This window comes from Bacillus sp. FJAT-29814, assembly GCF_001510715.1.
GTDB lineage: Bacteria > Bacillota > Bacilli > Bacillales > Cytobacillaceae > Neobacillus.
In genome coordinates this window covers 605,809-662,430 of record NZ_LMTJ01000005.1, presented here as the reverse complement: position 1 = coordinate 662,430, position 56,622 = coordinate 605,809, and the positions used below count along the sequence as shown (strand labels likewise).

63 protein-coding genes, 1 other RNA gene and 1 pseudogene (1 of these 65 only partly in view) are annotated in these 56,622 nt (G+C 42.1%); 15 read left to right on the top strand and 50 right to left on the bottom strand.

Annotated features, from left to right (window positions below; genetic code table 11):
• Positions 1-15: 15 nt before the first annotated feature.
• The 4 genes from AR334_RS28995 to AR334_RS15730 form a co-directional block, all read right to left on the bottom strand.
• Positions 16-192 (bottom strand): zinc-finger domain-containing protein, encoded by a 177-nt coding sequence (locus AR334_RS28995; protein ID WP_082692965.1) that lies wholly within the window; start codon positions 190-192, stop codon positions 16-18.
• Between the two features lie 31 nt (positions 193-223).
• The gene (locus tag AR334_RS15740; protein WP_066313082.1) at positions 224-880 is read right to left on the bottom strand and encodes a reverse transcriptase-like protein; all 657 of its coding nucleotides are present in this window, start codon (positions 878-880) and stop codon (positions 224-226) included.
• A gap of 139 nt (positions 881-1,019) precedes the next feature.
• Entirely contained in the window at positions 1,020-1,289 is a 270-nt protein-coding gene (locus AR334_RS15735; protein ID WP_066313902.1) for a DUF6123 family protein, read from the bottom strand.
• Between the two features lie 40 nt (positions 1,290-1,329).
• Positions 1,330-1,821, bottom strand: coding sequence for a divergent PAP2 family protein (locus AR334_RS15730; RefSeq protein WP_066313074.1), 492 nt, complete (start codon positions 1,819-1,821; stop codon positions 1,330-1,332).
• An 84-nt stretch (positions 1,822-1,905) separates the two neighbouring features.
• On the opposite strand from AR334_RS15730, the gene sspL reads away from it, so the two are divergent.
• Positions 1,906-2,052, top strand: coding sequence for a small, acid-soluble spore protein L (gene sspL / locus AR334_RS15725; protein WP_066313072.1), 147 nt, complete (start codon positions 1,906-1,908; stop codon positions 2,050-2,052).
• A gap of 40 nt (positions 2,053-2,092) precedes the next feature.
• On the opposite strand, the gene AR334_RS15720 is transcribed toward sspL, so the two are convergent.
• From AR334_RS15720 to AR334_RS15700, 5 genes are all read right to left on the bottom strand, one after another.
• Positions 2,093-2,986: a 5'-3' exonuclease gene (locus tag AR334_RS15720; protein ID WP_066313069.1), complete on the bottom strand. Its 894-nt coding sequence runs from the start codon at positions 2,984-2,986 to the stop codon at positions 2,093-2,095.
• Between the two features lie 65 nt (positions 2,987-3,051).
• Positions 3,052-3,879 (bottom strand): sulfurtransferase, encoded by an 828-nt coding sequence (locus AR334_RS15715; RefSeq protein ID WP_066313066.1) that lies wholly within the window; start codon positions 3,877-3,879, stop codon positions 3,052-3,054.
• Between the two features lie 19 nt (positions 3,880-3,898).
• On the bottom strand, positions 3,899-7,579 hold the full coding sequence (locus AR334_RS15710; RefSeq protein ID WP_066313063.1) for a dynamin family protein: 3,681 nt from the start codon (positions 7,577-7,579) through the stop codon (positions 3,899-3,901).
• Positions 7,580-7,885: 306 nt separating this feature from the next.
• Entirely contained in the window at positions 7,886-8,455 is a 570-nt protein-coding gene (locus AR334_RS15705; protein ID WP_066313060.1) for an isoprenylcysteine carboxyl methyltransferase family protein, read from the bottom strand.
• Positions 8,452-9,543 carry a type III polyketide synthase gene (locus tag AR334_RS15700; RefSeq protein WP_066313057.1) on the bottom strand — a complete coding sequence of 364 codons (1,092 nt, stop codon included), beginning with the start codon at positions 9,541-9,543 and terminating at the stop codon, positions 8,452-8,454. The genes AR334_RS15705 and AR334_RS15700 overlap by 4 nt, the downstream gene beginning before the upstream one ends.
• Before the next feature lie 688 nt (positions 9,544-10,231).
• On the opposite strand from AR334_RS15700, the gene AR334_RS15695 reads away from it, so the two are divergent.
• From AR334_RS15695 to AR334_RS15685, 3 genes are read left to right on the top strand one after another with little or no spacing between them, the layout of a single operon-like run.
• Complete coding sequence (locus AR334_RS15695; protein ID WP_066313046.1) at positions 10,232-10,381, top strand: cytochrome c oxidase subunit 2A; 150 nt, start codon at positions 10,232-10,234, stop codon at positions 10,379-10,381.
• A gap of 21 nt (positions 10,382-10,402) precedes the next feature.
• A complete protein-coding gene (locus AR334_RS15690) occupies positions 10,403-10,879 on the top strand; it encodes a cytochrome c oxidase subunit II (protein ID WP_066313043.1) in 477 nt (158 codons plus the stop codon).
• Positions 10,879-12,537 carry a b(o/a)3-type cytochrome-c oxidase subunit 1 gene (locus AR334_RS15685; RefSeq protein WP_066313040.1) on the top strand — a complete coding sequence of 553 codons (1,659 nt, stop codon included), beginning with the start codon at positions 10,879-10,881 and terminating at the stop codon, positions 12,535-12,537. The genes AR334_RS15690 and AR334_RS15685 overlap by 1 nt, the downstream gene beginning before the upstream one ends.
• A gap of 39 nt (positions 12,538-12,576) precedes the next feature.
• Here AR334_RS15685 and AR334_RS15680 read toward each other — a convergent pair whose 3' ends face one another.
• Positions 12,577-13,476, bottom strand: a complete 900-nt coding sequence (locus AR334_RS15680) for a DMT family transporter (RefSeq protein WP_066313037.1) — start codon at positions 13,474-13,476, stop codon at positions 12,577-12,579.
• Complete coding sequence (locus AR334_RS15675; RefSeq protein ID WP_082692964.1) at positions 13,473-14,981, bottom strand: carboxypeptidase M32; 1,509 nt, start codon at positions 14,979-14,981, stop codon at positions 13,473-13,475. Before AR334_RS15675 ends, AR334_RS15680 begins: the two co-directional genes overlap by 4 nt.
• Positions 14,982-15,066: 85 nt before the next feature.
• Here AR334_RS15675 and AR334_RS29940 point away from each other — a divergent pair, with 85 nt between their 5' ends.
• The 5 genes from AR334_RS29940 (at position 15,067) to AR334_RS15655 (ending at position 17,407) form a co-directional block, all read left to right on the top strand.
• The gene (locus AR334_RS29940) at positions 15,067-15,219 is read left to right on the top strand and encodes a hypothetical protein (protein ID WP_172799222.1); all 153 of its coding nucleotides are present in this window, start codon (positions 15,067-15,069) and stop codon (positions 15,217-15,219) included.
• A gap of 154 nt (positions 15,220-15,373) precedes the next feature.
• Entirely contained in the window at positions 15,374-15,607 is a 234-nt protein-coding gene (locus tag AR334_RS15670) for a DUF2249 domain-containing protein (protein WP_066313029.1), read from the top strand.
• Between the two features lie 22 nt (positions 15,608-15,629).
• Positions 15,630-15,836: a DUF2249 domain-containing protein gene (locus AR334_RS15665; protein ID WP_066313027.1), complete on the top strand. Its 207-nt coding sequence runs from the start codon at positions 15,630-15,632 to the stop codon at positions 15,834-15,836.
• A 14-nt stretch (positions 15,837-15,850) separates the two neighbouring features.
• Positions 15,851-17,095: a hypothetical protein gene (locus AR334_RS15660; RefSeq protein ID WP_066313026.1), complete on the top strand. Its 1,245-nt coding sequence runs from the start codon at positions 15,851-15,853 to the stop codon at positions 17,093-17,095.
• 12 nt (positions 17,096-17,107) lie between these two features.
• Complete coding sequence (locus AR334_RS15655) at positions 17,108-17,407, top strand: metal-sulfur cluster assembly factor (protein ID WP_066313023.1); 300 nt, start codon at positions 17,108-17,110, stop codon at positions 17,405-17,407.
• A 28-nt stretch (positions 17,408-17,435) separates the two neighbouring features.
• On the opposite strand, the gene AR334_RS15650 is transcribed toward AR334_RS15655, so the two are convergent.
• The 9 genes and pseudogenes from AR334_RS15650 to AR334_RS15615 all read right to left on the bottom strand — a co-directional run bounded on the left by AR334_RS15650 (position 17,436) and on the right by AR334_RS15615 (position 26,611).
• Entirely contained in the window at positions 17,436-19,364 is a 1,929-nt protein-coding gene (locus tag AR334_RS15650; RefSeq protein WP_066313022.1) for an ATP-dependent DNA helicase, read from the bottom strand.
• A gap of 46 nt (positions 19,365-19,410) precedes the next feature.
• Positions 19,411-20,571, bottom strand: a complete 1,161-nt coding sequence (locus AR334_RS15645; protein WP_066313013.1) for a class I SAM-dependent RNA methyltransferase — start codon at positions 20,569-20,571, stop codon at positions 19,411-19,413.
• A 144-nt stretch (positions 20,572-20,715) separates the two neighbouring features.
• Positions 20,716-21,115: RNase P RNA component class B (gene rnpB, locus AR334_RS15640), an RNA gene on the bottom strand.
• 79 nt (positions 21,116-21,194) lie between these two features.
• Entirely contained in the window at positions 21,195-21,497 is a 303-nt protein-coding gene (gene gpsB / locus AR334_RS15635) for a cell division regulator GpsB (RefSeq protein WP_066313010.1), read from the bottom strand.
• A gap of 135 nt (positions 21,498-21,632) precedes the next feature.
• Positions 21,633-22,212, bottom strand: a pseudogene (locus AR334_RS15630) (DUF1273 domain-containing protein).
• Positions 22,213-22,326: 114 nt separating this feature from the next.
• Positions 22,327-22,710: a CotD family spore coat protein gene (locus tag AR334_RS28990; protein WP_082692963.1), complete on the bottom strand. Its 384-nt coding sequence runs from the start codon at positions 22,708-22,710 to the stop codon at positions 22,327-22,329.
• A 119-nt stretch (positions 22,711-22,829) separates the two neighbouring features.
• A complete protein-coding gene (locus tag AR334_RS30390; protein WP_253701302.1) occupies positions 22,830-22,925 on the bottom strand; it encodes a hypothetical protein in 96 nt (31 codons plus the stop codon).
• Between the two features lie 134 nt (positions 22,926-23,059).
• Positions 23,060-24,316 carry a ribonuclease H-like domain-containing protein gene (locus AR334_RS15620; RefSeq protein ID WP_066313009.1) on the bottom strand — a complete coding sequence of 419 codons (1,257 nt, stop codon included), beginning with the start codon at positions 24,314-24,316 and terminating at the stop codon, positions 23,060-23,062.
• A 21-nt stretch (positions 24,317-24,337) separates the two neighbouring features.
• Positions 24,338-26,611 (bottom strand): DEAD/DEAH box helicase, encoded by a 2,274-nt coding sequence (locus tag AR334_RS15615; RefSeq protein WP_066313004.1) that lies wholly within the window; start codon positions 26,609-26,611, stop codon positions 24,338-24,340.
• A 210-nt stretch (positions 26,612-26,821) separates the two neighbouring features.
• Between AR334_RS15615 and AR334_RS15610 the strand changes: the two genes are divergently transcribed.
• Together AR334_RS15610 and AR334_RS15605 are read left to right on the top strand one after the other, a co-directional pair.
• A complete protein-coding gene (locus AR334_RS15610; RefSeq protein WP_066313001.1) occupies positions 26,822-27,520 on the top strand; it encodes a Crp/Fnr family transcriptional regulator in 699 nt (232 codons plus the stop codon).
• A gap of 123 nt (positions 27,521-27,643) precedes the next feature.
• On the top strand, positions 27,644-28,129 hold the full coding sequence (locus AR334_RS15605; protein ID WP_066312999.1) for an Hsp20/alpha crystallin family protein: 486 nt from the start codon (positions 27,644-27,646) through the stop codon (positions 28,127-28,129).
• A gap of 33 nt (positions 28,130-28,162) precedes the next feature.
• Here the strand turns inward: AR334_RS15605 and AR334_RS28985 are convergent, their stop codons facing one another.
• On the bottom strand, positions 28,163-28,693 hold the full coding sequence (locus AR334_RS28985; protein WP_253701301.1) for a YppG family protein: 531 nt from the start codon (positions 28,691-28,693) through the stop codon (positions 28,163-28,165).
• 189 nt (positions 28,694-28,882) lie between these two features.
• Here AR334_RS28985 and yppF point away from each other — a divergent pair, with 189 nt between their 5' ends.
• Positions 28,883-29,092: a YppF family protein gene (gene yppF / locus AR334_RS15595; protein WP_066312994.1), complete on the top strand. Its 210-nt coding sequence runs from the start codon at positions 28,883-28,885 to the stop codon at positions 29,090-29,092.
• An 18-nt stretch (positions 29,093-29,110) separates the two neighbouring features.
• Here yppF and AR334_RS15590 read toward each other — a convergent pair whose 3' ends face one another.
• The 3 genes from AR334_RS15590 to AR334_RS15575 all read right to left on the bottom strand — a co-directional run bounded on the left by AR334_RS15590 (position 29,111) and on the right by AR334_RS15575 (position 31,023).
• Positions 29,111-29,482, bottom strand: coding sequence for a DUF1798 family protein (locus AR334_RS15590; RefSeq protein WP_066312991.1), 372 nt, complete (start codon positions 29,480-29,482; stop codon positions 29,111-29,113).
• Positions 29,436-29,699: a hypothetical protein gene (locus AR334_RS15585; RefSeq protein WP_066312988.1), complete on the bottom strand. Its 264-nt coding sequence runs from the start codon at positions 29,697-29,699 to the stop codon at positions 29,436-29,438. Before AR334_RS15585 ends, AR334_RS15590 begins: the two co-directional genes overlap by 47 nt.
• A 346-nt stretch (positions 29,700-30,045) precedes the next feature.
• Positions 30,046-31,023, bottom strand: coding sequence for a DUF2515 family protein (locus AR334_RS15575; RefSeq protein WP_066312983.1), 978 nt, complete (start codon positions 31,021-31,023; stop codon positions 30,046-30,048).
• A 199-nt stretch (positions 31,024-31,222) separates the two neighbouring features.
• On the opposite strand from AR334_RS15575, the gene recU reads away from it, so the two are divergent.
• Both recU and AR334_RS15565 read left to right on the top strand, forming a co-directional pair.
• Positions 31,223-31,831, top strand: a complete 609-nt coding sequence (gene recU / locus AR334_RS15570) for a Holliday junction resolvase RecU (RefSeq protein ID WP_066312980.1) — start codon at positions 31,223-31,225, stop codon at positions 31,829-31,831.
• A 33-nt stretch (positions 31,832-31,864) separates the two neighbouring features.
• The gene (locus AR334_RS15565; RefSeq protein ID WP_066312978.1) at positions 31,865-34,393 is read left to right on the top strand and encodes a transglycosylase domain-containing protein; all 2,529 of its coding nucleotides are present in this window, start codon (positions 31,865-31,867) and stop codon (positions 34,391-34,393) included.
• A gap of 14 nt (positions 34,394-34,407) precedes the next feature.
• On the opposite strand, the gene AR334_RS15560 is transcribed toward AR334_RS15565, so the two are convergent.
• The 18 genes from AR334_RS15560 to AR334_RS15480 form a co-directional block, all read right to left on the bottom strand.
• On the bottom strand, positions 34,408-34,767 hold the full coding sequence (locus tag AR334_RS15560) for a YpoC family protein (protein ID WP_066312973.1): 360 nt from the start codon (positions 34,765-34,767) through the stop codon (positions 34,408-34,410).
• A complete protein-coding gene (gene nth / locus AR334_RS15555) occupies positions 34,757-35,422 on the bottom strand; it encodes an endonuclease III (RefSeq protein WP_066312970.1) in 666 nt (221 codons plus the stop codon). The genes AR334_RS15560 and nth overlap by 11 nt, the downstream gene beginning before the upstream one ends.
• Positions 35,423-35,489: 67 nt before the next feature.
• Positions 35,490-36,188, bottom strand: coding sequence for a DnaD domain-containing protein (locus tag AR334_RS15550; RefSeq protein ID WP_066312965.1), 699 nt, complete (start codon positions 36,186-36,188; stop codon positions 35,490-35,492).
• Between the two features lie 117 nt (positions 36,189-36,305).
• The gene (locus AR334_RS15545) at positions 36,306-37,493 is read right to left on the bottom strand and encodes a pyridoxal phosphate-dependent aminotransferase (protein WP_066313897.1); all 1,188 of its coding nucleotides are present in this window, start codon (positions 37,491-37,493) and stop codon (positions 36,306-36,308) included.
• 31 nt (positions 37,494-37,524) lie between these two features.
• Positions 37,525-37,998, bottom strand: coding sequence for a DUF5590 domain-containing protein (locus AR334_RS15540; RefSeq protein WP_066312963.1), 474 nt, complete (start codon positions 37,996-37,998; stop codon positions 37,525-37,527).
• Between the two features lie 12 nt (positions 37,999-38,010).
• Positions 38,011-38,181: a YpmA family protein gene (locus AR334_RS28980; RefSeq protein ID WP_082692962.1), complete on the bottom strand. Its 171-nt coding sequence runs from the start codon at positions 38,179-38,181 to the stop codon at positions 38,011-38,013.
• A gap of 125 nt (positions 38,182-38,306) precedes the next feature.
• Positions 38,307-39,158, bottom strand: a complete 852-nt coding sequence (locus AR334_RS15535) for a hypothetical protein (RefSeq protein WP_066312960.1) — start codon at positions 39,156-39,158, stop codon at positions 38,307-38,309.
• A gap of 48 nt (positions 39,159-39,206) precedes the next feature.
• On the bottom strand, positions 39,207-42,011 hold the full coding sequence (gene dinG / locus AR334_RS15530) for an ATP-dependent DNA helicase DinG (protein ID WP_066312957.1): 2,805 nt from the start codon (positions 42,009-42,011) through the stop codon (positions 39,207-39,209).
• A gap of 116 nt (positions 42,012-42,127) precedes the next feature.
• Complete coding sequence (gene panD / locus AR334_RS15525; protein ID WP_066312954.1) at positions 42,128-42,511, bottom strand: aspartate 1-decarboxylase; 384 nt, start codon at positions 42,509-42,511, stop codon at positions 42,128-42,130.
• Between the two features lie 29 nt (positions 42,512-42,540).
• A complete protein-coding gene (gene panC / locus AR334_RS15520; RefSeq protein WP_066312951.1) occupies positions 42,541-43,389 on the bottom strand; it encodes a pantoate--beta-alanine ligase in 849 nt (282 codons plus the stop codon).
• Positions 43,386-44,222: a 3-methyl-2-oxobutanoate hydroxymethyltransferase gene (gene panB / locus AR334_RS15515; RefSeq protein WP_066312949.1), complete on the bottom strand. Its 837-nt coding sequence runs from the start codon at positions 44,220-44,222 to the stop codon at positions 43,386-43,388. The genes panC and panB overlap by 4 nt, the downstream gene beginning before the upstream one ends.
• A 248-nt stretch (positions 44,223-44,470) precedes the next feature.
• Positions 44,471-45,448 (bottom strand): biotin--[acetyl-CoA-carboxylase] ligase, encoded by a 978-nt coding sequence (locus AR334_RS15510; protein ID WP_066312945.1) that lies wholly within the window; start codon positions 45,446-45,448, stop codon positions 44,471-44,473.
• Entirely contained in the window at positions 45,433-46,632 is a 1,200-nt protein-coding gene (locus tag AR334_RS15505) for a CCA tRNA nucleotidyltransferase (RefSeq protein ID WP_066312942.1), read from the bottom strand. Before AR334_RS15505 ends, AR334_RS15510 begins: the two co-directional genes overlap by 16 nt.
• A gap of 11 nt (positions 46,633-46,643) precedes the next feature.
• Positions 46,644-47,768 carry an N-acetyl-alpha-D-glucosaminyl L-malate synthase BshA gene (gene bshA / locus AR334_RS15500; protein WP_066312938.1) on the bottom strand — a complete coding sequence of 375 codons (1,125 nt, stop codon included), beginning with the start codon at positions 47,766-47,768 and terminating at the stop codon, positions 46,644-46,646.
• A gap of 3 nt (positions 47,769-47,771) precedes the next feature.
• Positions 47,772-48,482, bottom strand: a complete 711-nt coding sequence (gene bshB1, locus AR334_RS15495; protein ID WP_066312936.1) for a bacillithiol biosynthesis deacetylase BshB1 — start codon at positions 48,480-48,482, stop codon at positions 47,772-47,774.
• Entirely contained in the window at positions 48,472-48,891 is a 420-nt protein-coding gene (gene mgsA, locus AR334_RS15490) for a methylglyoxal synthase (protein ID WP_066312934.1), read from the bottom strand. Before mgsA ends, bshB1 begins: the two co-directional genes overlap by 11 nt.
• A gap of 10 nt (positions 48,892-48,901) precedes the next feature.
• Positions 48,902-49,705 carry a 4-hydroxy-tetrahydrodipicolinate reductase gene (gene dapB / locus AR334_RS15485; RefSeq protein WP_066312932.1) on the bottom strand — a complete coding sequence of 268 codons (804 nt, stop codon included), beginning with the start codon at positions 49,703-49,705 and terminating at the stop codon, positions 48,902-48,904.
• An 11-nt stretch (positions 49,706-49,716) separates the two neighbouring features.
• Entirely contained in the window at positions 49,717-50,058 is a 342-nt protein-coding gene (locus AR334_RS15480; protein ID WP_066312930.1) for a nucleotide pyrophosphohydrolase, read from the bottom strand.
• A 208-nt stretch (positions 50,059-50,266) separates the two neighbouring features.
• Between AR334_RS15480 and AR334_RS15475 the strand changes: the two genes are divergently transcribed.
• A complete protein-coding gene (locus AR334_RS15475) occupies positions 50,267-51,139 on the top strand; it encodes a YitT family protein (RefSeq protein WP_156431284.1) in 873 nt (290 codons plus the stop codon).
• A 30-nt stretch (positions 51,140-51,169) separates the two neighbouring features.
• On the opposite strand, the gene AR334_RS15470 is transcribed toward AR334_RS15475, so the two are convergent.
• The 8 genes from AR334_RS15470 to AR334_RS15435 all read right to left on the bottom strand — a co-directional run.
• Positions 51,170-51,850, bottom strand: coding sequence for a zinc metallopeptidase (locus tag AR334_RS15470; protein WP_066312927.1), 681 nt, complete (start codon positions 51,848-51,850; stop codon positions 51,170-51,172).
• 59 nt (positions 51,851-51,909) lie between these two features.
• Entirely contained in the window at positions 51,910-52,704 is a 795-nt protein-coding gene (gene ypjB, locus AR334_RS15465; protein WP_253701300.1) for a sporulation protein YpjB, read from the bottom strand.
• 74 nt (positions 52,705-52,778) lie between these two features.
• Positions 52,779-53,372: a DUF1405 domain-containing protein gene (locus AR334_RS15460; RefSeq protein ID WP_066312916.1), complete on the bottom strand. Its 594-nt coding sequence runs from the start codon at positions 53,370-53,372 to the stop codon at positions 52,779-52,781.
• Positions 53,373-53,545: 173 nt separating this feature from the next.
• Positions 53,546-54,319, bottom strand: coding sequence for a menaquinol-cytochrome c reductase cytochrome b/c subunit (locus AR334_RS15455; protein WP_066312914.1), 774 nt, complete (start codon positions 54,317-54,319; stop codon positions 53,546-53,548).
• A gap of 65 nt (positions 54,320-54,384) precedes the next feature.
• Entirely contained in the window at positions 54,385-55,059 is a 675-nt protein-coding gene (qcrB, locus tag AR334_RS15450; RefSeq protein ID WP_066312911.1) for a menaquinol-cytochrome c reductase cytochrome b subunit, read from the bottom strand.
• Between the two features lie 3 nt (positions 55,060-55,062).
• The gene (locus tag AR334_RS15445; protein ID WP_066312908.1) at positions 55,063-55,566 is read right to left on the bottom strand and encodes a ubiquinol-cytochrome c reductase iron-sulfur subunit; all 504 of its coding nucleotides are present in this window, start codon (positions 55,564-55,566) and stop codon (positions 55,063-55,065) included.
• A 129-nt stretch (positions 55,567-55,695) separates the two neighbouring features.
• A complete protein-coding gene (locus AR334_RS15440) occupies positions 55,696-56,172 on the bottom strand; it encodes a YpiF family protein (RefSeq protein WP_066312905.1) in 477 nt (158 codons plus the stop codon).
• Between the two features lie 103 nt (positions 56,173-56,275).
• On the bottom strand, positions 56,276-56,622 hold the 3' portion of the coding sequence (locus tag AR334_RS15435; protein ID WP_066312902.1) for a ReoY family proteolytic degradation factor. It continues 220 nt past the right edge of the window; 347 of the gene's 567 nt are visible here — the last part of the coding sequence; the start codon falls outside the window, past its right edge — the gene reads right to left on this strand; it ends in the stop codon at positions 56,276-56,278.

The window sequence follows — 56,622 nt, the reverse complement described above, 5'->3', positions numbered from 1 at the left end:
CCTTTTTTTGTTCTATTATTGCAGTTTTTTTCCAAAATGTTGAATTTCTTCCCCTATGGTACATTGAGTAATGCAAAACCGGTGTGCCGTTCTTCGGCCCTGGTCCTTTTTAATTTGCCGGTGTAAAAAACAGCCTTCACAGTATTGATTCATAAGGCGTTCCACCTGTGTAAACAGTTCTTTTCTTGCCATATCCTTTTCCAGTTATTCTGCACCCCGTTCCTTATAGAATGATCGTTTTGGCAAATATCTCCTTTCCCTCCAGCGCCTGGGTTGCAAGTTTATCCGCTTCCTTATTATCCTTACGCGGGATTACGGTGTATTTAGGATGAATATCTAGTGCTTTCATTTTTTCTTCAATACGGTCAAGCCAGCGATTCAATACATCTTCATAACACGGCCATTCTCCTTCTAATTGCTTTAACACCACTTGTGAATCACCCTTAAATTCACATGATAAATGACTTACCCCTAAATCCTCCAAAAGATTTAAAGCATAATATAATGCGGCATATTCGGCCTCGTTATTTGTCTCCAGTTCATCAAACCGCTCATTGGCGCGAAGCCGGTATTTCTTCTTGCCCTGGTTGAAAAAGATAACAGCTCCAAGCCCGGCCTGATTAGTTTCCTTTTGAAAGCCGCCATCAAAATAGACAATAATATCATGAGGGTCTTCTTCAATTTCTGCCAGCAGCTTTTTCATTTCCTTTAATATCCACGAGGTCCCTTTTTCATCATAAAAATACAAATCACTTACCTTACCTGCTGCCTCAAGCTCTTCCCCCATTTGCAAGGCAGTTTCCCCAGTAACCCAATCGGCAGAACATTGAACCCTTTCATTATTTTTTAATTTATATTTCCATTCCAATCTATATTTCATCATTAGTCAGCCTTTCAAAGTTTTTCACGGATAGCTATATATATTATTCCCTTGAATGACATATTCCTTTCTGTTTTTTAAGAAAGATAAAAGAAAATGGCAAAAAATAGGACCCCCTAATGATTTAGGGAGTCTTCATTTAAATGGTAAGCAATTGATTTTCCTTTACAAACCTTATTGCGTCTTTTCTAGTTTTGAGTTGATGCTTTGTAAATGTTTCAAGCAAAGAAACATAAAAGCTGCCGTCAAAGGTTTTCTGTGCTTTTAAGGTCAGCTCAATTGCCGTTTTAATCAGTTCATCGTCAGCACTTGTATAGTGTTTCCCAAAGTAAATGAACCCGATTGCATCCTCTTGAAATAAAAAACCTTTCCCTCTCAAGTAATGCAAATAATCCTCTAACGTCAGCACTGATTTGTCAACCCTCTCCAAACTTTCGTTAAACATCCCTCTAAAATTTTAACTTAAATTTCGACAATTTTCTATCTTTTTTTGTGCATAGATGGCCGATAATACCAATAGCAATGCCAAGGATTGCACCGCCCAGCACTTCTTCCGGTTCATGTCCAAGCAGTTCCTTCAGCTTCTTTGGCGATTTTTCCTTGAATTCCAGTGATTCTTCCTTGTGCACCTTTTCCATTAACTCGTTCATTGAATTGACTTTCAAAGTCAGTTCACCAGTCTGCCTTCTGACTCCTTGGGCATCATACATGACAATTAACCCGTAAATTAGGGATAAGGCAAAGTCGACTGTCGGAAGCCCTCGTCTTAAGGCAATATAAGTGGTTAATGTGGATACACCAGCCGAATGGGAGCTTGGCATTCCGCCAGTTCCAAAGAACAGTTCCGGCCGCCATTCCCTCTTCTTTATATAGTGAATGGGAATCTTTAGTCCCTGTGCCAGCCCAATGCTTAACAGGGCTAAATATACACCTTTGTTCATACCATCACCCCTGTCCTTATTGTTCAAAAAGTTGAGTTTTATTATGCGGGCAGGAAATACTACCATTGTGGGAGGTGAACATATATGGCAAATAAAGGCAGTGGAGCAAATAATCGCGGAACAAAGGCCCCAGGAGTCAATCCGCAAGGGTATGGACAGGATGCTGAATTTTCCGAAGCACCGAAAAGTAAGCTGGAAAATCGGGCAAAAAAATCGAATACAAAAATTTAAACATAAAAGAAAAGGGTGCCTCATAAGAGACAACCCTTTTCTATGATATAAACGCTTCTTCAAGCGGCAAAAGGCGATGCACACCCCTAAGTTCCAGTTCATGCAATTTGCTTAACGCTTTTTCTTTTTCGATGCGAAGCCCGGCAGCTTCGAGATTGCAGGTAACGGGAACATCACATTTGATTTCCGCGAGCTTGCGGGACAGATAAAGCATATCCAAATCCTGCTCGATTTTCGTTTTATGTGATTTGGACAGCAGGTCAAGATTGGATAAAATCCCCTCGACATGTTCGAATTGCTGCAGCAGTTTTAATGCCGTTTTTTCACCGATTCCTTTGACTCCAGGATAATTGTCGCTCGTATCCCCCATCAGTGCCTTTAAATCGATCATCTGTCGCGGCGAAATGCCTTTTTCTTCAATAAACGTTTCCGGTGTATGGACAAAATAATTTCCATAGCCTTTCTTAAGCAGGATGACCGAAATCCTGTCATCGAGAAGCTGGAGGATATCCTGATCTCCTGTCAGGATCGACACATCTGAATGCTCTTTTGCCTGATTGGCAATTGTACCGATACAGTCATCCGCTTCAAACCCTTCCAAGCCGATATTAGGAATATCAAAGGATTCAACAACTTCCTTCACTAGATCAAATTGCGGAATCAACTCTACCGGAGCTTCTCCGCGGTTCCCTTTATAATCAGGGAACAGTTCGGTCCGAAAAGTTTTGCTGCCCATATCCCAGCAAACCGCAAGATGAGTAGGCTTAAATGTCGATACTGCAGTAAACATATGTTTAATAAAACCATGGATGCCGTTGGTTGGAATCCCTTTTGAATTTATCATAAACTGCCCTGTTACAGCCGTTGCATAAAAAGCACGGAATAATAGAGCCATACCATCTACAAGCATTAATGAAGGTCTTTTGTTTGTCATTTGGAGCCCTCCTAATAGTGTTTTTCGACAACACGATTTCCATTATAACACATTTTGGCCCCAATTTACTCTACTTTATTTTCCGGATAGGAAATCCAGTCACTGAAACTGCCTGGGTAGAGCTTGACATTTTTGTATCCGGCCTCCTTTAAGGCTAGAAAGTTAGGTGTGGCCGTGACTCCAGAACCGCAATAAACAATGATTTCTTGTTCGGAACTGATATCTAAAAACCGTTCTTTTTGTTCCGAAACCGGCCTATATTCACCGGCTGAAAGCCCCAGCATCCATGGCTTATTGACTGCACCAGGAATATGCCCCGCTATCTTATCAATCGGTTCTTCAATACCGAGATAGCGCTTTTCTTCACGAGAGTCGATCAGAACAACATCTTCTCGTTGTCTAAGTGCCGCCTGCTTCACCTCGTCGACAGAAGCGACTATATCATGCTTAAGGCTAATCGTGAATACAGTCTTTTGATAGGAAGGAACTTCTGTTGTGACGGGGAAGCCGGATGCTTCCCACTGAGTGAACCCACCATTAAGAACATATACCTTATCATGACCCAAATAGTGGAGCAGCCACCAAAAACGAGCCGCAAACGCACCTTCGCCTCCATCGTAGGCAACAACAGTCTTCGTTTCATCAATCCCGGCGGCTTCAAGCTTGGTAATAAACTCATCATGGTCCGGGAGCGGGTGGCGCCCTCCGTGCTCCCTCACCGGACTTGATAAATCTTTTTCCAAATCAAAAAATACAGCCCCCGGCAAATGTCCCGCCAAATATTCCTTCTGTCCTTTTATTGAATCGGCCAAGGAAAAACGACAATCCGCAATAATTACGGTCTCATCATCTAAATGAGTCTTGAGCCATTGTTTATCCACTACATACTTCATCAAAAACTCCCCCAGGCAATTAGTTTTCAAGCTGACGAGAAACTTCCAATAACATGTCAAGCGATACGCCGCCCTCTAAAGCCGCCAAAAGACTGAAATAAAAATCATCGCCTTCCGCCTTCATGTGCTCTACCAGCAGGTCAAAGTCTTTGCTTAACTGTTCATCATAATGACGCTTAAGCCGTTCGCCCTCGAGCTTCAGATAGTCATCTGCAGGCGTTGTTAACACACGGTACAACTCCTCATTCATCAACTGCTTTTCATTTTTTTCAAAGAAAGCTTTCGGGTTTTTAAAATAGGATTTTGCCTTTGTAAAAAGCTGTTGCTCAAGCTCGACAAACGCCAGCGGGAAATCAATTTCCCCGCCCGCTCCTCTTTCAAAATTTGAAAAAGATAAGTCTTGGTTGATTTCATTTAATGACCGAATAAGGGCTGCTTGATAATCGGTGAGCAGCTTATCGATAAATCGATCGATTCTGACGGTAGTTGCCCGCATTTCCTGGGCAAAATCAAACCCGAGACTTTCTAGAAATTCATCAAGGGCTGCCTGCAAAGCTTTCTTTAAATTGCGGCCATCGTCCCGAAGTGTGGATGGGTTAAAGGCCTCTTTAAAGAAATCATTAAAGCGCAGGAACACTCTTTGCTTGATGTAATAGATGAGTTCATCGGCTTCTTGGAAAAGCCGGGTCTTTAATGGCTCGACAGTTTGATTTGCAAACAGGGCCTGAATGAGCCCTTTCTGTGTTTCCAACTCCAAACGCTTTTGTTCTTTTACGCTTTTATCTTCCTGTGAATTTTGAATTAGTTTCTTTACCAATAACCTTACCCGTTCAAGTTCCGATTCCGCGGCTGCTATTGCCATTTCAGTCAGATCATTGGCAATGAACCGGTAGAATGCTTGTTCAAATCGGGGCAGCCCGGATTCATGGCCATTAAAATTGTTTGTTTTTTCCTGCAAGCCGAGCAGGCTTGACAATGGATATAAATGCGGGTTGCGGATGCCATATTGGATTAGCTGCCCGGAGACATAATCGAGGACTGAATGTTTTTCCTCTTCATCTTCCGCAAGGTCAATCGCATTGATAATAAAAAACATTTTATCCATTTGGAATGATTCCTTCACGCGGCCCAGTTGAATCAGGAATTCGCGGTCTGCCTTAGAAAAGGCATGATTGTAATAAGTGACGAAAAGAATCGCATCCGAGTTTTTGATATAATCAAACGCAACGCCGGTATGACGGGCATTGATTGAATCTGCCCCAGGCGTATCGACAAGGGTAATCCCTTTTTTGGTTAACTCGCAATCATAATAAAGCTCAATCCATTCAACAAAACAAGATTTTTCTTCGTGAGCAACAAATTCATGAAATTCCTTCAAGTCGGTTGATTTAACGGTTCCAAGCTGATTGGCAAACCTGCCGCAGCCCTGATTAAAAGCCTGTAAAAAGGCATAGTGGGTTTTCTCAAGCACCCCCTCCTGACCTTGTTCAAGCATAATCTTGTCAATTTGCTTGGCAGCTTCGACAAAATCATTGGCATGAGAATCAAATACCTTAAGCGAACGGTTTAGATCGTCAAGCATCGCTTGTTTTTCCTTGAATTTGACAAGGACAGTGCCGTGCTGATATTCCTTAGTGACCGGCTTTATTTTATTGATTGCCGCAGTCGTGGGATTTGGCGAAACCGGCAACACCTTCTCGCCGATGAGCGCATTGGCAAATGACGACTTTCCGGCACTGAAGGCGCCGAACAGCGCCACAGTAAATCCTTTATTTTCCAGTCTTTCCGCTTTTTCAACCAATTCCAATCCGAGCTTTTGAAATCCTGGAAGCCCCTTTACGAGTCCTGAAGCGTGTCGAAGTCTATCTACTGTCTGCTTTAAATGCCCCACAGCACCTTTAGAATGGTCATCTTCATGTTCAGCATGAAGATAAGCCGGGACTGCATTTACTTTATTAACTGTTCTTTTATTAATATTCGTGCTAATGTCCGTATTGGTGTCAGGCACCAAGTGAGATTTTATTACATCAAACTCTTCTTCCCCTGCTATAAACAGCGGGTTGTTTACATCTGCCAAGCCGCCTTCGTGATTAAGCAGTTCTTCGATTACTTGTTGGTTTTTCGCAATGGCTTCTTTATATTTTTGCAGTTCGGCCAATGCGGTTACATATCTGCCCAATTTGCGATATTCTTCCTCATATCGCTCGCTCTGTTTGGTTGCTTGTTCCTTTATAGCAGCTACATACATCGCTTTTATTTCGGCCAGAGAATTTCTTGCGATTCGCTTGATTTCATTCGCAACGTCATCAGTATAATGAAGGAGGTATTCACCGGAAAGCAAGGCACCCGATTTTACCACTTTTGTTAGTCCATCCTTGGAAACAGGGATTGAATAGGATTGGGCTGCTAGAAGCAGCTCTCCTACATCAAGCTCGCGCTCCTTTAACGTCCGAAGCAAAAACTCACGAATATGCCACTCAAGCTGTGATTTTGTTTTTTCCAGAATATCTTGATGAAAGCTTTCAAGCCTTGCGTTTCGTTCTTCCTCCGTCTTTTGTTTGGAAAATAGGAAACCGACTTTAAACCCCGGCTGGCATGATTCCAAATATCGTTCTGCCAATTCTCTTGTCCCAAATGGCATTAGGTAAGCATTTTTTAACAATTGGGCAATTTCGAAATCAAAGGATTTTTCCTGCTCTTCTGTTCCCGCTCTCAAAATCTGCAACTTATTTGTAATCCTAGTATAGGAATCAAGCAGTTCAGATTTCTCCTCATCGGATAATTCATCCAGGATGGTTTCGGATGGCAATAATCGCTCCGCTTCCAGTTTTTCCACTTGGTCAAGATGATTGTGGGCAAGCTTTTTCAATGAATGAAACACTGACGGGATGATCAATTGATCCTTTGCGGCAAGCTTATCGGCAATAAATCTCTTTAACTCACCGAATTGGTTGTATCGGTGGTCTTCATGCCTCAAGGATGTATAAAAGATACCTGCCGGTTTTACCCCCCATGAAGCGAATGACTCCGTGACACTATTTTGAAAATCTTGAAAACGCAATTCTTCTTCCTTATGTTTATCAATTTGGTTAATAACCAAGTAAACATCTTTCCCAGCCTGAGTCAGTTCTTTGGTGAACAGAAAATTCAGCTCAGCCTGAACATGGTTATAATCCATTACATAAAAAATCAAATCAGCAAGATGAATCGCTGATTCTGTTGCAATTCGATGGGCATCATCAGCAGAATCAATCCCCGGCGTATCCATGATCACCGTATTCTGAGGCAAATGCGAATCACTGTGACTGATCTCAATTTCTTCGATTTTGTCGCCGTCCTTGCAATAGTTCTTGACCAGCTCATAATCATAAGGGGCTAAATAAAGCCGCGGTTTATCGTTTTTAAAAAACACTTTTGCATAATCTTCGCCACTCTTGACTTTAACCAGGTTGGCACTGGTCGGAATCGGGCTTGATGGCAATAATTTCTCCCCAATCACCTGATTGATCATGGTCGATTTGCCTGCTGAGAAATGGCCGCAAAAAGCGATGGCAAATTCGCGGTTTTCCAGTTTTTTTGCAAGCTGTTTGAGTTTTGCCGCGTTTTGCTCATCCTCATGGCCAATAAAATAGTCATATAATGAAACGATTTTTTGCTTTAAGGTCTCAATCGTTTCCTGTCGATTTGCTGTTTTTACCATTAAATAAATTCCCCTTAGCATCGTATTAATAGTTTTATTTTATACGATAATTCAAACATTTCCTATCTTGACACACTTTAAAAAGACAAAAAAGCCAGGGAAGTTATTCCCTGGCTTTACATTATTATTATTAATTGGCAACATTTTTTAATACGTGTTTCATAACAAACGCATAAATGATTATTGTCCCGCCAACAAAAGCATATGCCATATGTAACACCATCCTTGTTGAGAATGATTTTCATCTTAAGCAAATAATATCATGGTTGAGAACTATTTTCAACGGGGCTCAAGCAATTGTCATAATTATTTAACAACCTTAGGAATTAACCTCGGGCAGTCCTGAAAAGCATGATTATATTCTGTAACACTTCCTAGTGCCTGCTCTTCCCTTGGAATGCGAATTGCTAACATAATGAAGTTAAGAATCGTAAACAGAACAGCCGTAAAGTAAGCATTATAGAGGATTGGGATCACAATTATTTCAAGCGAAACAACCAGATAGTTTGGATGCTTGATATATCGGTAGGGCCCCTTTCGAATCACAGAGGCATTCGGCAGGACAATTATTTTTGTATTCCAAAATCGGCCGAGCGATTGAATAACCCAAATCCTAAAAATTTGGGTTAAAACAAAAACAGTTAATAGAATTGGCCATATTGGTGATAACCCATGTTTGAAAAGCAGTTTCTCAAGGAAAAAACTGATTAAAAACAACATATGCATGAGGACGATAAATCGATAGTGAATCGCCCCTATTTCAATTGCCCCCTGCCGCTTCATCCAATGTTCATTCCTTTTTGCAATCACTAGTTCAACAATTCTCTGAAGTACGATAAAACCGAACAGATATGGAAAAGTAAGATAATCGCTCATTCAAACCACCTCAATAACAAAAGCTCCGAACTGAATCCTGGACCAAGCGCCGTACAAAGCCCGTAAGAGCCCCGAGATATATCCACTTCCATCACACGCCTTAACACATAAAGGATCGTCGCTGATGACATATTGCCAAACTGTTTTAACACCTCTGAAGAGATTTCGGTCATGGCCTCCGGGATGTCTAAAGCCTTCCGGTAGGCCTCCAATACTTTTTTGCCGCCGGGATGGGCGATTAAATAATCCATTTTTTCTAAATCAAGCTGCTTTTCAGCTAAAAATGAGGTAATGACCGGCTTAAGCCAATTTCGAATTATTTGCGGAATGTCTCTTGAAAACACCACAAACAACCCGTCATTTTTGACATCCCAGCCCATTACATCGAGTGAATCCGGCATAAGGGTCGATTCAGTTGCAATAATCGACGGGAATGTTGTTTTTTTGCGGTAATTATCTATGTCGCTCGAATCACCGCATACCAAGGCACAAGCAATCCCGTCAGCAAACAGGGAAGTCCCGATTAAGTTGCTTTTTGAGCGGTCATTCCGTTGAAAGGTCAAACTGCAAAGTTCAACGGACAATACCAGCACCTTAGCCTTCGGAAACGCCAAACAATACTCTGCCGCTCTCGATAATCCTGCCGCACCCCCAGCACAGCCCAGCCCCCAGATGGGGATCCGTTTCGTATGCGGATTAAATGGCAATCGGTTCATGATTCTCGCTTCAATGCTAGGCGTAGCGATTCCTGTTGTCGTAATAAAAAAGATGGCGTCAATTTCGTCATAAGGAACTGGTTTTTTTAGAAACAGGCCATCATTCAAACATTTTGTGATAGCCTCCTTGCCAAGGGTGACAGCCGCCTCGACAAAGGCAGCATTCTTTTCCTCAAATGAATGTTCATCCCCATACCAATCAATCTCTTTTACAAAGTGCCGTTTTTCAATTTGGCCGTTGGGAAAAGCCTGCAATAATCGCTCTATATCCTTAAAAGATTTGGCAAACAGGTTTCTAGCAAATTCACATACCTGCTCCTGTCTAATTTCAAATGGTGGAAGTACCTCTGCAACGGAAATAATTGAAGGCATTGTCATTCTCCTAATAACACAAGGTACAGGTATTTTTACCAATTCACGGATAAATATTCCAACCCATTAGGGCAAAAAAAAGCTCCCCCAATCTGGAGAAGCAAACGTTTTGAAGGTTGTTGTTGCTGTGCATCTTTATTATAGCGTGAATATTGTCTCCCTTCATTACGAAAACATTTCCAATTACAGATCATCAAAGAACTGGAATGGCGATGTGATTATTTTTCAGGCTGCTTTTGAACCTCAATGTGAATTTTATTGCCTGCCAAACTGCCACATACTTTGCATGGCTCTTTTTTGTTATATAAAAGGCGGCATTGTTCACAATAATATTTCTCCATTTCCCCCACCGCTTTCTAAATATAATAAATCGTTTGTTTTATCATATTTCCTTTATTTTTAAATGGTGCCGAACGAGGAGACAGCGGTGATTTTTTGTTTGTGAAGAATTTATCAATTACAATCATCACACTTTTGATATGATTGTTCACACTTTATTCACAATTACAAATTGTTATTTGTGATTTAAATCACTGTTACGCCAAGTTTTTAACATTAACATAGTAGTTATCTAAGGAATGAACATTTTGTGAACTCTTAAATTTCATATTTTTAATTCACAATTGTTTTGTATTATGAAAGAGAACTTATTAAAATTTCTTCAAAAATTTGAAAGGGGTGTAAGGGGATGGCGAAGGCGGAACTAAAGGCAAAACAACACACACAGGTTGAAGACAGTTCCTCTTTAAAGGGGACATTGGCATCCGTTTTCTTGTTGGGACTTTTTATTATCGTTTCATGGGTAAGTGTCTACTACTTATTTGTAGATCGTTTTTAATTTCTGAAGGGGGAAAACATTATGCATATGCATAAATTTGAAAAAATCTGGCTGATTTTCGGTATCAGCTGCCTGGTTATTTTCCTGACAGTCGTTGGGGTCAGCGCCTTTTATTTGGGAAACAAGCCTCCAAGCTGTTTGACAACCATCGACCCTGAAAAGGTCGATCAAACAAAACCGTTCGATAAACCAGGACTGCATAAAGTGGAAGGTAAAGAATGGGATTATGAATTAGTTTATGTAGCATCAGCATTCTCTTATCAACCGGCGCAAGTGGAAGTTCCTCTTGGAGCAAAGGTTAAAGTCATGGCAACGACCAAAGACGTTATTCACGGATTTGAGGTAGCCGGAACCAATATTAATATGATGCTTGAACCCGGATATATCAGCGAGTATACCACTACATTTGATAAAGCCGGCGAATACTTAATTGTTTGTAATGAATACTGTGGTACTGGACACCACTTAATGTTCTCGAAGATTGAGGTGGTTAAATAATGATTAGCAGCGCAGCAGCAAAAGTAAAAGTTGACCCGCGTGATGCCAAGCTTTCGATGGCACACTTTTTCGTTGCCTTTGGCGCACTTGCAATTGGTGGTTTGATGGGACTTCTGCAAACCCTTGTCCGCTCCGGAAAGTTTGAGCTGCCATGGGGAATTGGCTATTATCAAATTCTTACTGCTCACGGCGTATTAATGGGTCTTGTGTTGACAACTTTCTTTATTATGGGCTTTCAATACGCCGCGGTTTCAAGAACTGCAGGCACTCATTCACCCGCAGCAAGACGGGCGGGCTGGATTGGCTTTTGGTTAATGACTCTTGGTACGTTAATGGCTGGCGTAATGATTTTGTTAAATGAAGCATCAGTCCTTTATACTTTTTATGCACCGCTTCAGGCGCACTGGATTTTTTATTTAGGATTGACATTTGTCGTTGTCGGCAGCTGGGTTGACGGTGCGGCCCAAATCATGACGTATGCAAAATGGCGAAAGAACAACCCTGGACAGCCAAGCCCGCTGTTAAGCTTTATGGCTGTGATCAATACGGTCATGTGGATTGTGGCGACATTGGGTGTAGCAGCTACTGTATTATTCCAGTTGCTGCCTTGGTCTCTAGGAATTGTTGATACTGTTGATGTTCTTGTAAGCCGGACTTTATTCTGGTATTTTGGACACCCGTTGGTTTATTTCTGGTTACTTCCGGCATATATGTGCTGGTATGCAGTCATTCCCAAAATTATCGGCGGAAAAATTTTCTCTGATTCATTGGCCCGTTTATCGTTTATCTTATTCCTGCTCTTCTCGATTCCGGTTGGGTTCCACCACCAGTTAACAGAGCCAGGGATTGATCCAGCGTGGAAATTTCTTCAAGTCATTTTAACGTTTATGGTTATTATTCCATCATTAATGACTGCATTCTCTTTATTCGCTACATTTGAAAGATATGGCCGCTCTAAAGGTGCAACCGGCCTTTTCGGATGGCTAAGGGTTCTTCCTTGGGGTGATGCTCGCTTCATCGTGCCATTTATCGGGATGGCTTCGTTTATTCCCGCTGGTGCAGGCGGAATCATCAATGCTTCTAACCAAATGGACCAGGTAGTTCATAATACAATTTGGGTAACCGGGCACTTCCATTTAACAGCTGCAACTTCTGTTGTGTTAACGTTCTTTGGAATTTCCTATTGGTTGGTACCGCACTTAACAGGACGAAAATTAACAAAAGCAATGAACAAGCTAGGCATCATTCAAGCTTGGGTATGGTTTATCGGCATGGCATTCATGTCTGGAGCGATGCACTTCCAAGGACTATTAGGTGGACCAAGACGTTCTGCGTTTTCAACTTACGGGGATTCTCAGCAGGCACTGGATTGGATTCCATACCAAATTGCTCAAGCAGTCGGTGGCACCATCCTTTTCATTGGCATCATTTTGGTTCTCGTGATTTTTATCAATCTTGCATTTTTTGCACCTAAAGGCGAGGAAGAATTCCCTGTTGGCGAAGCTGAAAATCTGCAAGAAAAAGCACCTATGGTATTTGAAAACTGGAAATTATGGCTTGGCATTGCTGCTGCCTTAATACTATTTGCTTACACCATTCCATTTATCGATATCATTCAAAACGCACCGCCTGGATCAAAAGGATTTAAAACTTGGTAGGTAGAAAAGTGAAAAACTCCATATACAATAAAAAGGGCTTCAATCAAACTCGATTGAAGCCCTTTTTGTTTTTGGAATGTTAATAAGCGTTACGGCCAGCAGAATCAGAATAGAGCCAATGGCTTGTATTATACCAAAGCTTTCTTTATAAAGAAACACACTCAAAATGGTAGCAACGATCGGTTCCACTGTGGCAATCACCGCCGCTTTGCTAGTTTCAATCTTTTCAAGTCCTTTTGTATACAATAAAAAGGCGATAACAGTAGGAAAGAGCCCCAATCCGACACCGTAGACCAGGACATCACCGGTAAATACTCCAGCCCCTTTTTTCCATAATCCTGTGATCGGCAGCAGTGTAATGGCCGCAACTAAAAACGTGTAGAAGGTCACTGTAAATGGCGGATACTTTGCCAAGGCGAATTTCCCAAAAATACTATATAATGCATAGCCAAATCCTGCACCAAGCCCGGTAACAATTCCGATTGCACTAAGGGAGGAGGTATCCGTCTGACTAACGCCGGCAATCAAGATGCAGCCGAGGATTGTCCCAACCACCGATACCAGCTTTACCTTAGTCAACTTTTCTTTCAGAAAAAGAAACGACAAAACCGAAACAAATGCCGGTGATGTATACAATAGTATAACAGCCAATGATAAATTCATTGTGCTTACTGCGGTAAAGTAGCACCAATTAAATAAAACGATGCTGAAAATACCAGTTCCAACAAACAGCCTGATATCTTTATAGCTGATTTTCAACTTCGATCGATCATGAATCAAACCGATCACTCCCAGTATAATTGCCGCGGTTACCACCCTGATGGTGACAATCTCCATCGATGTAAAGCCGATATCAGCCAATTTTCGGACATAAATGGCAATAATTCCCCATAACGCTGCACTAATGGTAATGAAAATAACTGGCAGAAGCTTACTCAATTTAATTGATAAACCTTTCGATATTTTTCGTATAGGTAGTCGATTAAATACTTGGCATTTAGCCCTTCACCAGTAACATCCTGGATAATTTCAAGCGGTTTTTTCAACTTTCCGTATTGATGAATATTTCTTGTCAGCCATTCCTTTATCGGCAGTAAATCCCCGGCCTCCACCAGTTGGTCATAATTTGGCAGGTCCTTTAACATAGCATGCTTAAATTGCGCGGCATACATATAGCCTAAGGCATAGGATGGGAAGTAACCAAAGCTTGCTCCCGCCCAGTGTACGTCCTGGAGCACACCCTCAGCATCATTCTCGGGACGGATTCCTAAATATTCTTCATACATGTCGTTCCAAATTGCCGGAAGATCAGCTACTACGATTTCGTCATTAAACAGCCTTTTTTCGATTTCATAGCGAATCATGATATGGAGCGAGTATGTTAATTCATCCGCTTCAATTCGAATAAGAGACGGTTTTGACTCATTAATGGCCCGGTAAAAATCGGCAATTCCCACATGATCAAACTGGCCGCTAGCATATTGTTTCAACAACTCATAGTTTTGTTTCCAAAATGACAGGCTTCTCCCAACCATATTCTCATAAAATAATGATTGCGATTCATGAATTCCCATCGATGTTCCATCACAGAGCGGCGTGCCAATCAGCTCTTTGGAAATGTTCTGTTCATACAATGCATGGCCGCCTTCATGTATGGTACCGAAAACGGCTGTCCGAAAATCCTGTTCATCATACCTGGTTGTCACCCTTACGTCACCAGGATTCAAACCGATTGCAAAAGGATGGACTGTTTCATCCAGTCTGCCGGCATTAAAGTTATATCCCATTTGTTCTAGGATCTTCAAGCTAAATTCGCGCTGCTTTTCCTTTGAATATGGTTTGAAAAGAAACTCGGTTTGCGGATTATAGACAGATTCCGAAATCTGCTTTACCAAAGGAACGATCTTATCTCTTAACTCTCCAAAAACCCGGTTCAATACATCAACTGTTACTCCTGGTTCATACATGTCCAACAGAACATCATAACTATTTTTTACGTGGTCGGCTCCCCAGTACTGGATAAACTTCTTTGTATAGTCCACGAGTTTTTCTAGATACGGCTTAAACAGATTGAAATCCGCCTTGTCTTTTGCTTCTTCCCAAACCATTTCCGCCTTTGATTGCAGCACAACAAATTCCTTATATTCTTCAGCAGGTATCTTTTTATTACGTTCATATTCCTTTTTGCATTCTTCCAGTGTCTTTTTCGAGATATCGGTAAGTTCCGCTTTTGACAAATTGGCTATGTATGCAGCCATCTCTTCAGATGTTGACATTTTAAAAACTTCTGAGGATAGCATTCCGATTACTTCAGAGCGCTGGTCCACGCCCTGCTTTGGTGCGCCTGTCCGCAAATCCCAATAAATTAACCCGAGCGCCTCATGATATGCCCTCATCTTCCTTACATAATCCAAAAACTCTTTTTCGAGTTGTGTAACATTCATGGCATTTCCCCCTTTTATACCATTAAATTTTATCATATTTTTCTGACAAAAGATTATAAAATTACAGTACAGGGAGGGAAATAAAATGAGAGAATTGGTCGGTACCTGCAAATGCTGTAACAAAGAAATTTATTGCTTAGACGGGTTCTTTAATGGGGTCATTACAGAAGAAAAACAAATCTATTGCTTTGATTGTCATGAGAAAATATCAAAAGAGGAAGAAACTCCGCAAAGCTAAGCCTTGCGGAGTTTTTATTTATGTTTTTGACGAAATTGTCACAGTGAGAATTATTTTCAGTAAAATGGTGTCAACTATGATGGGCGTCACATATTCGCTGGGATTCCACTGTTACAATGTAACTAAATAATTCTTTTAGAAGAGGCGAATGATAATGGATCAGAAAATGATTGAGCTGGATGTCCGTGAGGATTTGAAAAATAAAATTGAACCTTTCCAAAAAATTATGGGGGCAGTAAAGCAATGTAATAAGAATGATATTTTTATTCTTCATGCTCCGTTTAAGCCGACCCCGCTATTTGCTGTATTAAAAGCAAAAGGCTTTACCCATGAGGAAGAAGAATTAGAGAAAAAGCATTGGAAAATTGTTTTTACGAAATTAAATTAACATAATAGGGAGTGTGACATTCATGATATTAGATAACCGCGGACTTGAACCGCCGCAGCCGATGTTGCGCACCTTGGCTGCTTTGGAGAAATTGCCGAATGGAGAGACCTTGACCATCATTAATGATAGAAGGCCAATGTTCTTATATGAACAGCTTGAAGAGCTTGGCTATAAACAGCGGACAGATCAACTAGAGGACAGAAGTTTTAAAATTGAAATCTTCCGCTAAGAAGGTGAATGATAATGCTATCACAAAACTTAGGAAATGAAACAAATATTAAGCTTCCATTTTCATTTATTATTTTTAGTTTAATAGCCTTGGTCCTGTCTCAAATTGTCCTTCTGGTTAACGGTCAAATGATGGCAGACGGCAGCTTCCGAATCCCGCCGGTTTGGTCGGCTGCCCACCTTTTGATTTTGGGCTGGGCCTTAATGGTTGCAATGGGTGCGATGTATCAGCTCGTTCCTGTTGCCTTCCTAACGAAAATCTGGAATGAAACCTTTGGTTTCATCCAATTTTTCGTTACCGCTGCGGGAATTATCGTTTTTTCTGCGATGCTGTATTGGTCGCCGCAACATGCGATGATACCCGGCATTATCACCCTAGTCGGGATTCTTATGTTCCTATTCCAGATGCTGATGACATTAAAAACTCAAGGACGACCTAATATTCTTACCGCCTTTGTCGGTACAGCACTAGTTTGCTTATTTTTGACGATCTTTCTAGGAATTACTTTGATTTACAGCATGAAAACCGGTATCGGTTCCGAGCACTATCAAGCATTTTTTAAGAGTCATTTATTAATGGGTCTAACTGGCTGGTTTACCCTGTTGATATTCGGCTTTTCCTATAAAATGGTACCGATGTTTTCGTTATCGCACGGGTTTCCGATGATTCACGCCAGATATGTGTACACCTTGTATGTATCCGGCCTTTTCCTAACGCTTATTTCCTTTTTTACCGGCCAAAGCATCCTATTAAAACTCGGTTTATTCTTGCTTTTTGCAGGTTTTTCCATTTTCTCTTGGCATATCAACATTATTATTAAAAAAAGATTAAAGAAAAAATTAGACAAGCCGTTCTCCTTTGCTTTAGCAGCGATCGGATTTGGCACCCTGATTCATTTGGCAGCTTTTATTCTAGTTTGGACCAATTCCTTTTCAACAGCGATTGGACCATTGGTTTATGCCTATATTCTGTTGTGGATTGTCCTGTCAATTGCCGGGTACTTGTATAAAATCGTCCCTTTCCTTTGGTGGACCTTTAAGTACAGCAAAGAAATCGGCAGAGCCCAAGTTCCATCGTTAAAGGATATGATGAACGATAAAGTCATTGTTCCTAATCTTTCGCTATTTATCGCAAGTGTGATCATTGTCTTTTGTTCACTAATTTTCAAACAGGTCTTACTTTTTAATATTGGGCAGTTTATCCTTTCCGTTGTTTTAATTATATTTGCAGGCAGTATCTTCAAGGTACTAAAAAAATAGGAGGTGTTTAATATGGAATTGCAAAATAAAATTATCGAGGCATTAAAAAGCGTATATGACCCAGAATTAAGCATTAATGTCGTTGATTTGGGCTTAATCTATAATGTTGAAATTTCAGAGGGTAATGATGTTACCGTTACGATGACCTTGACCACACCAGGATGTCCGCTTCATAATAGCATTACTAGCGGTGTCCGTTATTGTGTCGAGGGAATTGAAGAAGTAAGGAACGTCGAAGTTAACCTTGTTTGGGAACCGGCATGGTCACCAGACAAAATGACTGCCGACGGACGCCGTGCACTAGGGCGCTAATAAAGAAAACTCGCCGATGGCGAGTTTTCTATTGTATTGGTTCTGTCGGCAGAACATCAATAACTTTTTCTAATATTTTTGAATCAACCTCTTTATCAATGAGGATATGGACGCTGCCCTTGTCGGTTTCAGTTCTGATTAACCGGCCCACACCTTGACGCAAGCGAAGGAGCATGTATGGCAGGTCGACTTTGCTAAACGGATCGGCCGAAGCCTCCCTTTTAGCAGTAAAGACGGGGTCATTGGGTGGAAATGGGAGAGAATAAATCAGGACATTTTCCAACGATCTTCCCGGTATATCAAGCCCCTCCCAAAGATTAACGGAACATAACACCGCCTGTTCATCGCTCTGAAATTTCGCCACAAGCGTGCTAATCTCCTCATCCCCCTCAAAATAAACCGGATAGGGAAACGTTTCCTTTTCCATTAGTTTTGCCTTCACATTGATCATTTCCGCTTTATTGTTAAATAAAATTAGGGCTCGTCCCTCTGACTCGCAGATTTTTTCGATAATATATTCGAGTTTACTATTGTCGTCACCTTGCGTAAATAGAGGCAGGAAAATGTTCATATTAGCATCATAGTCAAACGGCGAGGCAACCGAAAATGCAAGGAACTCAGTGATTCCAAGACTTCCGGCAATATAATCAAACGACTTTTCATTCGACATCGTCGCCGACGAGAAAATATACGGCCTTGCTTGGGAGAACACCTCTTCCCTCATGACATCCTCGACCATTCGCGGCATGATGACAAGCGTCCGTTCATTACCTGCACTCTCCAACCAGGTAATCCCGTTTATTTCTTGAAGAAACAGCGATAGAGAATAGGTGATTTGCTCAAGAAATTCCTCAACGATTTTCAAATCGTATTCGTTAATGACGTATAGTTCACTTTCGAATACAAGCTCCTCCTCTAACTCCTGCAAGGTTGAAAGTAATTTTCGGCCTGTTTTTGCAACCAAAGGATGTTTTCTGATTGCTTGTTTATCCGACCCCTGTGCCGGTGAAGAAAATTGTGAAACCGCATCAAAAAATGTATCATTTTCCATTAATGCCTGTTCAATCGTATTCAATGTTTTCTCGCGAACATCATTTTCCATCAATCTCGTCAGCAGTATCTCCAAGGTATAATCAGTAAAGCGATAGGTTAACGCCTTCTGGGCAGCAAACTCTAGCAAGTGCCCTTCGTCAAAAACGACGGCGGAGTGCTCAGGCAATAGCGGGAGTTGGCCTTCCCGCTTCCTTGATTCTCTTGTCCAAATATACTCCATATAGAAATCATGGGAACAAATAATCAGGTCCCGCGCATGCCGGTAGTATTCCCTATTTAGTGTCAATGCGCACCGGTGCCGTTTTTCACAGGAAAAGCAATCCTGCAACGAATCCCAGCTTAATTTATTCCATTTTTCATCAGAAAGTGAAGGATACTCCTTGCGGTCGCCATATTTTTCAAACTTCTGCATCGAGTTGACCGAGTGGACAAATTGAGGCAATGATTCATGGATAGTTAGGGCTTCTTCGAAAAGGTCACCACCTTGGGCTAGGTCGAGTTTTTTCAAACATAAATACTGGTCTTGCGATTTTGCCAGACGAACATCGATATTAAGGCCCAATATCTGTTCCAATTTGGCAAGGTCACCTTCTTTTTTTACTAGCTGTTCAATTAATGTTTCATCTGAACAGGCGATAATGGCTGGGCGATTCGTATAACGCGCATACATGATAGAATAGAGCAGGTAAACAATTGTTTTTCCGGTGCCGACGCCTGCTTCTGCAAACATCACCTTTTTTTGCTTAAATGCTTTTTCCAACTGGAACGCCATATAAATCTGTTCATCCCGGAGTTCGAAACCGGCTTCAGGCAGAATCTCATAAAATACATCGCCGATCCATTCGCTTAATTTATCATAGAATGATTCGGTTTTTGAAACCGTAAAAGGCATTTGGTTTTGCATCTAATTAATCCCTCCGAAAAAAAGAAAGCGTCCAATGACGCTGACATTAAGCTTTTTCTATATTGCCGTTAGTTGAGCGGGGCGGCTTTTTTCCCCAATATTGATAATAATCCGTTTTAATAAAACCATTAAACAGTTTTCTTTTCTTCGTAGCAGGTTTGCCGTAAAACTGCTCAAACTCCTCATGGGAAGTCAGGATATAAATCGACCATGTATCCAGCTTGCTAAACGCTTGTCCCATGTCCCGATACATTTGCTCAACAGCCGGTTTGTCACCGAGCCTCTCGCCATACGGGGGATTTCCGACAATCACGCCATATTCCTTGGTGGTGGAAATATCCTTGACTTGCATCTGCTTAAACTGGATTAGGTCGCCAAAACCGGCTTCAAACGAATTTTCCTGAGCGATTTTCACCATGCGGTGATCGATATCAGATCCGGTTATATCAAGGGGCTGATCGTAATTGGCCACATCTTCGGCCTCCGTACGGACTTCGTCCCAAACTTTTTCCGGGATCCATTTCCACTGTTCCGAGACAAATTCCCGGTTAAAACCCGGAGCAATATTCTGGCCAATCATCGCCGCTTCAATCGGAATCGTGCCGGAACCGCAGAATGGATCGATAAACGGCTTGTCCGGGCGCCAGTTCGTCAGCATTATTAAGGCGGCAGCTAATGTTTCCTTTAATGGCGCTTCCCCCTGAGCGGCCCGGTAGCCGCGTTTATGAAGGCCGGTGCCGCTGGCATCGATGGTTATGGTCGCCACATCCTTCAATAACGCAACCTCAATGCGGTATAGCGCCCCATTCTCCTCAAACCACGTGTTTCGCTTGTAATGCTTCTTCATCCGTTCGACAACCGCTTTTTTCACGATTGCCTGGCAGTCGGAAACACTAAAGAGCTTCGACTTTACCGACTTTCCAATTACCGGGAATTCGGCATCCTCAGGCAAATAGTTTTCCCATGGCAATGCTTTCGTCTTTTCAAATAATTCATCGAAGGTAAAAGCCTTAAATTCACCGATCTTGATTTTGATTCGGTCGGCCGTGCGAAGCCATAAATTGCTTTTTGCGATAGCGTATTCATCTCCGTTATAGGTAACCCGACCATTCTCAACTTGACAATCATAGCCCAATGCCCTGACCTCTTGCGCAACCAGCGCTTCAAGCCCCATTGCGGCCGTAGCGATCATTTGATATTTTCCCATTATTTCACCCTTAAACTTTATCGATTTACGTGACAGTACCATTATTGGCTAAAAATCCTGTTGGAATTCAATTAGTTATGTATACAAATAAAAAGCCCTCCTGTTGAGGAGAGCTGCATCATCTCTAACTACCCATTAATAACGTTCTATAAGCCATGTTTTGTACCAAGGTACTTCAAACGACATGGACTGTCTCGTACCAAGGCGGCAATCATCTATCTACAGATTCAAAGGTGAATCTGTCCTTCTCCTCGTTCAGTTCCTCAGAGAAAGCGCCCCTACCATAATTTGGGTTTCTCGCTCGTGGGGTTTACCCGTTCCACCCTTTCCATTTCTGGAAGGCTACGTCACTGTGGCACTTTTACAGGTACTCATACCATATCCTTCAGGACTTAGGTATTTTCCCGGCCGTCAACCGGACGTACGTCCGGCTGCCCTGGCTTATGAATTCGCCAGGCACGAACACTACAGGCATCGCAGCCTGTGCGAGCATGGACTTTCCTCTACAATTCGCTAACGCTCCTTGCAGCGATTACCCGAACGTCATTAACGATACTTTCTTATTATATGCATATTCCTCCGGCATTTCAATTGTTTTCAACAGGAAATGGAGGAATACAATGTCATTCGTAAAGCTTATTTCCAAATACGTGCTTTTCAAGATTGGATAGACGCTTTAAAATATCAAAGTTTGTTGTCCCTGCAGGCTGGGCCACCGGCTGCCGTTTTGTCGCTTCTTCAAGCTGTTTGCGCAGTCTAAGGTTTTCTTGTTGCAGGTCTTCTATTTCCTGATGGAAGGTTCCATAATCTTTAATAATTAAATCCAAAAATTTATCAACATCTTCTTGCTTATAACCGCGTACTCCAGTTTTAAACTCTTTTTCCAATATGTCCTTTGCTGTTAATTTCACTTTGTCTGACAGCATTTCAATCACCTCAAGTTTAGCCAATCATTACCTATTATTTTTCCAAAAATACGTTCGTTTGTCAATTTTGATTCTCATGGGGCCTCGAGATCCCCTTTACATTAATATTGGCATTCCAATAAAAAATGCTTACATTTAAAAGTCAGATTGTTTAAGCTGCTCCTCTTCAACAATCATCTGCAGGTCGTAAAAGGTAATTAATTCGATTCGATATGGATTATTATTTTGATATTGCAGTGCCAGTTCATAAAGATATTTAGGACTGCCTTCTTTTTCGTGGTCGTACAAAAGCACCAAACCATCGGACTTATCAATAAAAAACTGATTTTTCAAACGAAATTGCCATGGCTTTTCATAGCCTTTTTTCGTGACGGAATCGATGAAATCAGCCTGGGCAAGGATGGATTGATACCATTCCTTGTTTGTTTCGTTCCAGGAGGAATCCTGATCGAGAAATGGAGTGATCACAGCAAGCTTTAATTCCGGAAACTCCAGCTGGAGGTCAAACACAACCTCAGCGGCCCACAGCTCAACACCCAGTTGACCGCTAATCAACACCCAGTTGACCGCTAATCAACACCCACTCCAGGCCATCTTCCACGAAGGGCAACAATGCTTTTTTAATCGCGGCTTTTATGTACCATACTGATGGATGGTCATATTTAAAAATTCCCAGTTCAAATGGTTTATACCCGGATATCGCCAGTACTTTCATCAAGGAAGTTCTCCTTTAAGAAAAAATTTTAAAAAAGGACAAACACTTTTATGATTACAGCATAGTATAAAGTAGAAAAAAAACAAGGGCTTGACAGCCCTTGTAAAAGTTCAATTAAGGTCTGGGACCCATGAATGGTCCTGGGCCGAACCCTGGTGCACCCGGGCCAAAGCCTGGCGCCATATTTGGCATCATATTTGGCATCATATTTGGCAGTGCATTTGGCAACGCATTGGCTGCAGGCATCATTGCAGGCATCATCGCAGGCATTACCGCGGTCGGTTCACATGGATTACAACAGTTAATATGCTGATTGCATACCTCATCACAGCATGAAGCAGTGTGCGGGCAATAATGCTTATGCTCAAACAAATGGTGATTCACAGTTGTCGTATGAACCGGATGAATATGCGGCACCACCGTCGTTGAAAAAGTATGGTTCACAAACTCCTGAGTTGGATGAATCACCGGCGGGGCAAAATTGGTTCCAAGAAACATCTTATGCTCTCCCTTCAAGTCATATTTTGTTTACATTAACAGCCTATGAAAAGAGGGAAACTCTTGTACTAATGAAAACACCTATTTTTATGATAAATCCGAAAATACGGACCAGTTCCTTACAACATGGAATAAAAACTGTCTTTTAAGCTTGTGAAAACAACAGCAGTCAAACAAACAACGACAAAGAATAAAAATAAAATCGCCTTATACATTTTACCCACTCCATAATGTTTTTGAGTCATTTTGTACTCAACACAATTAAAAATTGTACCTTGTTTATGGGTGGATAACAATATGGAATTGACAAGTAAATTGTGAACATTTTGTTACAATGGAGTTTTTCATTCTATATTCGCGATTTCTTACGTTCCAGTCTCGCCAGTCTTAATTGAAACTGCTCTACCGCCGGATCATCCGGACTGATTTTCTCACTTCCCTCCATGATTTCCAGAGCTCTCCTGCAAAAGTCCATCGCCAGTTTATAATCCTTTAGCCGGTGCTCATGAATTTTTGCAAGCTCCAGGCAAACCTCCAAGGCAATTTGCTCATCTTCGATATCTGCTGCCTCCATAAATAAAATTCGCGCCTGTTCCCAATCACGATTTTTTTTATGCTGATAAGCAAGGGTCAGCTTTGCCAGGCAAGAGGCAGTATCTGTCCCAGTTGTCAGTTTGCCCAGTACCTTTTCCGCTTGCTTATTTTCCCCTATTGCCGCATACCAGCGGCCAACTTCAAAAGTCTCCATCCTGGACTGCTTACTGTCAATGCCGCATAGCTGAAAAGTAAGGTGTGTATACAAGGTAATGAGCGACAAGATGTCCAGTTCATTATGCTTTAGGATTCCGAGAATGCCATCGGGCTCTTTGCGTTCAATAAAATCGAAATAAATCATTGGCGCCAAAAATCCGGGGATATCATTGACTCTTTCCACACCTAGAACTTCCTTTTCGACAATGGCCAATTTCAAGCGCTCCAACTTATGCTTCCACAATCTTCTCGCCGCATGGAACAAATCAAAATGGCCAAATGCTGGCAGCTTTGGGACATGATCTCTTACCAGAGTATGTCTTGTCTTCACCTGAGGCCAGTCAAACGCCTTGCCGTTATAGGTAACCAATGTTTTATAATTGATTTTTTCCAAAAAGCTTTGATATAAAGCGACTTCAGCTCCGGGATGCGGGAGAAGGTGCTGCCGTAATATCACCTGGTCTTCTTTCACACTCGCATAGCCCAACAAAAAAATCGTGTTGCCTACACCAGAGCCAAGACCCGTTGTCTCAGTATCAAAAAAGAACAATTCGTCGGCAGCAAATCCTTTTGCCGACAGCGGATGGCCGAACCCCTTGTCGTTCCAAATTTTGACTGCCTCCAGAAATTCTCCAAACCGATAATGGCCATGCTGATGGGAGAGAGGGAATTTCACTTCCCTAATTAGGCAGTAATCCTCATCAAGAAAATAAGGGTAAACATCTTCTTGTTCCCACTTTTCCTTAAAAGGAACTTCAATTGTTGTGCTTCCCGTGCCTGACGGCGGATTTGCCGTCGGCTGGCTTCCGCCCGAGATATGTGGTTTTAAGCGATTTAATTTATTTCTTAACGACATTTATTGCACTTCCCCGTTCAATTAAGACCTTTGTAAAAAGGAATCAATAATTTTGATTGCATCCTGTTTCGCTGTCTCACTTACCGTGTCGGTCCCGATACAGGATGGGCACCCCGATTCACAGCGGCAGCGCCCAATCATTTGTTTTGCTTCCATGAATACCTCAGTCATACCGGAATGAATTTTTTCACTCAAGCCGATGCCGCCTGGATAACGATCGTAAAAAAAGATTGTCGGTTTTTCGTTATGGTCTGCCTTCACCTGCGGAATGACATGAATATCCTGCGGGTCGGCCATAACGAATAATGGCGCAATCGCCCCTAAAGCATGCGCTGCCCCGATGAGCCCCTGTTCAAGCCGGTCTTGGCCCAGCTCAGCAAAAGATTTATTCAATGAGATCCAGGCGGCATTCGTATGAAGCTCCTCCTCAGGCAGGTGAATCGGACCGGAGCCGATGTTCTCATGGGTTTCAAATTTGATTTTTTTGAAGATGGTCGCCATTGCCCTGACACTGACATCTCCGTAGCCGATTTCGGCCTCCTCCAGCGGCTTCAGCCTGTCAACCTCTAATACTTTAAGCTGGACGGCCAGATTGGCATCGGTGAAATAATCGACATCCACTTCCCTGACGAATGCCTTCTTCTCCTCCCAATCGAGTTTCTCGACCTGATATTGTGTCCCTTGATGCAAGTAGATCGCTTCTTCATGGAGCAGCGTCATGGCCGAAAAGCGATCCATTTCGCCAATGACCTTTACATTGGCCACATTCGTCTGATCAACAATAATCACGTTCTCCTGGGAGGCAGAGCGCAAGCTGATATTATGGGCTGGGAATGAATCGTTCATCCAATACCACTTATCTCCGTTACGGTATAGGATCCTTTCCTCTGATAAATATTCTAGCAGTTCCTCCGTCCCGACTTGGCCAAATTGTTCACTTGCTTTAAACGGCAGCTCATAAGCGGCACATTTCATATGGTCAATTAAAATGATCAGGTTATCAGGATTAATCCGGGCTGTTTCCGGACTTTTATTGAAGAAGTAGTCAGGATGTTGAATGATATATTGATCTAGCGGACTTGAACTGGCAACCATGATAATCAGGGCTTCGCCATGCCGTCTGCCTGCTCTTCCGGCCTGCTGCCAGGCACTTGAAATTGTCCCGGGATATCCGGTCATAACGCAAACCTGCAATTGCCCAATATCGACGCCTAATTCCAAGGCATTTGTGCTGACGACCCCGTATATTTCTCCCGAGCGCAATCCTTTCTCGATTTTTCTACGTTCAGTCGGCAAGTAGCCGCCGCGGTATCCCATTATCGATTTCGGCCCCAATTGGCGCTTTACCAACTCCTGCAGATAGGTGAGAATAATCTCGACTCTTACCCTGCTCCTGGCAAAAACAATCGTTTGGATTTTATTTTTCAACAGTTCACCAGCAATTTTGCGGACCTCAAGTGTAGCGCTTCTTCGAATATTTAATGGTTTATTAACGATTGGCGGATTATAAAACAGGAAGTGCTTCGTACCGCTTGGTGCCCCGTTATTATCAATCAGCGACATCTGCTCCTCCGTCAGGTTTTCCGCCAGTTCCAGGGGATTGGCAATCGTCGCCGATGTGCAAATGAAGACTGGGTCGCTGCCGTAATAGCGGCAGATCCGCTTGAGCCTGCGGATGACATTGGCGACATGGCTTCCAAACACACCGCGGTAAGTGTGAAGCTCATCAATTACCACAAATTTTAGATTTTCAAACAAGGACACCCATTTTGTATGATGGGGCAGAATCCCCGAATGGAGCATGTCCGGGTTGGTGATGACAACATGGCCTGCCTTTCTCACGCGCTGACGGATATTGGCCGGAGTATCGCCATCGTATGTATAGCTGTTAATATCGACCCCTGCCGCTTGAATGATTTCATTGATTTCACTTTTTTGGTCCTGGGCCAGCGCTTTTGTTGGGAACATATATAACGCCCGTGAATTTGGATTTAATAGAATCGATTGCAGCACGGGTAGATTGTAGCATAATGTCTTCCCGGAAGCAGTCGGGGTTACAGCCACAATGCTCTTTCCGCCCATAACTTTTTCATATGCGGCTTGCTGATGGGTGTAAAGCGCTTCAATCCCTTTACTTGAAATAGCTTGAATTAAAGCCGGGTGCAGCCCCTCCGGCAATGGCACTGTTTGTGCTTCCTTCTCCGGTATCGTATTCCAGGCCACTATATTATCTTTAAAATCTTCGTTTATTTTCAACTCATCAAGTATATCCTGCAGACTTTTTTTCAGTTTCATCCTCTCACCTCATTATCTCTATTGTAGCGAATGAACGTTCGGAGAAAAAGATAAAAACACCACTAAATACGAAATTCAACAACATAATTATTTCCTGCAATGGAAGGTGTCTCCGTTTTTAACGATAAATACAGATAGGAAAGAGAATAAACTATTTCCCTATTTTTTGATACAATAGAATTGGTATTATTAATAGTTGAAGGTGATTAAATGAAAATTGAGGAGATAAAAAAAGTTCTTTCAAACTTTACCCTCTTCCGTGATTTGAATGACGCGGAACTGTTAAAAGTGACCGAAATTTCGATTGCACGGGAATGGAAGAAAAACAGTCTGGTTTTCCTTCAAGGGGACCCAATGGAAAACGTCTATTTTATTTATGATGGTAAAATAAAGATTTATAAAAGCGACGTGAATGGCAAAGAACAAATTGTGGCGATCATGAAAAAAGGCGAAATGTTTCCTCATGTCGGCTTTTTCCGTAAAGGTGATTATCCCGCTTATGCCGAGGTGCTTGAGCCGTCAACCTTGATTGCAGTACCGATTTCTCAATTTGAAAACGTACTGATTGAAAATCCGGAGCTTTGCATAAAGGTATTTAAAGTGCTTGGGGAAAAGATTGTCGACCTGCAAAACCGTCTCGAAGAACAAATTCTTAATAATACGTACGAACAAATTGTTAAGCTGTTAATCCGCCTTGCCCAAAAACACGGAACAGAAAAAGAGGATGGAACCATTCTTTTGAAATCGGAATTTACCAATAAGGATCTTGCCAATATGATTGGAACGACCCGAGAAACCATTAGCCGGACATTGACCAAGATGAAGAAAGATGAACTAATCGAGGTTGATGAAGATGGGAACATGATTCTCGATGTGGAAATTTTAATGGAAGAGATTAATTTGATTTAAACCGGAAGCCGCTGGACTGTGTCCCGCGGTTTTTAAAGCGGAAATTAAGCTGCTTCAAGGTCACCCAACTAGGTCCTTTTGCATATGATATCCTGTGAAAATTGCGAAAGTGAGGGTATTGCCATGTCATCTAATCTTCCGAGCGATAAGAATAATTCCAAACGTTCAATTCCGGAGCCCTTTGGTGACCTTATGCGATCAATGAATGAGTTTTTTAACGAAAAACCAATTAAGGGGTTTTTACAGTCTGTTGATGAGTTCTTCAAAACACCATTTCCCTTTGATGCGGCGGGATTTCATGTCGATATACAGGAAAAAGACAAAGAATATCTTGTTTCTGCTGAACTCCCGGGGGTAAAGAAGGACCAAATCCGCTTAAATGTCACAGGAAATTACTTAACCATTTCTTTGGAAAACAATGAACTCGAAACTGCGGAAGATGAACGGAGCCGCAGCTATCGGCGCAGGTTTGTCCGCCAGCAGTCATCAAGAACTATTTCACTGCCGCATGCCATTAACGAAAAAAATATCAAAGCATCATACCGGGACGGCCTATTACATGTGAGAATCCCGCGTGAAACAGGAAAAATAATTGAAATTGAAGAGTAAAATTGAAAAGACGGCCAAATCGGCCGTCTTCTTTTATGCTTTAAATATGCCGCCGAAACCTTTGACAAGTGAAGTCACCTGTGTAACAGCATTGGCCATTTGACCGGCCGTATTGATCATTTTATTAAGATCGACCGAACCGTCCTGTGACTTAAAGGAATTTAAAATCGACTGCATTCCCCCGGGTTGCTTTGGAATAAAACTCTGCTTAGGATAAGGGTTCATAATTGGATATCCATTCATAGGCATGTAAGAATATGGCATCATATCTTCCTTCGGCTGTAACGGGTTATGGAATAACGACTGCGATTCCTTTTGCGGAAAGTATTGATTAGGATACAAACCTTGTGACCCAGGCTGAACTTGTTGGGCATATCCCTGCGGATAGTAACCCCCATGCGATACAGGGTTCCAGCCATGACCTTGCGACATGGTTTGATAAGGAAAAGGTTGATTGCGAACGAAAAACGGTTGATTCCATTGGGGGCCAAGCGGACTTTGACCCATGAATTGACCGGGATATCCATTATGAAAGTGATGTCTTGGTCCTAATTTACCAATCACGGGCAAACATCTCCTCCGTATTTATCTCTGTAACACAGTATGAACCAAGGCGATGAAAGGTGAGTAGCAGAAGCTGACTACAATTGTCAAAAAGACGGGGATTTTGTCTGAAGTTTAAATTTTTTAAAAACTAAGGAATCGTTTTCATTCGTGTTACGATAGAAAAAACGATGAAGGAGGACTTTAAAAATGGACATCCGCGAACTAAAAAGTAGATTTAATCAATCCAGAGATTACAGTACAGATGACGTTAACGCACTAATGGATTTTGTAAAGAAGGCCTATATCTACAACGAAATAAGTATTATCGATTATCGCAATCTAGTTCGTGAACTCGAAAAGCTGGGCGCGGTAGTGCCAGAAGAGCCAAAACACTCCCTCATCGAAATACAGGATTAACGCCAAAAAGAGATGCCGCTATGCATCTCTTTTCTTTTTTTCTAATTCTGTCAATACCTCAGCAAGGAAAAACTCAACGGTCCGCTGGGAATTTAAAAATCTTGTTTTACTGGTTTGACCAAAGAATGCCTGAACAGAAAGTTGCTCAATATGGCTGGCGGTCGTGTCTATTTGCTTTAGATGAATATGCTTGGGCGAGGCTTTCGACAGCCATTGCCTCATCAGCTTTTGCCATTCATCGCTACTTTCCTTCACTTCATTTACAAATGGTTTAATGGTTTTTTCAAAATCCTGTTTCTCTCCTGTTTCTCTCGCTTCCTGGTAGTATTGCAAAAAAAGACGATTATATCGGAATAGACTTTCTGTAAGGTAAATTAACCGCTCTGACATTTAACTTTTCTGCCCCCAATGAGATGGAATCGTTGATTTTTTCTAAATGTACCATCTTTTGATTCATGTCAGCAATCTTTTCTTGCTGCTCCCGGTCTAAATCCATGCGAAGGTCGGAAAATGACACTTCTAAAGCCATGTCCAATTCCTCTAATTGATCATAGATTCCTGTAAGCTGTGTTATCAGCAGGTCTTTTTCTGTTAACGGTTTGGTCATTTAAATAATGCCTCCCTCACGAATTCTTATAGGTATAGTTCTCTTTTCATCACTTGCTTCCTGCCTGCTAGACAAAACTAGAAGCTATTCGTCAAAGGTAGTGCGTTTTTGGCATTCCCGAATGTCCAATTCGACATTCACACATCGCATAAAAATGTCAGACTCGTACAAGCTATAATTGGAGGTGTGTTCAACATGGCTAAAAATAAAAACCAAAACAAAAAGCAAACTGCACAGCCAGATACTGAGAACAGAACTGGTTATGGCGATAAAAAACTTGAAGGACCTAATCGTCCCGCAGAATGAACCGGAAAAAAAAGCAAGGAGACCATTTCTCCTTGCTTTTTTACTGCCATGGTCTAAGGTGAAATACTTTTTTTAGTACAAGTACTAACTGCAGTTGGTTTGATTTTTCCATATACCAATCAGTTAAATGGATCGGGTGCTTATGCTTTGCAGGCAAGTGCAGCCATACAGGGGAAACAACTCGCTGTTTGCTCCAATCCTTATACTCATGCTGATGATGGGAAATGACAGGAAAGGTCATTCTTAAAAAAGGTGTTTCCCCATCTGTCCTGACTTTAAAATATTGCTCATAATCAAGTCTTGAACCAGTGTGAACGGTTTTCTCGGCAAATTCAAAAAAATACGGAAATAACCGGGGTTGAAATAAAATGGATGCCAATCTCTTGCCCAAATTAATTCTTTTTGAAAGGAAACAAAAACCGTTAACACTGGCTCCATAAACCTCTCCGCCACAGGTAGGAAACAAGACGACGCTAAAATGAAGCCAGTCCTGAAAGTTAAAAATGAGGGAACGAAACACCTTATTCCTATATACAGGATGGTCAATAACAGGAGTTTGTATCACATTTTGCTCATTAATGATCAATGCTGTCGTGAGACGGTTGCGGTCCTTTTCCCGCCAATACCGATACCACTCTTGTTGAATAAAAGAAGAAACATGGAAAAATGGAAGTAAATGAAACAGAGGGCGGTTTAGTTTCGTCGAATATTGATAGAGCAGTAATTGCGGGAATACATCATGGAAGATTAGCCAATTTGCCCGCTCATAGGTTAAAAATAGCTGCTTTCTAAGCTGGGGTGCAAGAAGCTCGCGAAATGCCGTTCCCTCAAGGTCGCACATATTGTAGCCGCCATTTCTTGATACCATATGAGCAAGAAATGACCAAACAATATCCGGATTTTGTTTAAAATAAGAAAAATAGGCATCCGTTCTGGAAATATTATCAATGTTTTTCTTATCGGTTTGGGCTCTGATTTGACGAATAATTGATTGTTCCTGTATTGTAAGATGATTCATAAAATATGCATCTTCCCTTTGCCATCGGTTAATAGATTGATAATTTTATCTTCTTTTCAGCTTTTATGAAGAAGGAATCATTTCATTTCTTTACAAGTTCGGTAAAAATTATTATTAGGGTCTTCATATTGAATTATTTTATTCATCTAATTTAACCGTAGATTTGGTATGATAAGGTATGGTTTAAAGAGGTGAAAACATGACTGTTAATTATCCAAATGGAAAGAAATTTATCCGGTACGACCAGGAGAAAAAGCCAGCAGAGAAAAAGCGAATTAACCATGCTTACAGCAACCGGGGAATGACGTTAGAAGAAGATTTAAATGAAACGAATGAATATTATCGAGAAAGAAAATTGGCTGTTATTCATAAAAAACCTACACCAATACAAATTGTTCAGGTTGATTATCCAAAACGGAGTGCAGCTGTCATAAAGGAGGCCTACTTTAAATTGGCCTCGACGACTGATTATAATGGGGTATATCAAGGGAAATATATTGATTTTGAAGCAAAAGAAACACAGAATTCCACCTCTTTCCCGTTAAAAAACTTCCACCAGCATCAAATCAGCCATATGGAAGAAGTTTTGAATCAAGGTGGAATTTGTTTTGTCATCATTCGCTTTACAAGGCTTGAAGAAGTATATTTACTTGAAGCCAAACACCTGCTTTTCTTTTGGGAAAGAATGGTGACGGGCGGTAGAAAATCTATTACAAAGGAAGAAATCGAGCAGGCGGGTCATCACATTCCGCTTGGATTCCGCCCTAGAATTGACTATATTAAAATACTAGATAAATTGAACCTTTAATAGGTGGTAAGGTTAGAAAGGAAGTAACTTCAAATGTCTGAACAATACCAATCAAGGGAGGAGCGCCGCAAGAAATCCCAGACCAAAGCTAAATCAAAAACCAAGAAAAAGCCAGGCGGATTGGTAAAGAAAATCTTTCTCTCCCTCGTGATTCTTGGATTTATTGGATTGCTTGCAGGTGTTGGCACTTTCGCCTATATGCTACAAGATGCTCCAAAGCTCGACCCTAAGTTGTTAAAAGACCAAATCCCTTCAAAGCTTTTGGATAAGGACGGAAAAGTGTTTACGGAAGTAGGAGCAGTTAACCGAGAATATGTAAGCTATAAAGACATCCCACAAATTGTCGAAGATGCGATTATTGCCACGGAGGATTATCGATTTTACAAACACCATGGGATTGACCCCATTCGACTGGGCGGGGCAGTTTTGGCCAACTTTCGTGACGGATTTGGTGCCGAAGGCGGAAGTACAATCACCCAGCAGGTCGTCAAAAATGCATTTTTAACCCATGAAAAGACTATTAAGCGGAAAGTGCAGGAGGCATGGCTTTCTGTCCAGTTGGAGCGGAAGTATACGAAACAGCAAATATTTGAAATGTATATCAATAAAGTATTGGTTGGCGGCAATAATTACGGCATTGCAACAGCAGCCGAGATTTATTACGGGAAAGAATTAAAAGACCTGACCCTTGCCGAAGCCGCCCAAATCGCCGGTATGCCACAAAGCCCGAACAATTATAATCCTTTTACCCATCCGGACTTGGCGGAAAAACGGCGCAATATTGTATTGACTCTAATGGAGCAGCATGGCTTTATTTCCAAACAGGAAATGGAAGAAGCAAAAAAAGTGTCAGTTCCCGAAACAGTGTTAAAACCGGAACAGCGTACCGTAAACGATAAACCGTTTGACCCATTCGTTGACGCTGTCATTAAAGAAGTGAAGGAAAATACCGATTTTGATATTTTTACTGATGGATTGACGATTCAAACAACTCTGGATACAAATGCGCAAACATATGTTGATAAAATTTTGAACACGGATGAAGTGATAAAATACCCCGATGATGAGTTTCAGGCCGGGATTGCCCTGCTCGACACGAAGACAGGGGAAATTCGGGCGATTGGCGGCGGAAGGAACCAGGTCAAACGCGGCTATAACTATGCGATTCAGGCGAAGCGCCAGCCAGGTTCCACGATAAAGCCTGTTCTTGATTATGCTCCGGCCATCGAACATTTAAATTGGGGAACATACCAAATGATCGAGGATAAACCAATTACTTATTCCTCTGGAAAGAAATTCGGAAACTGGGATGGTAATTATAAAGGGCCGATGACAATTCGCACTGCCTTGCAGTTATCCCGTAATACCCCTGCCGTTCAGGCACTGCAGCAGGTTGGCCTTGAAAAGGCGAAAGATTTTGCTGTAAACATTGGGATACCATTACAAGAAATTTATGAATCCTATGCTATTGGCGGTTTTGGAGGCAAGACAATCGGCGTCTCTCCTCTGGAGATGGCAGGTGCCTACAGTGCGTTTGGAAATAAAGGCGTTTATACGAAGCCGCATGCGGTCACAAAAATCATGCTGCGTGACGGCACTTCGATTGATACCGCTCCAGAACCTAAAGTAGCCATGAAAGATTCGACAGCTTTTATGATTACGGATATATTAAAGAGCGTCCTTGTTTCCCCTGGTACGGGTACAAGGGCCAGCGTTCCTGGACTGCCGATTGCCGGGAAGACCGGGACAACTAATTACACTTCCGAGGATAAGAAAAAGTACAATATCCCAAGCGGTTCGGTACCGGACGCATGGTTTACAGGGTACACGACAAATTACACCTTATCCGTCTGGACGGGATATTCCAAATCAAGCACTCCGATAACGCCTAAAGGAGATAATCAAAGAATAGCCCAATATCTGTTCAAAAATATCATGGCCCACGTTTCCCAGGGTATCGAAACACCTGATTTCGTAATGCCAAACAGCGTGCAAAAAGTAAATATCGAAAAGGGAACGATGCCGCCGGTGCTAGCCGGGGAATTTACGCCAAGCAGTGAAATCGTAACGGAGTATGCCGTAAAGGGCCACGCGCCGAAAACAGTTTCTGAGAAATATAACAAGCTTGAAGCACCGGCAATTCTGACGGTGACATATGATGAACCTAATAAAAAAATTGCTGTAGCATGGGAATACAATAATTCACCCCAGACAGACATTCAGTTTGACATCACGGTTGATAACGGCTCAGGGCCAAAACATCAGATACAAAAGGAAACCAGCTTAGTGATTCCTGCAAATCCGGGTGATAAATATACAATTACGGTAGTGGCTCTCAGCGGCGGCAAGAAAAGTGACCCGGCTGTAAAATCGATTGATATTCCAAACCCGCAAAATAATAACGGCAATGGCAATGGAAACGGGAACGGAAACGGCAATGGCAATGGAAACGGGAACGGAAATATTGGTGAAGAAGATGATGGAACTACACCAATAACGACTCCACCGGCCGTTAACCCGCAAACCCCTACAGGAGGCCAAACTTCCGGAAGAGGAAATTAAAACAAAAAAATCGTCTAGGCATCATGCCTGGACGATTTTTTTTTGATGTTTTTTTTTACATATTGTTTTTCCTGCTCAACCATTAGTTCTGAAAGCTGGCGATAGGAGTGAAATAAATTTGGCCTTGCTTGGATGAAGCCTAATCTTTCTTCTATGTTTACCGGTTTATAGTGAAACTGTTCGAAGGGAACTGGTTCCCCTTCTGCCGCAGTGCTCTCGTTTGTTAAATGTAAGAGGTGAATAAACAGGTTTATCCCTTGTTCCATTAGCTCTTTAGTCCCCTGTTGATTTCGCTCGCGGAAGTTATGTTCGAGCTTTATTTTTACAATCTTCCATTCCTCAAGCAGGTTGGAAACAGTCAGTTTACTTTCCATTGACTGCCTTCAGTCCCTTCATCCGTTTCTTTCCTTCCCTGCACAGCTCCAATAATGGACAAGATGGACATTGCGGGTTTTGCGCCTTGCAGTGATACCTGCCGAAGAAGATTAACCGGTGATGAGTGTCTGACCACTCCTGTTTGGGAACCTTTCGCATCAAGGTTTTTTCTACCTCAAGGACGGAATCCTTCCAGCGGCAGATCCCCAAACGCTTACTTACCCGCTCCACATGGGTATCGACTGCAATGGCTGGAATGCCAAAGGCAACAGACACCACAACATTGGCAGTTTTTCGGCCAACCCCCGGTAGCTTGGTCAGTTCATCTCTGTCAGTAGGAATATCACCAGCATATTCATCCAAAACCAGACGGCAAAGACTTTGAATATTTTTGGCCTTATTCCGATATAGTCCAATCGAACGAATATCATTTTGCAGTTCTTCAAGAGGGACACTCAAGTAATCCTCTGGTGTTTTGTATTTTTTAAATAAGTCCTTCGTCACCTTGTTGACGAGGGCGTCGGTACACTGCGCGGATAGCGAAACTGCTATGATCAGTTCAAACGGATTGGAATGGTTTAATTCGCAATGTGCATCGGGAAACATTTCACCGATTTTGTCCAGACAATAGCGAATTTGTCCATTGTTAAGCATTACATCTCCCTCCCATGCTCTAATAAAGTAAATAAACGAGAGAAGATGCCTCTCGTCCAGGTTAAAATTATTGTTCAAGCCAATTGTAAAATGGTACGGCTGGTTGGCTGGAGCCCTCTTTGTTTCCAAGCTTTTGTACCTGTTTTTGGCGGAATTTACGCCCTTGGTTTTTAGCCTGTTCAATCGTTTTGATTCCGTTCTTTTTCCATTCAAACAGAATTCTATCAATATAGCGGAAATTTAATTTTCCTGACATAACCGCCTCTCTTAGAGCGGCCTTGATAATGACTGGGTCATGGTGGTCGTCATCCATCCACATTGCCAGCGATTCGCATTCGAACGGTGATAACGGTCGGCCAAACTCTTGTTCAAAGCACGTATATAAGTCAGTTTCATCCGCCTTCTTGCTTTGTTCTTGGTTTAGGCGATTATTATTTAGAAACTGGTTGACGAGCTTTTCCCATAAAGGTTTAATGGAGTACTTTTCAAAGCGAATACCTTCTTTTGAATATTCATCCATAATTTCCAAGCAGCCCCGCTGAATAAGCCTTCTTAGCATTTCATGACATTCGGAAATCGAGATTGTCATCCTTGCCGAAAGCTCCTCGGGAGTAGGAAATTCATTTCCTTTTTCCAAAAAAGTTAAGATATTTAGCAATAGGACAAGTTCTACTTCTGTCATATTAAGATTGCGATATTCAGAAAATAAAAGGGCTGGAACAGTTATTTGGCCTTCCTCAAGCCATGCTAATAGGTTTTCTTTCATTCATTGGACACCTCACTGTTTAGTATATCATGAACCTTGACCTCGGGTAAGAGTATTAGGTATCCAAGGATGGTAAAGAAATCAAAAAGCCTGCGTCCCGCAGACTTTTTGATTGCATTAAGCTTTTACTTTTGCTGTCACGAAATCATTGATTCTCGTTACTGCTTTTTCCAGTTGCTGGAGCGAGGTTGCATAGGAAAGCCGGATATTTTCCGGTGTTCCGAAACCGGAGCCCGGAATCACGGCGACCTTGGCTTCCTCAAGGAGACCAGAAACGAAATCATCCACCGTTTGATAGCCGGTCATTTCTGCCGCGCGCTTGACATTTGGATAAAGGTAGAATGCCCCTTGTGGCTTTACACAGGTGAAGCCCGGAATGGAAACCAATTTGTCGTAAATGATTTCCAGTCTTTCTTCAAATGCCCGGCGCATTTCTTCGACTGCGTCCTGCGGTCCATTGTAGGCTGCGATGGCAGCGTATTGGGCAGTAGTAGTCGGGTTGGAAGTGCTATGGCTTGCCAAGTTGGTCATTGCCTCGATAATTTGTTTATTTCCGGCAGCATAGCCTATTCTCCAGCCAGTCATTGAATGGGACTTGGAAACCCCATTAATAATAATCGTTTGCTCTTTTAATTGCGGAGAAAGTTGAGCAATGGACACATGCTTGGAACTGCCGTATACGAGTTTTTCATATATTTCATCAGATACGACTAGCACATTATGCTCGAGGCAGACTTTGCCCAACTCCAGTAACTCTGCTTCCGTATAAAGCACACCTGTCGGATTGCTTGGAGAGTTTATAATTACCGCCTTTGTTCTAGCTGTAATTGAATTTCGCAACTGTTCGGCCGTGATTTTAAATTGATTTTCTTCTAACCCGTCAATGTAGACCGGAACACCGCCGGCCAATTTGACTTGTTCCGGATAGCTAACCCAATAAGGAGTCGGAATAATAACCTCATCCCCGTCATTTAACAAGACCTGAAATAGAGTATATAAAACATGCTTCGCCCCATTGCCAACGATAATTTCGTTTGGCTTAAAGCTGAGTCCTTGATCTTCCTTAAATTTCTTGATAATTGCCTGCTTCAATGCCGGCAAACCTGCTGAAGGCGTGTACTTCGTATGTCCTTCATACATCGACTTTTCGGCAGCTTTCAAAATATGCTCCGGTGTATTAAAATCAGGCTCCCCTGCCCCCAAGCCAATTACATCTTCCCCTTGTTCCTTTAACTCTTTTGCTTTAGCGGTAATCGCCAGGGTTGATGAAGGTGTCAGAGACAACACCCGATTCGCCAATTGCACTGCCATAACTTCTCCTCCATTCATCGCTGGGCTAAAGATTTTCAATTTTCTTCAGCCATTCTCCTGTTTCAAAATGAATATAATAATAATTTATTAAATCATTGTCTGAACGATAATAAATTTCCCATAACGGGATATTTTTTTCTAAACCCAATCGGACTGATATGATCTTTTCAGGATTTTTTTCTTCAAGTAATTTCTGAACCGCTTCCTGCTTTGTCAGGCCTTCCGCTGCTTTCTTTACAATAATTTTGCCTTTTTTATCAGGAACCCATGCAATAATTTCCTTGCCGTCCTGATTTTCACCTTCAATCACATAGACAGTTTCAAGACCATTATAAATATGAAAATCCTCAACCTTGCTGAAATGCACTTGGGCGCTGGCTCGGGCAATCGCTTTATTTTGAGCGTCCTTCAGCGGTTCAGTTGCACTGAGATACACTTTAATTGAAGTTCCCAAAGCAGCAATAACAACAGCTATTAAAATAAGAATCCATTTTTTCACTTTATCACTTCTTTATGTACGATATATCGTAAAGATTGCTTTGTTTTGATCTTCTTTATCAAGGGCGAGTCCAAACATGAGGTCTTGATGTTTTAATGTTCGATTCAGTGCATCAACGATTTTATAAAGGTCGGAGCCATATTGAACTTTAACCGTTGAGAGCACTTCAATTTTGCTTTCCATTGATTCTCCTCCACTTTTCTCTTTTCAAGCTTGTTAGCAAAGATTCTAACCACTATTATATCAATATTACCTAAAACCTGTCCCCCATCAAAACGCTTACAAATAAATTTTTTTATTATACCGGCCTACTGTTCCGCTTCATGCGGTATGGTAAACACCTCATATTTAGAGTCAGTAAATTTTAAGGTGATCGTACCATGCCGTTTTGTAAAATAAACTTCCGACCATGAAGCTTGCAAATGGTGAAGAATTTCGTGGTCGGGATGTTTTTCCTCCGATGTAAACAAAACCGAAATTTCCGGATTTAAGTATTGTATCAATTTTTCAGATAAAGAATCTTCTTTGGTGCAGTTTGGGATTTTAAAAACATTGATGTCCTGCAGATTCTTTTTAAACAATTCTTCCTCAGCGCGGTCACTATAGGAAGACATAAGAAAGACCCGATGTTTAAAAAAGCTCAACATAATATCCATGCCTTCATCTTCACCTGTACCTGCGAATTCAACCTCTAAGGTTAAATCGGGAAGAAGTGTTTCCTTGGTTCCCTCATTCCATGCCAGTACTGGAAGAAGGTTTTGCTGTTTCAACTCGCTGGTAACCAATGGTGCTATTTTAGAGGTTGTAATGATCTTTTTAATCTGATATTTCTCAATTAAATGATTGACATGCCGAAAGGAAAGGCCAGATCCGTCTGATGTCAGGATTAGCGTGCCGATCCTTTTAACATCGTAAAGGCGGAGCCACCCTTCAAGCTCTGCCGCGGTATCTTCCTTTCCTGTATTAACTAGGATGTTTTCGTTATTTGGTCCCTGAATCAATGTCGCTTCTCCAGAAGACAGACCGATAAATGTCACGGCCATCTCGTGGTCTTTTATATTTAACTCTATATTTTCAACCTTGCTTGAAATCGATGGTGCCCCGGCTGTCACTGATAAAGCCGGGAGCATTAAGGAAAATAGTATTAGTAAGAGTCTCATCCTACATACCTCCCATACTATTAGTATGGGTAATTTTTCAAATTTTTATCAAAGCCAGGATTCTATTGCCGTTATTATTTCATTGATGGGTCCTTTTTTAATTTCAACCAGAGGAATTGAGTTCAAAAAGCACGTCCCGTACTTAGCAGTCACAATTCTTTTATCAAAAACAACCACGACACCTTTATCGGTTTCGGTACGGATTAATCGGCCAAATCCCTGCTTGAATCTGATTATAGCTTCCGGCAGCGAATATTCTGAGAACGGATTGCCGCCCCGGTTTTGGATCAATTGACATTTAGCCTCGGTAAGCGGCTCATCCGGGGGACTAAATGGCAGCCTGACAATAACTAAACAGGATAGATCTTCGCCGGGAATGTCCACCCCCTCCCAAAAACTGCTTGTTCCAAGCAGTATTGCCTTATCATAGCGCTGGAAATTTCTCGTGAGCCTCGTTCTACTACCGCTCGTAATGCCTTGGGCAATCAACACGTAATCATCTAAAAAGCCGCTCTCTCTGATTAATTCATACGTTTTCTTCAGCATATCGTAGGCAGTAAACAGCAGCAGCATTCTTCCCTTGGTTGCTTCAGCAATTGTAATGATATGCTCTGTGATGGCGATGACATATTCATCTAATGATACGCTGTTTATTTCCGGGAGGTCCTCTGGTATGAGCATCCGTACCTGGTCTTTGTATACAAATGGTGACGGTATCTGCAGCTGCATAGTGCATGCAGCATCGAGCCCCAATTCCTTTTCCATATAATCAAAGGATTTATTGACGGTTAAAGTAGCAGAGGTAATGACAACAGCTTTTTTGGCTAAAAAAAACTGCTCCCTCAACCGCTCTCCGACCGAGGCAGGCTGGGCAATAAACGTCGTCACGTTTTGCAGTGAACGAAGATCGATTTCAATCCATTTTACATCCCTTGACTCGTGGATGAAGCAGGCCTTCAGCCTAGTTCTTAACTCCTCCAACTCATTTAAAAAGATAAATAGCTCCTCAAGTTTGCTTCCTTGGCTCTTCGTCAACTTGTGGTTCTGCTCCCAAACCAACTGTAATCTTTCACGAATCGCCTCCTGTAAATCTTTAATTAAGAAGCTGAACCTTTCGGCACTGTGCAGCACAGCCTTGCTTTCTTTACTGCCTTCCAATGGGGAAAAGCGCACCTTGGAACGAAAATATCCATTTTTGTTGGCCAGCTTCCGTTTTGCAAACAACGCCAGCAGCTTGAAAAATTCATCCATTTCATAATTCAAGTTGAGCACCAATTGCTCCATTTCAAACACCTGCCAAACCATGTTGCCGGATGCAGGTACACTTTTCAGGAGTTCCTCCAGTTCAAAGAAAAGCTGTTTATTGTCAAATTGGCCAAATTGGCTAATTAACATTCTTGTAGACAAATAATCCAAAGAGGCACCAAAATAATGGACTGCAGCTTTTTCAAGGTGATGCCCTTCATCAATGACCGCGTACTTATAGTCGGGAAGAATCGAACCCTTTTCACGTAAATCACTCAATAGCAAGGAATGATTCGTTATGATGATATTTGCCTCCTGTGCATCCTGCTTTGCTCTCTGATAGAAATCCAGTTCCTCGCGATCATGCTTTTTTGAATAAATGTCACCGTCATTCTTGATTTTATTCCAATAGATTTGCCCGCCGCTTGATAAATTTAATTCATCCTTGTCTCCCGTTTCTGTCTCGGTAAGCCAAATAAGAATTTGCATCTTTGATAGTGTTGTATCGTAATTATCGTTCTCTTCCAGCAAGCTTTGCCGAAATCTTGCCAAACTGATATAGTGGTTTCGTCCTTTCAGCAAAACAGTCCTGATTGGGAAGGGAAGAATATTCCTAAGAAGCGGAATTTCCTTATATAATAACTGCTCCTGCAGTTGGATTGTGTGGGTGCTGACAACAACCGGGCTTTGTTTCATTTTGGAAAAATATGCTGCAGGGAATAAGTATCCCAATGATTTTCCAACACCGGTTCCCGCTTCAATGAGTGTGTGCTGTTCCCGCTCAAACGCGCGAAAGACAGTATCCATCATTGCAAACTGCCCTAGTCGTTTCTCATAAAAATTAAATGCTCTGCTGATTAAATCCGTTTTTTTCTCTTCATTTTCAGGGTAAGAAATAGCTTGGTCTGTCCTTCCGTCTTCCGGAGTCAAAGAAGATTTTTTAATGGCCAAGCCTTTATAAAGTTCAATAGTATCGGGCAGGTCCATCTCTGATAGCTCCGGATCTTCCAATAACTCATCGAGCAATTGCTGCAAATCACTTTTTAATCCTCCGGATAACGGCAATAGCTGCCTTAACGTAATCAGGGGCAATTGAGTCAACCGTTTTATAAAGATAAGAAACAACTGCGCAGTAACCTCAGCATCGCTGTCCGCCTGATGGGGGCGGTCGTGTTTTAGCCCCTCTCTCTCGGCCAAGTCTGACAGCTTATAGCCGTCTGCAGTCGGATATAGAATCCGTGCCATTTCTACTGTATCGAGAACTGAACCGTAAAACCCGTCAAATCCTGCTTGAAGCAATTCTTCCTGAAGAAAAGACAGATCAAATAAAACATTATGCGCCACAAAATAAGCCCCATCCAACAGCGCCATTACTTTGGCACCTATTTCCGAAAAAACAGGAGCATCTTTAACCATATCGTCATTAATACCGGTTAATTCTTCAATAAATACCGGGATAGATTTTTGGGGATTGATAAGTGATGAGAATTTTTCAGTTATGATTCCATTTTCGATAACCACCGCTGCAAACTGGATAATCCTGTCGCCTTTTTTGGGAAGATTGCCCGTGGTCTCCAAATCGATTACAACATATTTATTATTTAACATTTGATTAACACCCCAAAGCTTCATTCCTTAAACGGTATCATAAAATAGCGAAAAAGAAAAACGAAATTGTAAGCCGAATAAACAGAAAGGTCCCCTAAATGGAGACCTTTCACTGGTTACATGATTGTATGTGCCGGTTCTGCTTTAATCAGTTCCTTGATTGTATTGTTTTCTCCCATAATCGCAACTTTTGGCTGGTGGGAGGAAAGTTTTTCCTCCAGTACTATTGCATAGGAAATAATGATCACGATGTCACCAGGCTGGGCAAGACGGGCGGCGGCGCCGTTTATGCAAATCACCCCGCTGCCACGTTCTCCCGGAATAATGTAGGTTTCAAACCTGGCTCCGTTATTATTGTTGACGATTTGCACCTTTTCATTGGCAATCATGCCAACCGCATCTAAAATATCTACATCTATTGTAATACTGCCCACATAGTTTAAGTTTGCTTCTGTGACTGTTGCACGATGGATTTTTCCATTCATCATGTGGCGAAACATGGATTTAGGTCCTCCCCTAGCGGTGTCTTTTATTCTAAATCAATAATCATATTGTCAATTAGCCGAACTGCCGTAAATTTTACTGCAAGTGCAATGATGATCCTGCCCTGTAATTTTTCCAGCGGCTTTAACTGCGGATAGGAGAGTATCTCAATATAATCAATAACTCCCTTTGATTCTCGGCAAATCATGTCGCTAATCATCCTAATGAGGCTGGCAGGATTTCGCTCTCCCTGCTGAATTGCCTCTTCTGCAGCCTGCAGGCTTTTATAAAGGACAGGCGCCTCTTCACGCTCTGCAGGTAGAAGATTCACATTACGGGAACTTTTTGCCAGCCCGTCCGATTCGCGAATGATTTCCACCGCCCGCAGTTCAATCGGAAAATTAAGATCTGCAATCAAACCTTCAATAACCGCAACCTGCTGTGCATCCTTTTTGCCAAAATACGCCTTTGTTGGCCTGATAATGTTAAATAATTTGGTTACCACCGTGGCGACACCATCAAAATGACCAGGTCTTGATTTTCCGCATAATACATTAGTCCGTTCCCGAACCATTACCGTTAAGGATGGCGGTGCCGGGTACATTTCTTCAACGGCCGGATGAAACAAATAGTCTACGTTCTCCGCCTCGGTCAGCGCCTGATCACGCGCAAAGTCACGCGGGTAGGATTCATAATCTTCATTTGGCCCAAATTGCAACGGATTGACAAAAATGCTTACCACTACGATATTTGTTTCTTTTCTCGCTTGCCTGATCAGGGTTAAATGCCCTTCATGGAGATATCCCATTGTCGGAACAAATCCAATCGACTTGCCGGACTTTTTCTGCTTGATGATTTCTGCCTGCATTTCCTTTATGGTTGTAATGACCCTCATTCTTTGCCTCCATACAATGCCCTAAGCTGCTCTTCTTTCATGGTAAATGTATGTTTGTCTTCAGGGAACACCTTTTGCTTTACATCTGATACATAGGCTTGAATCGATTCAATCATAAACGGATTCACGGTATGATATTGTTTGACGAACTTTGGAACCCGGTCAACACCATAACCCAAAATATCGTGATACACCAATACCTGCCCATCGACATCAACGCCCGCTCCAATACCGATTACCGGAATCGAGGTTAAGTTGCTCACTTCCTCGGCCAACTGTTTAGGCACACATTCGAGAACAACCGCAAATGCTCCTGCCTGTTCACACTTTTTTGCATCCTCAATTAATTTTCTGGCCGCAGCTGCATCCTTTCCCTGGACTTTATATCCGCCCAAAACCCCAACCGATTGCGGTGTGAGACCCAAATGGGCACACACAGGAATTCCCGCTCTTGTCAAGGCAGTGATTTTTTCAAGAACCTCATCCGCTCCTTCGAGTTTAACAGCGTGGGCTCCAGTTTCCTGAATTAATCTTCCGGCATTAATCAGCGTATCCTTGACAGATAAATGGTAGGTGAGAAAAGGCATATCAGCTACAATAAATGTATCCTTTGCTCCCCGTTTAACAGCTTTTGTGTGGTGGATCATGTCCTCCAATGTCACAGGGATCGTGGAGTCGTATCCAAGAACGACCATGCCCAGCGAATCTCCGACCAGAATCATATCGACTCCGCCCTGCTCAGCTTGTTTAGCGGAAGGGTAGTCATATGCCGTCAGCATGACAATCTTTTCATTGTTTTGCTTCATTTTCAAAAAATCGGTGGTTTGCTTCATCATTTCTCCTCCTTGTAGAGATGGGAGAGGTGACAAAACAAGTTTTAAGAGCATAAAAAAAATCCCTCTGAAGGCAGAAGGATTCCGTTACTCTTGACATGTTCCATCCCTCTGTCCCGGTCCGATTCACGGATCTAGGCAGAAAACTTTAATTTTAAAAAACAGCATAAGGTGCAGTTCTGGTTAGATACTGCCCGTAAGAATTATAACAAAATTACCAAAATGAGTACAAGAATTAATTTCCTGAATTATAGTTCGATATCTGCAGAATAAACATGATGAATGGTACCGGTCTGATCCTCTATTTTCAACACCCCATCATCGGTTATCCCCAGGGCTTTCCCTTCTATGACATCGGTCAGAGTTCGAGCCTTCAAGTTTTTTCCGATACTGACAGCATAGCTTTCCCATAAGAGCTTTACCGGGAGAAAACCCTGTTCTAGGTATAGCATATATAGTTTTTCAAAATGCTTGAATATGCTTCTAATCAGGCCTGCTCGGGAAATAATCCCGCCCGCTTCAATAAAAAGCGAGGTCGCCGTTTCCCGAAGCTCTTCAGGAAAATCCACTCCTTGTTGATTTACATTAATACCAATACCGATAATGATTGAATGAATCCGGTCGGCCTCTGCCTGCAATTCGGTTAAGATACCAGTAATTTTCTTGCCTTGAATCAAAATATCGTTTGGCCACTTGATTTCCGGTTTAAGTTCGGTCACTTCTTCAATCGCCTGAACAATAGCAACCGCTGTTAACAATGTCAGCTGCGGCGATCTTGTCAGGGGAATATTCGGCCTGAGAATAAGACTCATCCATACCCCGGTAAATTTGGGCGAGTGCCATTTTCGGTTCATTCTTCCTTTACCCAATAGCTGTTCCTCGGCTAACACAACGGTTCCTTCCGGTACACCCTCAGAGGCGAGCCCATGAGCGATTTTTTGAGTCGAGTCCACGGTTTCTTCATAATGAATATTTCTGCCGATAAAGGAGGTTTCAAGTCCCAGTCTGATTTCATCCGCCGTAATTTTTTCCGGAGTTTTGATGATGCGGTAACCTTTCTTTCGGACCGCCTCCAATTCAAAGCCTTCTTTGCGCAATTCCTCAATATGCTTCCATACTGCCGTCCTTGAGCAGCCAATCAATTCAGCGATATACTGGCCTGATAAATAGGAATCTTGACTATTCGTAAAAGCATCGAGCAGTTTTTTTCTTATTTCTGACTGCACTGTAAAAGCCACTCCTTAATCGTTGATTTTTCGTTTTTGATTTGACCATTTAAAATAGCGTGTTCTATCTTAAGTATGGTGTCTTTTAACCATGGACCCGGTTTGCGATGAAGCCAGTCCTTTAAGTCAGTTCCCGTTACCGCCAAATCTGAGCGTTGCTTGATTGGCAGACTGTCGTACACAGCAATCCATTTATGTACCGATTCTTCCTGCTTTATACCATTAATGACAAAGTAGAGGTTTTCGACCGATTGAACAGCTTCTCTTCCGGCCATGTAAAGATCATAAACCGGCCAATCCATCTCCAACCTTTTTCTTAAGAAAAACATTATGTGCTTTATATCTTTTATTTCCTTTACAGGCAGCCGCCAATTCCTTAAAAACGCCTCAATTTGGGAGTTCGTTAACTCCAGACAGAAGATGAGCAATGACCACCTTTCAGTAAGTCTAAGTTGATCGCTGTCAAACCTTAGCAATTTTTCAAGCTGCTGCTTTCGTTTGTCCAGTCCCGGCAAAAAATCGTTCAGCCCGGACTCAAGTAAGATGGTAACCGCCTTGTGCCAATGCGCTCCCATCAGCAATTTTTCAAATTCAGCCCGTTTCCGTTCTACAGCGATTTTCTCAAGGAGAGGGCCTAGAGTTGACAGAGCAGATTGGGTTTCTCTATCCATCTGAAAACCGAGCTGGCTTACAAACCGGACTGCCCGCATAATCCGTAAGGCATCTTCTCGAAAACGGTCAGCAGCGAAGCCTACAGTCTTAATGACTTGATCTTTTATATCCTGTTGCCCATTGAATGGATCAGATACCTTACCCTTCCTGTCCATGGCGATTGCATTCATCGTAAAATCCCGGCGCTTCAAGTCTTCCTCAAGATTTCGGATAAACGCCACTTCTGTTGGCCTGCGATAATCTTGATATTCCCCGTCCGTTCTAAAAGTAGTAATTTCATATGATTTTTGATGATGCAACACAAGGACCGTTCCATGTTCGATTCCAACATCAACAGTTCTTGGGAAGATCCGTTTTACTTCATGAGGAGTGGCGGAGGTTGCGATATCGACATCGCTTATTTGTTTGTTCAGCAGATAATCTCTGACAGAACCGCCGACAAAGTAAGCCTCATACCCCGAATCTTCCAATTTTTTCAATAAAGGTACAGCAGATAGAAACGGCTCTCTCATCCTATTCACCTTCAAACCAGACTGAAATATAGATTTTCATATTGCTCGACAATTTTGCCGGCCTGAAATTTTGATTTAACTGTCTCAACGGACCTATTGGCAAATTGGCCGTGTAGGGAGGTGTCATTTAAAAGTGAAATCGCCTTATCGGAATAATCGTTTATATCTCCTAGCTCACAAACATACCCTGTGACCCCATGCTCAATCACCTCGGGAATACCGCCTACATTAGTTCCGATACACGGAACACCGCAGGCCATCGCCTCGAGGGCGACAAGACCAAAGCTTTCTTTTTCGGATAGCAGTAGCATTAAATCACTGATAGAGTACAATTCCTCAAGATTTTCCTGTTTCCCGAGGAAAATGACTCGACCCTCGAGACCAAGATTGCGGACAAGCTTGGAGACAATTATCATCTCCGGCCCGTCTCCAACGAGAAGCAATTTCGCCGGCATACCCGCCGCGATGTTGGCAAACGTTTTTACGACGTCAGTCACCCGTTTTACAGGACGGAAATTCGATACATGAATAATGACCTTTTCATGTTGTGCAATCCCAAATTCTGATTTTAAGTGGCCGGTGTCACTTTTGCGGTAAATGCGGTCATCGATAAAATTATAAACTGTTTCAATTTGTTTATCGGGATTGATCAGTTCATGAGTCTGGTTCACCAGAGAGTTTGAGACAGCCGTTACAACATCGGATTTTTCGATGCCAAATTTAATCGCTTCGGATAACGATGGGTCATAGCCTAATACGGTTATGTCCGTCCCGTGCAAGGTCGTAACAATTTTAATATCCCGGCCCGACATTTGCTTAGCAAGTATAGCGCACACTGCATGTGGAATCGCATAATGGACGTGCAGGATGTCTAGTTTCTCCCGGTTTGCCACCTCAGCCATTTTGCTCGCTAAAGCTATATCATACGGTGGGTATTGAAAGACGGAATATTGGTTGACCTCAACCTGATGATAATAGATATTGTGATAAATCTTATTTAATCGAAACGGGATGCTTGAGGAGATAAAATGAATTTCATGGCCCTTTTCCGCCAGCAATTTACCCAATTCAGTGGCCACTACCCCTGACCCGCCAACGGTCGGGTAGCAAGTAATGCCGATTTTTAGTTTTTTCATTCGTTATTCTCCTATCAAATCACGGTCTATGAGCATCGGAACTTTTGTTATGAAGCCCTCGGCATAGCTAACCCCAACTAGTTTGCCAAACATTCTTTCTCTTGCTTCAACCGTCTCAATATAACCGTTCACAAGGGGAGTCTCGACACTTTGGGCCGTTTTTTCAAATTGACTTTTATAGGCCCTCAGGGAAGCCAGTTTTGGGGCGATAAACCCGGAAATATCGACAGTAAAATCCGGTTTATGAAACCCGTTAATCATATAAAAATATACCCGTTCTACCCGATGTGCCGCCAAACCATTTTCGGTTTGAAAGTTTTTGATTCCGGCCGAAAAGACCGCCTCTTCTACCAGCTTGGCGCAATTCCCATGGTCAGGATGGCGGTCTTCATAATAAGGGGCGAATACAATACTTGGCTTATATGTACGAATGACACCCGCTATCTTTCTAATATATTCCTCATGCAGAAGCAGGCCCCGATCCGGCATTCCCAATGAGGTCCTGACCCTTACTCCCAGCAGGGCCGCGGCTCTGGCAGCTTCCTCTTTTCTCAGTGATACCGTCCCATTCGATGAAAGCTCGGCATCAGTCAAATCACAAATTCCAATCTGCTTGCCTTCAGCTGCGAATTTGGCAATCGTCCCGCCCATGCCGATCTCGACATCATCCGCATGCGCACCAAAGGCAAGGATATGTAACTGATTATTTTTCATCCTTATCACCATTCTCCCTGGCGATATTTCTCCAATCGAGCAGTCCCTCATCCAGCCCTCTGATTAATAACTCGGCTGTTCCCATGTTGGTAGCGAGAGGAATCGAATAGACATCACAAAGCCGGACAAGTGCGGTAACGTCCGGTTCATGCGGCTGGGCTGTTAATGGATCGCGAAAAAAGAATATCGCATCCATCTTATTTTTGGCAATCATCGCCCCAATTTCCTGATCTCCACCGAGCGGCCCCGAATTGAACCGGGTAATCTCTAAACCGGTCGCCTCGCTAATGCGCTTGCCGGTTGTACCGGTAGCAAACAAACTGTGTTTGGCAAAAATATTCTTATAGGCTATGGTGAATTGTACCAAAGCATCTTTCTTTTTATCATGGGCAATTAGTGCAATATTCATCTTGTGGCTCCTACTCCAATATATTTTCAAGACCGTACACAAAGGTATTTTGTTTCATAACCGTTTCAACAGCCAATTTGACTCCTGACATAAACGATCCCCTGTTGTAGGAATCATGGCGAATCGTCAACGTTTGTCCATCAGAACCGAACAAAACCTGTTGATGGGCAATTAAACCAGGCAATCGGACAGAATGAATGTGCATCCCATCTATGTCAGCACCTCTAGAGCCCGGTAGTGTTTCCTTTTCATTTGGATGCCCCTGCTTCTTAGGGTCCCTGACTGCGGAAATCAACTCAGCGGTTTTTACGGCGGTTCCAGATGGAGCATCCAGCTTTTGATCATGATGCAGTTCAATAATTTCGATATCTGCAAAGTATTTTGCGGCCATTTGCGAGAATTTCATCATTAGGACAGCACCTATTGCAAAATTGGGCGCAATGATACAGCCAAGCTCTTTTTCACGACAAACCTGTTCAAGCTCAGCTAGATTTTCCTTTGTGAAACCTGTTGTCCCGACAACAGGACGGACATTGTATTCTAACGCAGTTTTTGCATGTCGCATGCCTGTTTCAGGCACGGTTAAATCAATCAGCACATCAGCAGTAACATTTTCGAGGCAGTCTTTAATGTCGCCATAGATTGGGACATTTCCGATTGTTTGAAAGCCAGGCAAATCGCTCAACATCATTCCGTCGTGCTTATAGTCGACAGTGCCCACAAGCTCAAAATGTTCTGTGTTATTTATTAGTTTGACTGCCTCGCTGCCCATACGCCCCCTAGGACCGGCAATAATAATTTTAATGGTTTCCAACTTATTCACTCCTAGCTTTCTTGATCAATTTTTGTCCAACGATCCTTGTCTCTAGTGTTGAATTTGTTCATTACAAGATCATGGGCCTGTTCCAAATCAATATGTAAGGAATTTGCCAGACAAATGACGACAAACAGGAGATCCCCCAATTCTTCCTCAATGGCCTTTTCCGTCTCAGAAGACTTCTTTGGTTTTTCCCCATAATGGTGGTTTATTTCCCTTGCCAGCTCGCCAAGTTCTTCTGTAAGCCGCGCGAGCATGGCCAAAGGGCTAAAATATCCTTCTTTAAATTGACCTATATATGTATCAACCTCTGACTGAAGCTGTTTCATGGTTTTCCCGTCTTTCGCCATATGCATCACCTCAAAACTATCGATTTTGTTCCATTTTTCTCTATTAAAGCCGAAGCTTTTCTCTTTTACATGTTAGCTAAAAAAAAGGTGTTTTACAAATGTTTTCAATTAAACGACAAGTTTTTGCCGACAATTGCCCATCATTACATTATTCGATATAATTAATTTCGCTGTGGATGTGAAAAATATGGAAAAGGGGGGAATTTAAGTGATAATGGGACTGAAGATAAAAAATATTTTATTTATATTATTGGGTACTGCCATATTTTCTTTTGGCCTGGTTCATTTTAATATGCAAAACAAGCTTGCGGAAGGAGGATTTACAGGAATCACACTTCTGCTTTATTTCTTGTGGAAATGGGACCCTTCCTATAGCAACTTGATTCTTAATATCCCTTTATTTTTTCTGGGATGGAAATGGTTAGGCCGTAATGCTTTTTTCTATACAATCATTGGAACGATCGGGGTTTCCATTTTTTTATGGATTTTCCAGCGGTATTCAATTGTAATGCCACTAGAACATGATTTGGCTCTTGCTGCATTATTTGCCGGTGTGTTTGCCGGAATTGGCCTCGGGATTATTTTCCGTTACGGCGGTACAACTGGTGGTGTAGACATTATCGCCAGATTGGTGCAAAAGTTTATTGGCTGGAACATAGGAAAAACCTTTTTTATTTTTGATGCATGCGTCATTACTTTGTCCTTACTGACATATCTAAATTATAAACAGGCGATGTACACCCTTGTGGCTGTCTTTGTCGGGGCAAAGGTGATAGATTTTATTCAAGAAGGAGCCTATTCGGCACGGGGTGCCATGATTATATCTGAAAAAAATGAGCAAATAGCCCAAAAAATCATGGAAGAAATGGATCGCGGCGTAACTGCACTGAGGAGCTATGGTTTCTATACAAAAAGAGAACGGGATGTTCTGTATTGTGTTGTCGCCAAAAATGAAATCATGCGGTTAAAAACGATCATCACCTCTGTCGACCCTCATGCATTTATCTCGATTTCCATTGTCCATGATGTTCTTGGCGAAGGCTTTACCCTTGATGAAAATAAAATGCCGATAACGGAATAGAAGCAAAAAAAGACGCAATTTGCGTCTTTTTTAGTCCTCGCTCCTATTCATTCCTGTAAAGATCAACACCAGTCTTAACAATTCAAGAACGGCTACAGCGGCAGCGGCCACATAGGTCAAGGCTGCTGCGTTTAAAACTTTGCGGGCCTCCCGTTCTTCACGATTGGCAATAAGACCATGTGAAATAACCTGATCCATTGCGCGGCTTGATGCATTAAATTCAACCGGCAGTGTGACCACTTGAAATAGGACGGCTGCCGCCATAAAGATAATTCCTAATAACAACATGCCGCTAGCATGAAATACTATCCCTAACATAATCAGGATCCATGAAGCATTTGAACCCAAGTTTGCGACGGGAACAAGCGCATGGCGAAACCGTAAAAACGCATATCCTTCACCGTCTTGAATGGCATGTCCGACTTCATGGGCCGCAACTGCAGCAGCTGCAATCGAATGTCCATGATAATTTTCCGGAGACAACCGAACCGTTTTTGTACGGGGATCATAATGGTCACTTAAAAACCCGCGCCCTTCCTCAACACCCACATGAAACAACCCGTTTGCGTTCAATATTTCTCTGGCTACTTCAGCACCGCGGCGATGTGTCGATGTAGGGACCTGGGAATACTTTCTAAATGTGCCTTTTACTTTCATTTGGGCCCATAAAGGTATCAGCACGATGACAGCAAAATAAAGTAAAAACAGCATAATGAAACCTCCTTGGAGCTCTTGTTGTATAACATTTTAGTAAAGCCGCCAGACCAGAGTCAATCTTTATGCTCTCTAGACCAATCCTTCCTCATGTCTTTTTCACCCTTGTATTTTCTCCAGCCGACATACGATAGAGTGGCGATAATAATGCTTCCGGTTGAAATGATTACCCACCATAGTGATGGGTCCGCTTCATCATCTTCAATATTGGAAAAAAGATTTTTCAAATCCTGATCAAGGTTGTCCAGTTCCTGCTGTCCCTCCAAATCAGTTAATACCTGCGAGCGGTATTCATCGATAAATTTAATCCGGGCATCTAATCTTTGTATATTTTCTACTGGCACATCAATTTTCATACTAGGATAAATGACATTATATAAGGATAAAAAAGTATTAAAGTTTGAATGAAAATGGGCTGAATCACCATTTACCGCGGCTTCTTTTGCCTGATGGAATGCCATCATAATTTGGTCTTCCATTTCGGTCCACAATGGCTGATGGCTGGTGGTGATGGCATCTATGACAAGGCGGAACTTTGTCAGTTTATTGATTCGTTCCTCATGCTTCATGTCAGGACTAACCGCCGCTTCCATTGCTTCATCATGCGACGTGGTTATAATCCTCACCTCATCAAGGGTTAATTTCCGCTCTGTACCTGTCACTGTTTTAAATTGATTAGAAAAATAATCGAGCAGTTTTTTTGCATCCTCATATCTATGAAACTTTACCATCTGGAGAGCCTCATCTGAAATATCATCAAGCCTCTCAATAGGTGATTGAGTTTGAGCATTTACTGAGATGGGAATAAGCAAAAAGATCATTGCAAATAAAAGGAACCGCCTTAATTTCAATCCTTGTCCCCCCTTTCGGTACTAATAAAATGTATGAAGGGGTGGACAAGGTTAGACCATGATTTCTATCAAATCTAGTTAATTTCCAATTTAAACCGATTTTTCCTCACGACTAAGTAGTAGGCAATTCCAATCGAAACGAGTGATAGCCAGAACGTAAAATAGCCAATCTGTGGTATAAACTTGTCCAGCATATGATAGCTAGGTAACATGAAAAAAACGTAATCAATGATATCGTTATGTAAAGTCCAAATAGAAGCAATCAGTAAATGCTTGATCTTTATCCGATAAAACGGTGCATAAAGCAGCCCCTCCACAGCCATCGCAAAATGTGAGAGAATTAGCATGAAACCGACTGGGTCCAGGCTCCCCTGGACAATAAACACGAGGATATTCATCACGACAGCCCAGATGCCATATTTGAAGAGAGTGACAATCGCCAGCGCTTCTAGCAGCGGCCAGTTTTTCTTAAGTAAAAAAGCAATCAGTACCAATACAAAAAACAGACTTGCTGTTGGACTGTCTGGTACAAAGGGCAAAAAGATGGCTGGGGTTTTCTTCAGCTGCCAGCCATACCAATAATAGCCATAAATGGTTCCTGCGATATTAACAATCAGTAATAACCATAAAATCGACCGATTCGCAAGAATAGGATAAATCCAGCGCACATAAACACTCCTTCCTTTAACCAAAAAAGCTGACGAGTACCCGTCAGCTTTTTAGCTAAAAAGAAAGTATAAAATTTTACAAATTTTATACTTTCTTGTGTCGCATAAATTCAACTACGCCTCTGTCTTCGTCCTAACGGACTCGCCAGTCGGCGAGTTTACATTTATCTCGATTATTTTTTGCTAAGGCCTGCAATAAATTCAGAAAGCTTTTTCAGCTGTTCGTCATCACCCTTAAAGACGCCTGCTGGCATTTTGCCTTTACCTTCTTTAGCGATTTTGGCAATTTCCTCAGGTTTTAACTGAACATTTGTTAAGTTAGGTCCTGCAGACCCACCTTGGAAGCTGTCGCCATGACATGTGAGACATGTATTTTCACTGGCAATCTTGTAACCTTCTGCACTTTTGTCGACTTCCACTTTTTCAACGATTTGCCCTTGTCGCTCCGCTGCCTCCCAGTCATGAGTTGCAACAGATTGCCAGGTTAAAAAGGTGATAGCGGCAATCGCCAATAGCATAAATCCCGTTGCCAATGGTCGTTTGCTTGGACGGCGCTCCGGTCCGCGGTCAAGAAACGGCGCCAATAACAGGGCACCAAATGCAAGACCCGGAATAACCATCGCACCTACCACTGTATATGGACCGGAAGCATAGGTATATTTAAGCAATTGATATAAGAATAAGAAATACCAGTCTGGTAATGGAATATATCCTGTATCAGTCGGATCCGCTATTCTTTCAAGCGGGCTTGGATGTGCAATAGTCAAACATAAATATCCGACAAGGAATACTGCCCCTACCATCCATTCTTTTAACAGGAAGTTAGGCCAGAACGCCTCTGTTTTACCAGGGTATTCCGAGTAGTCTTTCGGAAGCATTTTTTTTCGCAATTCAGGCGCCACTACACGTGAGTCGCCTACAAACTTCATACCTTTACCGCGATGCATCGAGCAATCCCCCTCCTTTTTCCGCAGTAATGAGAAAAATCGTACAATTCCAACTAATCATTAGATCATAGTGGTCCTGAAATACCCTGTCTGCGAATCATCACAAAGTGTGCAGCCATTAATCCAAATAATACCGCAGGCAAGAAGAATACGTGGATTGCAAAGAAACGTGATAAAGTTTGCGCGCCAACTATGTGTTCGTGACCTGCCATTAATGTTTTAAGGTAAGGACCCGCAAAAGGAACTGATTCTACAATTTGCAGTGTAACTTTTGTTGCAAATAGCGCTTTCATATCCCATGGAAGCAGGTAACCTGTCAACCCTAATCCTAGCATGACGAAGAAGATGAGTACTCCGACAATCCAGTTTAGTTCACGAGGTTTTTTATAAGCACCTTGGAAAAAGACGCGTAGTGTATGTAAAAACATCATTACAATAACTAGACTTGCCCCCCAGTGGTGCATACCGCGGACAATTTGTCCGAAAGCAACCTGGTTTTGCAGATAAAATACTGATTCCCATGCATTTTTGATATCCGGTACATAATACATGGTCAAAAACATACCGGAAAGAATTTGAATAACGGTAATGAAGAAAGTCAGACCGCCAAAGCAGTATACAAACGCTGAAAAATGATGTGCAGGGTTAACATGCTCAGGTACCTCATGGTCTGCGATATCGCGCCACATAGGCGTAATATCTAAACGTTCATCTACCCAATCGTAAATTTTGTTTAACAATGATTACGCCTCCTTCCGTGGTTTAGCTTTACCTAAATAAAGGAAACCGTCTTTTTCTTTGTATGGATATACATCAAGTGGTGCTAAAGGCGGTGTGCCTTTAACGTTTGTTCCATCCTTTGTATACCGGCCATAGTGACACGGGCAGAAGAATTGATCGGGATGCTCTTTATCGCCCCCCCAGTTAACCGTACAGCCCAGATGCTTACAAACAGGAGACAGGGCTACAATCTTATCCCCTTCCTTATAAACCCAGGCAGTATTAGTAACCTCGGACTCATACCAGGCATCCTTTTGCTTAAAGGTAAAGTCAACCCGTACTGGTTTGTCAGTCAGGTCTGCTACCTTTTGGCTTGTGGCGATGAAATCTCCGCCTTCCTCAGCTCTTAATACAGGATCAACAGCAAATCTAACCATTGGCATTAACATCCCTGCAGCCATGAAACCGCCAACGCCTGTTAATGTGTAGCTTAAGAATTGACGTCTTGAAACGCGCTCTTTGCTCATGCTTATCCCCCCCTCTGTTCATAAATTTAAGTCCAGCGGACATAAATATACACATATAAAACTAGGACATAACAATGATATATCAATCTTCCAGCAAGGTCAATATCAATACTATTTTAAAAATAAGTATTATGAATTGTTTAATGAATTTTCATGCCATTTTTTCGTAAAGAGACCTAGCAGCTGCTTTACCTGGCGATCAATGACAGTCACTTTTTGGGAATCATTCATTCCTTCAAACGGCATAGATGGAAGCCAAATGACGGTACCATTCAGTTCCTCCTCATGGTTTCGCCACTCCAAATCACAGGTAATATAAAAGATATGTTTAAATCCTGCACCCGCAATCTCGGTTTCCCATGCTTGCAATTTTTGTGAAACAACTTCGCCAGCATCTTTAGTTAAGTATGTAAATGGCGGGAATAGTAGAAGTCTTCCGGTAAATTGCCGTTCCAGGTAACTTGTCAGTAAGGTTATAAATTCTGCCGCTTCCGCCGATTCTTTCATTTGTCCGCCTATGTCAACAGAATATAAGGGTACAACAGCCGTATCGACATATTCCTTGGCGGAAAGGTATGTTTCAATCTCTCGTGGTATCCATTTCATATTTTGCACCTATCCTTTATATATCACTCCTACTATAATATCATTATCTCCAAAAACTAAAAAGAAAAAGTGCTCTTTAAAACTAACGTAAAAAGAAGTTTGCTTAGCGCAAACTTCCTTTTTTTTCAGCCTTCGTCAGGTTATTCAATTTCTCCGTTAACATATGGAATGCCTGACGGTCTTGTTTATCCAACGCCTCATCAATCATTTTTAACAGTTTTTCGCGTTGAAAACGATCAATGCTACCTTGAAGAAATTGCTCGGCAATGATTCCATCCTTCTCGTTAACTTGAAGATGTTTTGGAACATAAGGATTCTCCTCCAGAACAGCAGCATATTGGTGCGCCTGATTGGAGGCATGGAAGTTTAATTGGATATAGATGTCTTCATCCCGATTTAAGCGGATATCGTGAAAGGATTTCTCGGCGTCAGTCGTCATGACATTTTCCT

Coding starts and splice junctions, on each gene's coding strand:
- AR334_RS15455 (WP_066312914.1), bottom strand. CDS start 54,319: ATGCATCGCGGTAAAGGTATGAAGTTTGTAGGCGACTCACGTGTAGTG.
- AR334_RS15730 (WP_066313074.1), bottom strand. CDS start 1,821: ATGAACAAAGGTGTATATTTAGCCCTGTTAAGCATTGGGCTGGCACAG.
- panB (WP_066312949.1), bottom strand. CDS start 44,222: ATGAAGCAAACCACCGATTTTTTGAAAATGAAGCAAAACAATGAAAAG.
- AR334_RS15660 (WP_066313026.1), top strand. CDS start 15,851: ATGCTATCACAAAACTTAGGAAATGAAACAAATATTAAGCTTCCATTT.
- mgsA (WP_066312934.1), bottom strand. CDS start 48,891: ATGAATATTGCACTAATTGCCCATGATAAAAAGAAAGATGCTTTGGTA.
- AR334_RS15720 (WP_066313069.1), bottom strand. CDS start 2,986: ATGACAAACAAAAGACCTTCATTAATGCTTGTAGATGGTATGGCTCTA.
- bshA (WP_066312938.1), bottom strand. CDS start 47,768: ATGAAAAAACTAAAAATCGGCATTACTTGCTACCCGACCGTTGGCGGG.
- panD (WP_066312954.1), bottom strand. CDS start 42,511: ATGTTTCGCCACATGATGAATGGAAAAATCCATCGTGCAACAGTCACA.
- AR334_RS15620 (WP_066313009.1), bottom strand. CDS start 24,316: ATGTCGTTAAGAAATAAATTAAATCGCTTAAAACCACATATCTCGGGC.
- AR334_RS15650 (WP_066313022.1), bottom strand. CDS start 19,364: ATGCAAAACCAAATGCCTTTTACGGTTTCAAAAACCGAATCATTCTAT.
- nth (WP_066312970.1), bottom strand. CDS start 35,422: ATGCTTAACAATGGACAAATTCGCTATTGTCTGGACAAAATCGGTGAA.
- panC (WP_066312951.1), bottom strand. CDS start 43,389: ATGAGGGTCATTACAACCATAAAGGAAATGCAGGCAGAAATCATCAAG.
- AR334_RS15575 (WP_066312983.1), bottom strand. CDS start 31,023: ATGAATCATCTTACAATACAGGAACAATCAATTATTCGTCAAATCAGA.
- AR334_RS15675 (WP_082692964.1), bottom strand. CDS start 14,981: ATGAATGTTACACAACTCGAAAAAGAGTTTTTGGATTATGTAAGGAAG.
- recU (WP_066312980.1), top strand. CDS start 31,223: ATGACTGTTAATTATCCAAATGGAAAGAAATTTATCCGGTACGACCAG.
- AR334_RS15710 (WP_066313063.1), bottom strand. CDS start 7,579: ATGGTAAAAACAGCAAATCGACAGGAAACGATTGAGACCTTAAAGCAA.
- sspL (WP_066313072.1), top strand. CDS start 1,906: ATGGCAAATAAAGGCAGTGGAGCAAATAATCGCGGAACAAAGGCCCCA.
- AR334_RS15695 (WP_066313046.1), top strand. CDS start 10,232: ATGGCGAAGGCGGAACTAAAGGCAAAACAACACACACAGGTTGAAGAC.
- AR334_RS15560 (WP_066312973.1), bottom strand. CDS start 34,767: ATGGAAAGTAAACTGACTGTTTCCAACCTGCTTGAGGAATGGAAGATT.
- bshB1 (WP_066312936.1), bottom strand. CDS start 48,482: ATGAAAAATAATCAGTTACATATCCTTGCCTTTGGTGCGCATGCGGAT.
- AR334_RS15610 (WP_066313001.1), top strand. CDS start 26,822: ATGAAAATTGAGGAGATAAAAAAAGTTCTTTCAAACTTTACCCTCTTC.
- AR334_RS15740 (WP_066313082.1), bottom strand. CDS start 880: ATGAAATATAGATTGGAATGGAAATATAAATTAAAAAATAATGAAAGG.
- AR334_RS15470 (WP_066312927.1), bottom strand. CDS start 51,850: ATGCTGTTTTTACTTTATTTTGCTGTCATCGTGCTGATACCTTTATGG.
- AR334_RS15705 (WP_066313060.1), bottom strand. CDS start 8,455: ATGAGCGATTATCTTACTTTTCCATATCTGTTCGGTTTTATCGTACTT.
- AR334_RS15685 (WP_066313040.1), top strand. CDS start 10,879: ATGATTAGCAGCGCAGCAGCAAAAGTAAAAGTTGACCCGCGTGATGCC.
- AR334_RS28995 (WP_082692965.1), bottom strand. CDS start 192: ATGGCAAGAAAAGAACTGTTTACACAGGTGGAACGCCTTATGAATCAA.
- AR334_RS15585 (WP_066312988.1), bottom strand. CDS start 29,699: ATGACCAAACCGTTAACAGAAAAAGACCTGCTGATAACACAGCTTACA.
- AR334_RS15480 (WP_066312930.1), bottom strand. CDS start 50,058: ATGGCGAAAGACGGGAAAACCATGAAACAGCTTCAGTCAGAGGTTGAT.
- AR334_RS15670 (WP_066313029.1), top strand. CDS start 15,374: ATGGATCAGAAAATGATTGAGCTGGATGTCCGTGAGGATTTGAAAAAT.
- AR334_RS15550 (WP_066312965.1), bottom strand. CDS start 36,188: ATGAAAGAAAACCTATTAGCATGGCTTGAGGAAGGCCAAATAACTGTT.
- AR334_RS15440 (WP_066312905.1), bottom strand. CDS start 56,172: ATGAAATGGATACCACGAGAGATTGAAACATACCTTTCCGCCAAGGAA.
- AR334_RS15605 (WP_066312999.1), top strand. CDS start 27,644: ATGTCATCTAATCTTCCGAGCGATAAGAATAATTCCAAACGTTCAATT.
- AR334_RS15505 (WP_066312942.1), bottom strand. CDS start 46,632: ATGAGAGAGCCGTTTCTATCTGCTGTACCTTTATTGAAAAAATTGGAA.
- AR334_RS28990 (WP_082692963.1), bottom strand. CDS start 22,710: ATGTTTCTTGGAACCAATTTTGCCCCGCCGGTGATTCATCCAACTCAG.
- AR334_RS15590 (WP_066312991.1), bottom strand. CDS start 29,482: ATGTCAGAGCGGTTAATTTACCTTACAGAAAGTCTATTCCGATATAAT.
- AR334_RS15645 (WP_066313013.1), bottom strand. CDS start 20,571: ATGGGAAAATATCAAATGATCGCTACGGCCGCAATGGGGCTTGAAGCG.
- AR334_RS15535 (WP_066312960.1), bottom strand. CDS start 39,158: ATGAGACTCTTACTAATACTATTTTCCTTAATGCTCCCGGCTTTATCA.
- AR334_RS15690 (WP_066313043.1), top strand. CDS start 10,403: ATGCATATGCATAAATTTGAAAAAATCTGGCTGATTTTCGGTATCAGC.
- AR334_RS15715 (WP_066313066.1), bottom strand. CDS start 3,879: ATGAAGTATGTAGTGGATAAACAATGGCTCAAGACTCATTTAGATGAT.
- AR334_RS29940 (WP_172799222.1), top strand. CDS start 15,067: ATGAGAGAATTGGTCGGTACCTGCAAATGCTGTAACAAAGAAATTTAT.
- AR334_RS15665 (WP_066313027.1), top strand. CDS start 15,630: ATGATATTAGATAACCGCGGACTTGAACCGCCGCAGCCGATGTTGCGC.
- AR334_RS15615 (WP_066313004.1), bottom strand. CDS start 26,611: ATGAAACTGAAAAAAAGTCTGCAGGATATACTTGATGAGTTGAAAATA.
- AR334_RS15565 (WP_066312978.1), top strand. CDS start 31,865: ATGTCTGAACAATACCAATCAAGGGAGGAGCGCCGCAAGAAATCCCAG.
- AR334_RS15655 (WP_066313023.1), top strand. CDS start 17,108: ATGGAATTGCAAAATAAAATTATCGAGGCATTAAAAAGCGTATATGAC.
- gpsB (WP_066313010.1), bottom strand. CDS start 21,497: ATGCTGTCAGACAAAGTGAAATTAACAGCAAAGGACATATTGGAAAAA.
- dinG (WP_066312957.1), bottom strand. CDS start 42,011: ATGTTAAATAATAAATATGTTGTAATCGATTTGGAGACCACGGGCAAT.
- AR334_RS30390 (WP_253701302.1), bottom strand. CDS start 22,925: ATGTATAAGGCGATTTTATTTTTATTCTTTGTCGTTGTTTGTTTGACT.
- AR334_RS15445 (WP_066312908.1), bottom strand. CDS start 55,566: ATGAGCAAAGAGCGCGTTTCAAGACGTCAATTCTTAAGCTACACATTA.
- AR334_RS15700 (WP_066313057.1), bottom strand. CDS start 9,543: ATGCCTTCAATTATTTCCGTTGCAGAGGTACTTCCACCATTTGAAATT.
- yppF (WP_066312994.1), top strand. CDS start 28,883: ATGGACATCCGCGAACTAAAAAGTAGATTTAATCAATCCAGAGATTAC.
- AR334_RS28980 (WP_082692962.1), bottom strand. CDS start 38,181: ATGGAAAGCAAAATTGAAGTGCTCTCAACGGTTAAAGTTCAATATGGC.